Source organism: Burkholderia sp. Bp9143 (assembly GCF_003853645.1).
Taxonomy (GTDB): Bacteria; Pseudomonadota; Gammaproteobacteria; order Burkholderiales; family Burkholderiaceae; genus Burkholderia.
The window spans coordinates 1-56,171 of record NZ_QTPO01000026.1; the positions used below are offsets into that span (position 1 = coordinate 1).

A 56,171-nucleotide genomic window follows, 5' to 3' on the forward strand; every position below is an offset into this window, starting at 1 on the left:
CGCCATCGCGCTCCCCGCGGTCGACCTCGTCGCGTTTGACCCAATCCAGCAGCGTCTGCGGCGTACAGCCGATCATCGGCGCAATCGATTCGACCGCTGCCCACATCGACGGGTGTTCGCTACGCTGTTCGCGTACCAGACGCACTGCGCGCTCCCGCACTTCCGGGGAAAATTTGCTTGCCTTCTTGTTCATGACTCGATTCTCTCAAGAATACGAGCCTCCACAAAATCCGGTGCGGTTCAAGTCAGCCAACGCGTCCCAGCTTCGATTACCATGCAATGGCGGATCTAGCGGACAATTGCTGCAAATCGCATCGTAAAACTGATTCTTAGATGCGACTCCTTCGGGCACGAAAATAACCAACCAACCGCCGCGACTGCATTCTTCCGCAATGCGCTTCGCCTCGATCGAATCGACCACATAAATTCCAGACTTATCCAGCATCACGAATCACCCAATCCGGACAAATACAAGACCTCCCATTCAAATATTACATTAACACTAATCTCCAGGCCTTTCCCAAACCTTAATACCCTCCACCGCCCTCTCAATGTCATCCATATCGCCACCACCTAATGAGGAGTCAAATTTCGCCGATATTATTTCCCTCAATTTGGCGAGCTTTTGAGTTACTTTATTCTCATCAATAAACCGCGTTGTTTCCGCGCAGTATTCCAAATTTCCATTACCGAAGACCCTGCTAGGCTCGTGATAATATGCCCCGATATTTCTCAGAGAAATCAACAAATACTTAAGCTCACAAAGAATCGAAAGGGCTTCAACCCCTGATAATTCAATTTTTTCGTTACTTTCCAACATAATCATCTCCGCTGCACGATCTCTGGATTTGAGAGTAGGATATCTCCCTTTACCCTAAGCTCTTCCGTGCCGTAGCGCGGATTCTTAACCCACTCAAGCTTACTATTGGGAACATCAACTTCAACATAATCTCGCCCTCGGCCTCGCTTGATTTGGTACTTGACTTCAGCATCAAGCTGGCTCAGCGGTTTTTTTAGCAGGCTCAACGTAGACGCGATTGTTGTCATGCGCCTTAATTACACCGCTTTCGCGTATTGCATTAGGTCCCTTTCGATTTGTGTAGTGCCGAACCCGCGTTGTACGTTCTTCCTTTGTCGAACCACATGCCAGTCCCCACGGATCAATCCACGAGATCGAGTTCGGCGCATACTGATAGAGGTTCACTCCTCCCATCAATCCGAATGGAAGTTCGGTTCGGAATGCGCATCTCTTACAGTGGATCAATCTTCGTACTGACTCTCATATCCTTTTTTGAGCCAACAAGATATTTACTCAGACAAAAATTTTTTATTTCTTCCAGATTTGCAGCATGCCATTCCCAGCCTTCATCCCAGGCAAACCATTTAGCGCGATCGGCGTTTTCCGCAACACATGCATCAGCAATATCCGCAGTACAAATATCGAACTCTGATGAATAACCTATTACCCTACCATCACTAAGTTTAATAAGGTGAAGCTCATCCCCGTGACCAAACCCGGCATCATAGGCAGCAACAACATAATATTTCACCTCGACATATCCTCACTTCGGAAACGACGTAACAACTTGATTTGCACCGGGACCTGTCACTATCCTCTCGGTATTCAGTATTGGATTACGTGCAGTATTCCCCGCCCTCCCTGTAAGCCTGCTTCTGGATATGGAACGTCACAAATCCAGTTTCCATTTTTACCAACCACTAGCGTCAATCCATCTCTAACAGCTATATCCAATGCCTTGTTTTTCGTAGCAATCGGATCCAGATTGATAAAGTGCCCGATGTCCGGATCGTCGAACCGGAAATCGTCGTGCTGGCGCGATTCCCAAGCTCGTCGTAGGCATGTGCGAGCCAGCCAGTCGGCGTGATTTCTCGACAACGGCTCCCTTCCTTCGTTAGCGCTTCCGCGTCCGGTATAGCAGCGAATTCAGCCTTTCACCTCACCTTCCATTTATTTAAGTAACCTTCGAATTTCTCCCAAAATCCCTCATCAAACACGCTTTCTTCATTCAAATTCAAATCCTCACCAATTTTCCGATAAATATCAACATTAATCTCATTCGGATCAAATCCTATATCCATCAGATCAATAAACAATCCCTCATAGGCCATCTCATATTCATCATGGCCAATGAAGTGCCGGACTGCATCTACTGTTTCCTGGCCTAATTTTCCTCCATATGCCTCAAGTAACAGCAACAGTTGATCTTTAACAAATCCATAATCTATTTCATTTTCATTCATACACTTACCTACATTACGGAGGATTAGGCGTAACATTGATCGGATATGCCGTCGATATTTTTCCGGCGTAAGTTGGATGCGTGGGCGGATAAAAATCAACCCTGATCTCAATTCCGTCTCGAACACCGACAACATAGGGCGAATTCCATTTTCCAATACCCGCTACTGAATGCGGGTCCGTAGCAACATCCGACACATGCTGCAAAATATCACTATCACTCCAATGAGATGGAAACTCCGTCTTCCCGGGCTTTCCGGCACCATATCTATGGCGATTCAAAATATGATCCTTTCTGTGCTCGGTTAGATCACAAGATAACCCTAGAGGATCAATCCACGTGACCGAGTTCGGCGCATACTGATAGAGGTTCACTCCCCCCATCAATCCGATCGGATCCGGGTTGATGAACCGCCCGATGTCGGGATCGTAGAACCGGAAAGTGTTGTAGTGCAGCCCCGTCTCGCGATCCAGATACTGTCCCTGGAACCGCAGGTTCTGTGACCGCGGCGCACGAGTCTGCGCTGGTGCGGCCGCGGACACTTCGTCCCAAGACGGTGTCGCCCGCTGAGGTGCGCGCGCGATCCATTCCTCCTGCACCGCGTTGCCCCACACCTTGTAGCGTGCCTGCCAGACCAGTTCGCCGTCGGCGTCGCTCAATTCCTCCGGCAGCCCCGACACGTCGTTATGGAAATAATAGACAGTGTCACGCACTTTGGTGTCGTTGGCAGCCGGCACGCCCTGGTCGATCCGCGCCAGCGGCACATAGCTGTCCGGCTCGTACAGATAGGTCAGCGCCTCTTCGCCACTCCGGTCGTGATACGTCTCCTGCACCAACCGCATGCCGTCCCACAGGAAATCCGTACTCGCGTAACTCCCATTGAGCTTCCGGATCCGCCGGCCAAACGCGTCGTATTCGAAATGCGTCGTCCCGATGCCAAGCCGGTCCTTCGTCACAACCGACTTCAACTGGTTCCAATCGTCATACTCAAGAACCAGCTCTTTAGCAGGCCCATGCCCACTCAGCTTGCGAACCAGCCGCCCATACGCGTCGTACTCAAAACGCTTGTCCTCGAACACCTTGAGCCGGTTGTGCTCAACGAATCCGCCCGGGTGATCACTCGACACCAGGTTGGCCGCCGCATCCCAGCGAAACACTTCCGACGGCAATCCCGGCCCCGCCGCCTGTTCGATACGCCCCGTTGGGTCATACCGATAGCTCGTCGTGCCATAACGCAGATCACGCTTCTGGATCACGTCGCCTGCTGCATCGTATTGCCACCGCTTCGCAAGCAACTCGCCGCCCGCCTTGCCTCGCTGCGCAGCGTGCCGCGCACGACGCCCCACCGCGTCATACCCGAAATGACTCGTCAGCTTGCCCTGCGTGCGTAGCACCTCGCGATGCAGATCATCCCGTTCGATGTCCGCAACTGCGGCACCATCGAAACGAATCTGGTGCACGTGCCCCGAACCGTAATGCAGCCAATCGATCGTGCGCTCGCCGGAAATCGTCGTGCTGACGCGATTCCCAAGCTCGTCGTAGGTATGTGCGAGCCAGCCAGTCGGCGTGTACTCCTCGACGACCTCACCACGCGCGTCGTATTTCAGGCTGACCCGATTCTTCAGCGACGGCCCACGCGCGGCAAGCGCGTACAACTCGGCCGATGTGATTCGGCCTGCCTTGTCATACAGGTATTCGCAACGCTCATGCGAGGCTTGCTTCGCCGTCAGTTGCCCGATCGCGTCGCGTTCGTATCGCGTCTCGATCTGCCCATCGCGTACGATCGTGCCTTGACCGCACACGTCGTACTCGTACGTACGCGTGTGGCCATCGAGGCCGATCTGCGTGGAAACCAGATCGCGACGGTCATACTGAAAGCGATACGTCTCACGGTTTTCGTTGGTCAAACTCGCGAGCCTGAACGCATCGTCATAGCCGAACCGCACGACACGATCAGCCGCATCCGTACGCGACAACAACAATCCCCGCGCATCGAGTTCGTAACGCGTGCTGCGCTGATTCGCATCAACGACCTCGACGAGACGCCCCGCCGAATCGTACCGAAACGTCTGACGCGCACCATCAGCCGTCCCGATCCCCGTGACCCGCCCCATCGCATCCGTTTCGTACACGGTGGCGTGGCCGGCGGCATCCGTCACCCGCGCAAGCGCACCGCGTGCGTCATACGCAAACCGCGTGACCTTGCCGGAACAATCGGTATACGAGGTCAACTGAGCCCGACGATTCCATTCGAGGAACTTGTACCCGCCACGCGCATCGCGAATCGTATGCACGAGCCCGCGATCGTCTCGGTAGTACTCGGTCGCGAAGCCCGCCGGATCGCGCGTCATCGTCAGGTTGCCGCGATCGTCGTAGCGGTAGATCCAACGTGCATTGGCCGGATCGGTTTCAGCAACGGGCAGATCGTAGTGCCCGTTCCACTCCGTGCGCTCGACTTGGCCAAGCGCATCGATACGCTGCGTCTGCCGCCCGCGCTCGTCGTATTCGAAACGGGTCGTGTTGCCGGCCGGGTCGGTCGTGCTGACCAACTGCCGCATCGCATTCCACTCGAGTCGCCACACATGGCCTTCGGCATCCGTGTGACTCGTCGGCTGCTGGTCCTCGTTCCACGTCCACTGCGTAACGCGACCGATCTGGTCGGTGATCGTCACCGTACGGTGCGCGAGGTCCGCATCGAACGTGTACGCTTCGCCGTCGTCGGTCCAGTGGCGCACGACACGCGCATCGCGACCGACTCCCTGCCACGCATAAAAACACTTCAAGCCACCGCGCAACGTATGCTGGACCATCAGTCCACGCTCGTATGCGAAGTGACGCGCGGTGTGGCCGCTGCGATCGGTGACGGCCACCAACTCGCCTGCATCGTTGTATGCGTAACGCACTAGCGTGTCGGGCCGTTCACCGTCGACGCCGCGGCTCAACTCGATCGCGGCAATGCGTCGGGAATGCGATCTTTCATAGACCAGCGTCAGCATGCGTCCGGCGCTGTCATGCAGCCGCGCGGGCCGCACGACCCCATCGGCCGTTTCCTGCTCGACCTCGATCCAGTTACCGTTGCGATCCTCGATCCGCCACAGCTTGAGCGTCTCGCTGTCCGCATCGCTACGCGCGCGGCCGAAATCGCGATACACCCCATCGACCGTTTCAACCACGTAGTGGCCGCCTTCGGTGCAGATCAGGTAGATCCCTTCCGGCACGCTGAAATGACTCTCACCCGGTGGCACGGCCGGGAACACGATATCGCGCCAATGCTCATCCCAATACGTGATCGACGTGACCTCGCCACGCTCACGCGCGAGCCGAAGCTCAACGCTGATCGGCACGCTCCACCCCGGCCCGAACAGGCTGTCCGCACGATCATCATGGCTGCTGTAAAAACGCCGCCACACGATCGGCAGCGGCCCGGGCAATGCGAAGTCGGTGTCGTCCGTGCCGTCGAGAATCTTGCCGCCGGTAATGACGTTGACCGGGTGGCCGGCTGAAGGCCTCGCCAGACTACCGAGCCACGTACCGAAAGCACCGGCCGCAAAATTAATCGCAAGACACGGCACCTTGCTCTTCAGAAACTGCCCCCAGCTCATCTTGCCGCGACCGCAGACCGCCAGCGCAATACCAAGCGCAGCTCCCAGCCACCCGAGCCGCGTGGCCGACTTCACATCCCGCACTCGCTGCGTACCACCGCCGATGAAGACGTTGTCGGAACCTTCGGCGATCGTCCCGTCGCAAGTCGTCTTGTCGCCAACCCGGGCCGCCGGCTGATCGTTGATGTAAACGCTCCCGGAACCGTCGGCAATCATCTGCGGCCCGGGATGGTCCGTGCACGCGACGGTATCGAGATCCCCCGGCTGTGCCGCCCGCGCGGCCGGCTTGTCGTTGACGTAGACGTCCCCCGAGCCGCTCGCGATCTTGCCTTTGATCTCGGGCGGCGCGATCGCGTCGGCCAGCGCCTTCGCGCCGTCGTCGATGGCTTCGTTCATGCCGCTCGCTTCCATCAGCGCGCCCGAGCCGACCGCCACGCCGACACCGATCGCGATCACGAGCGGCGTCGCCAACCCGGCCGTGCCGATTTCGAGCGCGGCGAGGCCGACGAACACCAGCCCCTCCATCGCCTCCGCCACCAACGCGCCGACGACGGCACCGCCGATCACCGACCCGACCGTGCCGACCAGCTCACCCCAGAACGACGTATGCTGGATCGGGTCTTCGAAGCGCGCGGCCGCGAAGTGTTCCGCGCTCACGACGCGTCACCCGCCCCGAGCAGGGTCGGTCTGGCGCCGCGCGGCTGGAAACTGGCGAGCATGCGGTCGGCGATCGCCTGCTGTTCGTCGGTCAGCGGTGCCGCGCTGGTCAGCGTCATCACCAGCACGCGGCCGGCATCGTCCGACGGGAACATGGTCTGCATTTGATGCCACAGCCGGCCGTCGCGCTCGTGCGTCGAATCGATCTGGATGCCCGCACGCCCGGCGACCGTCACTGGTCGGCGCGCCTTCTCGGTGAGCATCCTGGCATCGCGCGACGCCACTTCCCATTCGCGCGCGACGAACGCGTCGAGATTCTCCCCGTCGCGGAACCGCCCGCGGGCGATCACGAGATTGAGGCCACCGGGGCCGACGTTCATCATCAGGATGTTGACGGTGCGGTCGAGCGCGGCGTCCGGCAGTTCGAAGGTGCCTTCGTGGATTGCGTAGTGCATGGCTGGTGTCGTTCGTATTATTTGTTGAGATCGATGCGCTTGCCGTTGACCATCACGCCGTCGTCGGTCATCAGGATCACGGAACCCTTGTGCTCCAGGCGGATGCCTTCCGGCGCGAGCGAGATCGAGCTGTCCTGCACCTTCAGCAGGATGCCGCGCTCGGCCACGTAGGCTTGCGTCCCGCCGCCGCCATCCTTGGCCGGCGTCGTCACCTCGACAGTGGTCGCGGTCGTGGCGCGCTTCTCGGCGATCGTCTCGGTCAGGTTGCCCTGCGGAATCTGCTTCTCTTCGCTGCCGGTCGCCACGAGGACAGTACGCATCGGCCCCAGCACCTTGTGCGTCTCGCTGTTCTCGACGACGGTGTTCATGTCCTTCTGCGCATGCATGAAGAACTCCTGCATGCCGTTCGTGTCGGTCATGCGGATTTCGTTCGACCCCTGCCCCTTGTGCGTCTGGCTCTTGATCCCCATCGTCTGGCCTGCCGCACCGTGATACGGGTTGCCTTGCTCGCCGTTGAACACGCGGCCGACGATCACAGGGTTGTCCGGATCACCCTGATTGAACGCGACGAGCACTTCCTGCTTGATCCGCGGAATCGCGGCCGCACCCCAGCCATCACCCGCCCACGGTTGCGACACGCGCACCCACATCGAGTCGGACCCATCCTTCTTGCCGCGCCGATCCCACGGAAAGTTCACCTTCACGGCGCTCCCGTTCGTATAGATTTCCTCGCCCTTCGGACCGACGACGATCGCCGACTGCGTGCCGTGAATCACCGGTTTCGGCGTCGCACGCGGCGCACGGTACGGAATCTTCTTCGGCAACAACGCGAAGCTGTTGCGGTACGGCAGCTTTGCGCTGTGCTGCGTGTAGTCGTTCACGGCCTCGTGACGCACGTGCAGGATCACGTATTCCTGGTTGTTCTCGAGCACCGGGTGATTCGCCACGGTCACGGCGCCAGCCGTCGTCATGCGCCATGCGTAGCCGCCGCCGGTATAGCGATGGGCCTGTGCCTCTTCGGCCTCCATCGCGAAACGCGCGTAGCGGTTGCCGTCGTCGCCATGGTCGTACAGCGACTGGTGCTCGAACCGTTCGGTCGCATCGAGCCGCGCGTGCTTGAGGTTCTGCGGCTCGGCCTCCACCAGCATCAGCGGCGACGACGGGTTCTGATAATTGAAGTCGCGAAACGTGACCTTGCCGACACCGAAACGTCGTCCTTCGTGCAACTGATCAATGCCGCTGTCTTCGCTCGCCTCGGTCGCGGCGAACGGCACGGTGGCCAGCCCGTCGATCGGACGGAACAGCAGGTTCGTGTCGCCGATCACGAGAAAGTGCTTGTCCTTCTCGTAGCGATGCGTCCAGACCAGCCCCTCCTGCTCCATCAACCGCGCGCAGAAGTTGAAGTAAGTCTCCTGGTACATCACGACGTACTCGAGCGGCTTCTGGCTCGTCCGGATATCGAACACGAAGTCGGAAAACCCATGCTCCTGGAAAATCTCGGTGAGGATGTCCTGCGCGGTCTTGTTCTGGAAGATCCGGCAGTCGGTCGAGCGCGTCAGGAACCAGAACCACGGCACGGCCGTCAGGTGATACTGCGTGACGTTCCCGGGATTGCCGGCCCGGTCGAACGACGCAACGTAGCCGTCGAAGTAACGGTCGTTGTCGCCGGTGCCGGATGCAACGACGCGCTCGAGCGTCGACAAGCGCGCCTGCTGGTCGAACCGGATCTTGACCTGCTGGCCGATCAGGTCGTCCGGGCACAGGTCGTGGCGGTGCGACAGCAGGTCGAGGTGGATTTCCGGCAACCGGTTCACGTACTCGTCGACGACGGCCGCGCTGACCAGCAGCACGTCCGGGCCAAGCGGCGTATCGAGCGTCACGTATCGATTGAGCTGGGTCAGGCGCGCGGGGTTGGCGGCGCCGTTGATCGCCTCGGCAATCGCGCCGGGCGTCTTGTCCATCAGCGAGAAACCGGTTTGCGCGAGCTGCATCGCGCGCTGGACGGTGTCGACATGCCCGGCCAGGCCGGCAAGCGGCCCGAGGCTTCCGGCCACGCTCGACGCGATCGGCGCGGCAAGGCCGCCGAGCGCGCTCAGGGAGCCGAGCGCACTGCCGCCCAAACCGTTGGGAATACCCCCGTTCGGAGCGAAACTCATTCTTGTTCCTTGCTTATGTTCTCAGGTTCTATCGGCCGGCTTCCCGGTCCGAGGCCTCGATAATGTAGGTCAAATCCCCACCGTGCGAAAGACGTCGCGCAAACGTTTTCGTTCGCGCCCCGATAATCAAAAGCTAGACCAGCGGCTGGACGCCGGGACGCGGTTGTCCGCGCCGAAGCAGCGCACCGGTCTGAGCCGAAAACAGCACGACCTGCACGAAGCTGGTGACCGGCACGTACGGCGCGAAAAACCGGTCCATCACGTGCGCGAACCCGCCCAGACCGAACCCGGCGAAACGCTGCTCGTCCACGACCAATCGCACTTCCAGCCCCTGCACGAACGCGGATGCCGGCTTGCCGGGCAGCCAGCACCGCACGCGCGCGGTCGACAACGACACGAGCGCATCGAAGCGCCGCCCGGCGTCGACGGAGTCTTCCGCCCAGCGCGCGCAAAGCCGCCTGAGCTGGGTCAGGCCGCCCTTGTCCAGCCGGATCGCCTGCGGCACGAGGAGCGACAGCAGATCCCACAGCTCCCCGTAGCGGAAAGCCGGCAACCGGCTCCGGGTCGGCCGGTTCAGCAACGTGATCGTTCCCACGGGGTCGCCTGCCGCCAACGCCAGCTCGCGCGCCTGCATCCCGGACAGGTCGCCCTGGGTACAGGACAGCCGGATCGCCAGTTTGCGCTTGCCGGGATCGGCAGGTCGGCCGTCCCGGTCGGTCAGCTGGAGTTCAACGCCGTGGCGCGGTTCCGGCGGCTCGTCCGGAGCCGGCGTCGGCACCTTGTCCGCCTGTTTGGCGTCGGAATCGACAGGCTTCTGCTTCGGTGCCCGCCTGGCCTCGTCGCGCAATACCGTCCAGAACAACCCCGGACGGCCGTCCATGCCGTGCCGTAGCGAATGGAATGGCGCGAGAGTCGAGGTACCCGCGTTGGAAATCTGACGAACGGCGTCGATCGACCAGATGTCCGTCTGCGACGTACCTGCTTGTGCAAGCGCCTTCACCGGGTAATACGCGCAACCGGCGTGCGTCTCGATCGGTGCGGCATCGTCCGGGAACAGGTTGATCACCGGCGTGCAGAACAAGCGCACATGGTCGGCCGTCGCGGCGGCCAGACGCTGGGCGCGATGCGAGTCGGGATGCACGCCGGCGATCGCGAGATGCAGCGCGACGCGACGACTGTCGCCAGCGGCGCGCTTGAGCGGTCGCATGTCGACGTCGACAAAGTCGAAACGCTCCGGAACAGCGCAGTACTCCATCAGCAGGTGAAACGGCCCGAGGGCGTCATCAGGCGGCATGTCGAGCAGTGCGTCGATCGGTTCGAGGCCGACGGCCGTCAACATGCCGTTCGGCAAACGCTTCCATCGCCCGGTTTCGGCAGGCTCGGCGAAACCGCGTGCGGCAAGAAGCAAGGTGGCATCCATGAGTGCCGCGACGATCTCCCGCGCGCCGGTAAAGTGCAAACGCAGCCGGTCCGGCACGATCGCGAAGGTCGCTTCCGTCGATGTCAACTCGAACGTGACGGTCAGCAACCCGGTCGTTTCCGGGGGCAACGCCGCGTCTCGCGGCGCGATCGCCGACGTCGCGTAACGCACCGCCGCAACGGTCAGCGGCTCGATCGTGACGTCATCCGACGTACGAAATACTTCCCGGCCGGCGGGTGCGATCAATCGATCACCGCGACAGATGACGCGAGGTGCGGTCTGCTTGTCGGTCCGGTCGCCATGAAATTGCGCGATCGCGCAGGAGGGAAACCGGCGCAGGAACGCACCGTGCAGCGATTCGAGAAGGGCGTGCGTAAACGTCGGCACATCATCGTCGAGGCGGATGTCATGAGCCGCCGCCATCAACGCGAACGACTGCAGCAGACGCTCGACATGCGGGTCGTCCGAGCGCTCGCCGGTGATCGCCAGGCGCGCCGCGATTTTGGGGTAACGCTGCGCGAAGGTCTGCATCGAACGGCGCAGCAGCGCGATCTCGCGTTCGAAGTGCGGAAGCAGATCGTTGGGTTCGAGGGCCATACACGTTCCGGTGGCCGCTGCGCTCGCCGATTGGCCATGCAGCGTTCAAAAAATGCGGAACGATTCTATTCAGGCAATTGCAAACCTCGTTTCGAATTTATCGGGCAGCTTCCGGTCACGCATGACGGTTTCACGACACCTTTCCGTCCCGGATGCCATGAACATCAAGGTCCGCCACGCGTGATCGGACACTCCGGCATCTGCGTGGCAATGGTGGCAAACCGTTACAGCCGAACGCATCGAGACGTTCCAATGTCCGTGGATTCAGCAGCAGACCGGCCGGATTGCGGGTCGGCAGGCGATGACTCGCAATCGCTGCGCACGAATGTGCGATGCGCCCCTTCACCGCGGCGAAACCACGATCGCCGCACGCCGATTCTGCGCCCGCCCGGCTACGGTCCGGTTGTCCCCGACAGGATCGCGCTTCCCCTTCCCGACAACCGCAATCTGCTTCCGATCCAACCCCACGTCCACCAGCTCGATCTCCACCACCTCCGCCCGCCGCCTCGACAACTCGAGATCGTAGGCAGCCTCCCCCTCCTCGTCCGAGTACCCGTAAACCCGCACGCCATTGATCCCCGCCGACCTCAACGTCCTTCCGATCCGCTCGACAATCCGCCTCACATCCGGTTTGAGGTTGTATCGATCGAAGTCGAACAAAATCGGCCCCGTCGACCCGAACTCGAACCCCTGTTCGGTCTCCTGGAACCCGGCCGACTTCAGCGCCGTGACCTGCGTCTGCGTGAGCCCCCGATGAAGCGGCGGCGTCTTGCACCCGCCAAGCAGCAGGCATAGCAGCACTGCGCTCGCGACGCACATCCTCCCCATGCTCACAGGCAACGAGTTTTCCATCATCCACCCCTTCATATGCGCCCGCGTCGCGTGCGCTTGTTATCCCGCCGCCGCGGCCTCGCCCGCGGCGCGAAACGATAGACCTCAAACCGGGCCGGCAACGCCTTCCGCCAATTGCCACGACCCCGGCCGCGCACGCTTGGCGCGGTACATCGCGGCATCCGCCGCGCGCAGCAAGCCGCTCGCGACCGGCGCATGATCGGGATACAGCGCAACGCCGGCACTCAGCATGGTGGCCACCATGCGTCCGTCGGGCAGCTCGATCGACGGCACCATGCCGGACAAGATCTCGTCGGCGATTCGGCACACGCTGTCCGTTTCGCGCACGCCCGTCAGCATCACCGCGAATTCATCGCCGCCCAGGCGAGCGACGAGATCGGTGTCGCGCACCTGCGCGCGCAACCGCGCCGCGACGCCAATCAACACCGCGTCGCCGGCATCGTGGCCAAGGCAGTCGTTGATTTCCTTGAAGCGGTCGCAGTCGAGATACAGGACGGCGACCCGCTGCCCCGTCACCACGGCGTCGCAGAGTGCCAGCGACAGACGCGACTCGAACTGCACGCGGTTGGGCAAGCCCGTGAGCGCATCGTGCGTCGCCTTGTGTTCGAGCGACGCGTTCTCGTCGCGCAGCGTGTTCTGCCAGTCTTCGAATTCGTCGAGCAGCGCATTGAAGTCGTCGCCGAGCTGGTTCAGTTCGGCGATCGCCGCGGGCTCGACGCGACGCGCGAACGCACGCTCGCGCCGCACGGCATGCGCGACGCCGGCGAGCGCGCGCAGCGGCGCGACGATATTGCGCAACAGCCGCTTCGAGCTGACATACGCGCCGAACACGCTGACGACTAGACAGCCGAGAATGCCGCCGATCCCGCCCAGCAGGAAACCGAAGAACTGGTGCCCGCGGCCGCGCACGATCACGTGACCGACGACGACGCCGTCGTGCATCACGGGGACGGTCGCCGGCCCGGGCAACGCGAAATCGGCGACGCCGCGCTCGAGCCGCGCGATCCGGCCGCCTGCGGGCAACTGCCAGGCCGCGAACAACTCGCCCTTGCCATCGGTCACCACCACCTGCGCGACGTCCTCATCGGTGGCGATCGTGGCGATCGCCTCGTTCGCCGCGACGCGGTCGCCGAACACGAGGGCCGCCTCGACCGTATAACCGAGCGAGCGGGCCAGCAGATTCAGGTTGTTGCCGGCATACGCGCGCAACGCGATCACGGCAACGACGACCAACGACACGGCGGCCATCGCAACCGCGACGAACGCAAGGCGCAAATGCGCACGGCGCAACACGCTTTGCAGCGTCGGGCGCGGCACGCGTGATGATGAAATGGGGGGCGCGGAACGTGTCATGGCGTCAGCGGCCGCCGCGCGAGGTTGAGCACGTTCGGATGCACGCGCACGCCACTGCGCGCGACGGCGTCGAGATTGATGTCGAACGTGACGCTTTCACCTTCGACCGTGAGGCAGAACATGCTGCCCGCGGTGCAGGACGGATCGTGTTCGGCGACGGTCAGCACCGGATGGCCGGCCACCGCGGCTCTCACCCGCGTTCGCTCGTCGTCGCCCAGCTTGCCGAGATACACGACGTCACACGCAATGGCGAGCGCGGGATCGTCGAAGCGGACACGCTGCACGTCGAGCACGGTCGAGCCGGCCTGCATCGTGTCGGTCAAGGCGCCCGCGTAGTCGGGCCGACCCGTCACGCACAGATGCAGGTGAACGGGCGTCGTCGGCCAGCGCGTGAAACTGACGATGCCGAGCACGACCTGGCGTACGGCGGAGTCGTGTGACGAAAAGGCGGGACCAGCAGGATTGGCGGGGGTCGTGGCGGCGGCGAGTTGCAGCGTGTCGACCGGATTGTCCTCATCGGCAGGGGATCCGGCGAGGACGGAAGGTGCAACGCTCAGAACGCAAACGATTGCGATGAACGCGTGGCATAACGAGGCGACTCGGCCCGACCGGCCGGACGCCGTCCGCGCGGCGATTGCCGCCGCGCCACCTGGCGTCGATGCGGCCGCATGATTCGCGACCGTCGCGCACACACTCGCATCCATGATGGAAACATCTGCTGCAATCGTTCCCTGCGCTGCCTCCTACCGCCATGCGCGTGCAGGCACCGTATCACGCGCACGATTGCTTCCATCTTAGGTAAAAATTCGCATCCCAAACCAGTGGGATACACCCGCAAGTTACGTCATACGGTACGCGGAAACGATGCGCGATGCCACGCACGACGACGCGCGAGAACAGCCGCGCGGCACGTCGCGCGACCGCAAACGGTCGCGCACGGGCCACCCACCCACACTGCGTCGGCAGCGCACGCCCTCTTGGTGCGTCGCGCCGCTGCGGGTATGCTTTCAGTTCATACGATCTCCAACCCGTGCGCGCACACCGCAACGCGGCCACGCGCCCCGCCAACGGCCACTTACACGATGGACTTCGACGTAATCGTTCTGGGCGCGGGCATCGTCGGCGTCTCCGCCGCGCTGCACCTGCAGGATCGCGGCCGCAAGGTCGCCCTCGTCGACCGCGGTGCGCCCGGCGAAGGCACGAGCTTCGGCAACGCCGGGCTGATCGAGCGCTCGTCGATCGAACCGTATCCGTTCCCGCGCAGCCCGTTCACGCTGATGCGCTACGCGCTGAACCGCTCCACCGATCTCTACTGGCACAGCACGTCGCTGCCCGCGTTCGCGCCGTGGCTCGCGCGGTTCTGGTGGGAATCGGCACCGCTGCGTCACGCGGCGGCTTCGCGCGACATGCTGCCGCTGATCGAGCGCTGCATCGTCGAACACGACGCGCTGATCGCGCGCGCCGGCGCCACCGAGCTGATCCGCGCGAGCGGCTGGATGGAAGCGTTCCGCACGCCGGCCGCGTTCGAACGCGCGGTCGCCGATGCGGGACTCACCGCGCGCCGTCACGGGCTCGGCATCACGCCGCTCGATGCCGCGGCACTTCGCGCGCAGGAACCGAGCCTCGCGCCCGGCTTCTGCGGCGCGCTGCACTGGCTCGATCCGAAAAGCGTCGTCGATCCGTCCGCGCTCGTCAAAACCTACGCGCAACTCTTCGTGCAAGGTGGCGGCACGCTGCTCACCGGCGATGCCGCGAGCCTCGACGCGCTGTCGCCGGGCTGGCAGGTCACGACGGACGACGGCAAGATCGCCGCGCCGGCCGTGGTCGTCGCGCTCGGCCCGTGGTCCGACACGGTGTTCGGCAAGTTCGGCTACAAGATTCCGCTGCGCGAGAAGCGCGGCTATCACATGCACTACGCACCGTCAGCACGCGGCGCGCCGTCGGCGCCGATCGTCGATCGCGAATACGGCTACGTGATCGCGCCGATGCGGCGCGGATTGCGGCTGACCACCGGCGTCGAGATCGCACGGCGCGGCCTGCCGCCGACGGGCGTGCAGCTCGATCGCGCGGAACGCGTCGCGCGTCCGGTGTTCGGCTTCGGGGAACGGCTCGACCCGCAGCCGTGGCTCGGCTTCCGGCCGTGCACGCCCGACATGCGGCCGGTGATCGGCCCCGCGCCCGCGCATCGCGGGCTGTGGTTCGCGTTCGGGCACAACCATCACGGGCTCACGCTCGGCCCCGTCTCCGGCCGCCTGCTGGCCGAGATGATGACGGGCGAAACGCCGTTCACCGACCCGACGCCCTACCGCGCCGACCGCTTCTGATTCCGAATGCCCGCGCTCAGTCGAGCGCGCGGCCGAAGATCCGGATCACTTCGTCGAGATGCTCGGCCATCGCGCGGCGCGCGGCCTCCGGGTCACGCGTGCGGATCGCGTCGAGGATCGCGCGGTGTTCCAGCTCCGACCGGTGCGGCATGTCGTTCGGCATGTACAGCGACTGCAGCCGCTGGAACATCAGGTCGTACTTGTGCGCGAGCAGCTGCTTGATCATCAGCGCATACGCCGGGTTGTCGCTCGCTTCCGCGATACGGATATGGAACAGCCGGTCGCCCGGATGCGTGAGCGAGCCGCTGCGGTTGTCTTCCTGGTTGCGCAGGAACGCCTCGTGAATCCCTTCGATCTGCGCGTCCGACCCGTGCTTCGCGGCGAGCGACGCGGCTTCCGGCTCGATCAGCCGGCGCGCCTGCAGCAGCGCGAACGGCGGGATTTCGGTATCGAGATCGAGCGCGATGCCGAGCTCGGGATCGATCTCGACGATCGAGAACGGTGCAACCTTCGTATCGGGCGGCGGTTCCGGTGCGGCAGCCGCCTCGGGTTGCCGCACCTTCACGCCGTCGCCGACACGCACGCTGACGAGCCCGCTGACTTCGAGCGCGATCAGCGCCTCGCGCACCGACGTGCGCGACACGCCGAACTGCTCGGCCAGTTCGCGCTCCGGCGGCAGATAGCTGCCCGGCGGGAAATCGCCGGACTCGATCATCGCGCTGAGCTTGTCGGCGATCTGCTGGTAAAGGCGGCGGTTCTGAATCGGCTGGATGGACATACGTTGATACAGGTAAGCGATTGCATTGCGGACGATCCGACGCATGGCGCGTCAGGCCGTTCGCGCCTATTTTATATGCCTGGCTTCGGGTCGCCGGGAACCGCATAGCAACGCGCGGCCGTACCGCCCCACAATGCGTTGCGCTCGGCCGCCGACAACCGCGTTTCGGCCCAGCGCTCGACCAGCGACGCCACTTCGTCATACGACGCGGCGAGCAGGCACACGGGCCAGTCCGAGCCGAACATCAGCCGCTGCGGGCCGAACGCGTCGAGCGCCGCGTCGAGGCATTGCTCGATGTGCCGGATGTCCCGCCCGCGCAGGCCGCGCCGCCAGTCCGTCTCGGTCACGAGCCCCGACAGCTTGCACACGACATGCGGCAGCGCGCCCAGCTCGCGCAACCCGGCACGCCAGCGTGCGAGTGCGGTGTCGTCGCGGTCGAACTCGGCGAGCGCTGGCTTGCCGGCATGATCGAGCACGAGCCAGTGGGCATCGTGCCGCGCGCAGAACGCGTGCACGTCCGGCAACTGACGTTCGAACACGAGCACGTCGTATACATAGCCGTTCGCCTGCAGCCAGGCGATGCCGCGATTGAACGCCGGATCCGCGACGAACGCGCCGACGTCGGCTTCGTCCTGCACCTGGTGACGAAAGCCGCGCAGCTTCGGGCTGCGCCATTCGGCGATGCGTTCGGCGAGTTCCGGCGCACCGAGATCCTCCCAGCCGACCACCGCCGCGATGCGCGCGTCGTCGCGGGCGAGATCGAGCAGGAACGCCGTCTCGTCGCGACCGGCGCGCGCCTGCACCGCGATCGACGCGCCGAGCGCCTGCGCATGCATCCGCGGCCACAGCGCGTCGGGCAGGTAGTCGCGGGCGAGCACGTCCATCCCGGGGCCGATCCACGGATAGTCGGCCGCGCGGTAACGCCAGAAGTGCTGATGGGAATCGATACGCACTGCGCCCATGGTGTCCTCGTCGTTCGCCCTCACCCGCGGCATCACATCACGTCACGCTCAGTCGTACAACACCGCCGTGATCTTCGGGTCGTCGATATTGGTCTTGTCATACCAGTAGAAACCGGTATCGATGACCTTCGGCAGCTTCTCGCCCTTGATCGCCTTCACGGCCGCCTCGACGGTCTTGTAGCCGATCCCGACCGGGTTCTGCGTGATCGCGCCGGCCATCAGCCCGCTGCGGATCGCGTCCTTCTGCTGCTTGCCGGAATCGTAACCGACGATCACGACCTTGCGCTTCATCTCGCGCACGCCGTTCACCACGCCGATCGCCGAGCCTTCGTTGGTGCCGAACAGGCCCTTGAGCTTCGGATACGCCTGCAGCATCGACTTCGTCACTTCGGTCGACTTCAGTTGGTCGCCCTCGCCGTACTGCACGGTCACGACCTTGACCTTGGGGTGTGCCGACTTCATCCGCTCGAGAAAGCCGTCGCGGCGATCGATGCCGGTGCGGCTCGTCTGGTCGTGCGCGACCACGGCGACCTCACCTTCGTCGCCGATCAGCGCGGCGAGCTTGTCGGCGGCGAGCGCCGCGGCGGCCTTGTTGTTGGTCGCGGCGGTCGTGACCGGGATGTCGCTGTCGACGCCCGAGTCGAACGCGATCACCGGAATCTTCTCGGCCCGCGCCTTCTTCAGGAGCGGCAGCGCGGCCTTGCTGTCGAGCGCCGCGAAGCCGAGCGCGGCCGGCTTCTTCGCGATCGCGGCGGACAGCATGTCGATCTGCTTGTCGACCATCGCCTCGGTTTCGGGGCCCTCGAACGTCACCTTCACCTTGTAGTCCTTCGAGGCCTGCATCGCGCCCGCTTTCACGGCCTGCCAGAACTGATGCTGGAAGCCCTTCGAGACCAGCGGGATGTAGGTTTCCTGCGCCTGCGCGCCGGCCGTCACGCCGATGGCGAACGTCAGCCCGACGATCGCGTTCAACACCTTGCTCCTGATCACTTCGCGTCTCCTTGGTTGGTATCGACTGAAATGCCGGCCTGGCCGGCGATGAAGCACATGTGTTCGTGTTCGTGCGCTCATGCGTCAGCGGCGACGCCGGCGCAGGATGTCCAGGTAGACCGCGAGGATGATGATCACGCCCGTCACGACCGTCTGCCATTCCTGCGCGACCGACATGATGCGCAGGCCGTTGGTCAGCACGCTCATGATGAACGCGCCGATGATCGTGCCGACGATGCTGCCCGCGCCGCCCGACAGCGACGTGCCGCCGATCACGACGGCCGCGATCGCATCGAGCTCGTAGCCCTGCCCGAGCGCCGGCTGCGCGGAATTCAGTCGCGACGCGATCAGGAGCCCGGCGATCCCGCACACCGCGCCGCTGAACGTGTAGACCGCGATCTTCCACGCATCGACGTTCACGCCGGACAGCCGCAGCGCTTCCTCGTTGCTGCCGAGCGCGAACGTATAGCGGCCGAAGAGGGTGCGGTTCAGCACGATCGACGCGCCGATCGCGACGAGGAACAGGATCAGCACCGCGTTCGGGATCGGCAGCGCGGGAATCAGGTTGCCGATCAGCGAATCCTGCGCGATCGACGTGAAGCCCGGCGTGTCGTTGAAGTAGATTGGCCGCGTGCCCGAGATCACGAGCGACAGCCCCTTGAGCAGCATCATCATGCCGAGCGTCGCGATGAACGGTGGCACCTTCATCTTCGCGATCACGAAGCCCGACACGCTGCCCGATAGCGCACCGAAGCACAGCGCGGCCAGGATCCCGAGCGGCAGCGGCATCCCCCAGTTCGTCAGCACGACGCCCGCCATCACCGCGCAGAACGTCATCAGCGTGCCGACCGACAGGTCGATGCCGGACGTGATGATCACGTAGGTGCACGCGACGGCCAGCACGCCGTTCACGGCGGTGGCCTGCAGGATCGCCACCAGGTTGTCGACTTCGAGGAAGTTCGGCGACGCGAAGCTGAAGAACACGATCAGCAGCACGAGGCTCGCGAACGCGAGCAGCTTCTGCCGCGCGGCCGGGTTGAAGAAGCGCGACTTCAGGCTCGATGCGGCGGCCGGCGTGTCGCCGGACGCAAGGGGCGGAACGGGATGCGTATCGTTGGACATGATCGGGTAAGCGTCTGAGCGTCTGATTCAGGACAATACGGTCGACTCGCGCTGCGTCGCGAGCTGCATGATCTTTTCCTGCGTGGCGTCGGCCGCGCGCAATTCGCCGGTCACGCGCCCTTCGCACATCACGAGAATCCGGTGGCTCATGCGCAGCACCTCGGGCAACTCCGACGAGATCATCACGATCGCCTTGCCGTCGGCGGCGAGCGCGTCGAGCAGCTTGTAGATTTCGCTTTTCGCGCCGACGTCGATGCCGCGCGTCGGTTCGTCGAAGAACAGGATGTCGCAGTCGCGCAGCAGCCACTTCGCGATCACGATCTTCTGCTGGTTGCCGCCCGACAGGAGGCGCGCCGGCTGCGCGACCGACGGCGTACGGATCGCGAGCTGCCGCACGTACGACTGCGCGGTGTCGCGCATCTTGCGCGCATCGAGGAACGCGCCGCGGCGCACGAAGCGCCGCATGCTCGACAGCGCGATGTTGTTCTGCACGTCCATCCCGACCGCGAGCCCGAAGTGCTTGCGGTCCTCCGACAGATAACCGATCCCGTGCCTGACCGCGTCGGCCGGCGTGCGGATCGTCACGGTCTTGCCGTGCACGCGAATCTCGCCCGCGTCGACCGGGTCCGCGCCGAACACCGCGCGCGCGACTTCGGTGCGGCCCGCGCCCATCAGCCCCGCGAAGCCGAGGATCTCGCCGCGCCGCAGCGTGAAGCCGACGTCGCGGATCGCGCGGCCGCGCGACAGCCCGCGCACTTCGAGCGCGACCTCGTTAGCCGACGTATCGGGCGGCGTGCGGAACGTCGTATCGAGCTGGCGGCCGACCATCATCGCGATGATCGCGTCCATCGACGTGCCGGCCATCGGCACGGTCGCGACGTACTTGCCGTCGCGCATGACCGTCACGCGATCGGCGATCTGGCGCAGCTCGTCCATCTTGTGCGAGATGTAGACGATGCCGACGCCGTGTGCGCGCAGGTCGCCGATGATGCGGAACAGCTCGGCGATCTCCGCGTTGTTCAGCGCGGCGGTCGGCTCGTCCATGATCAGCACGCGCGAGTCGAACGACAGCGCCTTCGCGATCTCGACCATCTGCTGCTTCGCGACCGTCAGCCGGCCGACCGGCGTGCGCGGATCGAGATCGAGCCGCATCCGCGCGAAGATCGCGGCCGCGTCGCGGTTCAGCTTGTCCTCGTCGACGAACACGCCGAAGCGGCCGCGCGGCTCGCGGCCGATGAAGATGTTCTGCGCGACGCTCAGGTGGTTCATCAGGTTCAGTTCCTGATGGATGATGCCGATCCCGAGCGCCTGCGCGGCACGCGGATCGTCGATCTCCACCGCGCGGCCGTCCATCCGGATCTCGCCTTCGTCCTTCTGATACACGCCGGCGAGAATCTTCATCAGCGTCGACTTGCCGGCGCCGTTCTCGCCCATCAGCGCATGCACTTCGCCGGCGCGCAGATCGAAGCGGCAATCGTCGAGCGCCTGCACACCCGGAAAGCGCTTGCTGACGCCGGTCAACGCAATCAGCGCGGCGGGGGCGGCGGTCGGGTTCAGATCGGGTTGCATGGATCGCCGTCCTCAGCCGATCGCGCGATCGAGATGCGTATAGCCGCCATCGACGAACAGCCATTGGCCCGTCGTGTGCGATGCGCGCTCCGACAGCAGGAACACGGCCGTGTCGGCGATCTCGTCGGCGGTCGTGAAGCGCTTGCCGAGCGGCACCTTGCCGGCGATTTCCGCAACCTTCGCCTCGGGGTCGTCGAAACCGGCGATCCAGTTCTGGTAGAGCGGCGTCATCACCTCGGCCGGAATCACCGCGTTCACGCGCACGCCGTCGTTGCGCAGTGCGACGGCCCATTCGCGCGTCAGCGCGAGTTGCGCGCCCTTCGACGCGCAATAGCCGCTCGTGTTTCCCTGCCCGGTGACGGCCGTCTTCGACGAGATGTTGACGATCGCGCCGCGCGTCGCCTTCAGGTGCGGCACGCAGTAATGCGCCATCACGTAGTAGTGGATCAGGTTGCGTTCGAGCGATGCGACGAACGCGTCGCGCCCGGCATCGAGCCCGACGCTGTCGTTGATGCCCGCGTTGTTGACGAGGCCGTCGATGCGGCCGAAACGCGTGACGGTCTGCGCGACCGCGTCGCGGCACTGCGCGTCGTCCTGCAGCTCGACGGACACGCACGCGGCGCGCGGCTGCTTCTGCGCGAGTGCGCGCCAGAAACCGTCGTCCGGCGTGTGGCGCGCGAACACCACCGGAATCGCGCCTTCGCCGGCAAGCCGCATCGAGATCGCGGCGCCGATGCCCGACGCGCCGCCGGTCACGATCACGACCTTGTCTTGCAGATTCAAATCCACTTCGCGTCTCCGTCGTTCATGTTGTGGCTGTGCAGGCCGTGCGCGGGGTGCCGCTTGCTTCAGCCGCGGAACCGATACTGCTCGAGCGATTCCGGCTTCATCTCGATCGAGAAACCGGGCGCCGTCGGCGGCATGTACGCCGCGCCGCGCACGACGCACGGCTCGACGAAATGCTCGTGCAGGTGATCGACGTATTCGGTCACGCGCCCTTCCTTCGTGCCGGAAATGCATACGTAGTCGATCATCGACAGATGCTGCACGTATTCGCACAGCCCGACGCCGCCCGCGTGCGGGCACACCGGCAGCCCGTACTTCGCGGCCAGCAGCATCACCGCGAGAATCTCGTTCACGCCGCCGAGCCGGCACGCGTCGATCTGCACGACGTCGATCGCGCCGCGCGCGATGAACTGCTTGAACAGCACGCGGTTCTGGCACATCTCGCCGGTCGCGACCTGCACGGGCGCGATCGCCTCGCGGATCTTGCGATGTCCTTCGACGTCGTCGGGGCTCGTCGGCTCCTCGATGAACCACGGTTTCGCGAACGCCAGCTCGCGCACCCAGTCGATCGCCTCGTCGACTTCCCATACCTGGTTCGCGTCGATCATCAGCTTGCGGTCAGGGCCGATCACCTCGCGCGCGATCGTCACGCGGCGGATGTCGTCTTCCAGGTTCGCGCCGACCTTCAGCTTCACGTAGTCGAACCCGGCGTCCACCGCCTCGCGGCACAGCCGGCGCAGCTTGTCGTCGCTGTAGCCGAGCCAGCCCGCCGACGTCGTGTAGCACGGGTAGCCTTCGCGCTCGAGCGTCGCGATCCGCGCGGCCTTGCCCGGCGCCTGCCGGCGCAGCAGGTCGAGCGCCTCGTCCTGCGTCAGGCAGTCGGTCAGGTAGCGGAAATCGATCGCCTGCACGATTTCCTCGGGGCTCATGTCGGCAATGAGGCGCCACAGCGGTTTGCCGACTGCCTTCGCCCACAGATCCCACACCGCGTTGACGACGGCGCCCGTCGCCAGGTGGATCGCGCCCTTGTCCGGGCCGATCCAGCGCAACTGGCTGTCCGACGTCACGTGCCGCCAGAAGCGGCCCATGTCCTCGCGGATCCAGTCGAGGTCGAGGCCGACGACGAGGTGACGCATCGCGTCGATCGCCGCGCAGCAGATTTCATTGCCGCGCCCGATGGTGAACGTGAGCCCGTGGCCTTCGAGCCCGTCGTGGTCGGTTTCGAGCACGACGTACGCGGCCGAATAATCGGGGTCCGGATTCATCGCATCGGAACCGTCGAGCTGGCGCGAGGTCGGGAAGCGCACGTCGAGGACGCGCATCGATCGAATGATAGGCATGGCGAACGGTCCGTTAAAGGAAATCAGGCCTGCACGGTGCGCTGACGCTGCTCGCCGAGCCCGTCGATGCCGAGCGTGATCACCTGCCCGGCACGCAGATAGACCGGCGGCTTCTGGCCAAGGCCGACGCCCGGCGGCGTGCCGGTCGAAATCACGTCGCCCGGCTGCAGGCTCATGAAGCGGCTCAGGTAGCTGATCAGGTGCGGCACGCGGAACACCATCGTCGCGGTCGTGCCGTTCTGGTAGCGGTGGCCGTCCACTTCCAGCCACAGCCGCAGCGCGTGCGGATCGGGCACTTCGTCGGCGGTCACGAGCCACGGGCCGAGCGGGCCGAACGTGTCGTTGCCCTTGCCCTTGTCCCACGTGCCGCCGCGTTCGAGCTGGTATTCGCGCTCCGACACGTCGTTCACCACGCAGTAGCCGGCGACGTGCGACAGCGCATCGGCTTCGTCGATATAGCGGCCGCCCTGGCCGATCACGACGCCAAGCTCGACTTCCCAGTCGGTCTTCTCCGAGCCGCGCGGAATCTCGACGTCGTCGTTCGGCCCCGAGATCGCGCTCGTCCATTTGCCGAACACGACCGGCTCCTTCGGGACTTCCATGCCCGATTCGGCCGCGTGGTCGGAATAGTTGAGCCCGATGCAGATGAACTTGCCGACGCGGCCGACGCATGCGCCGAGCCGCGGCGTGCCTTCGACGAGCGGCAGCGACGACGGGTCAATGTCGCGCAGCCGCGCGAGCGATGCGGGCGTCAGCGCGTCGCCGGCGATGTCGTCGATCACGCCCGACAGGTCGCGGATCTTGCCCTGCGCATCGAGCAGGCCCGGTTTTTCATGGTGTTTGTCGCCAAATCTCAGCAGTTTCATGTCGTCCAAGCGGAAACGGAAAGTGAATGGGAAGACGCGGTCGGCTAGACGCGGTCAGTTTGACCAGCCGCCATCGATCAGGTGAATCGCGCCGGTGGTGAACGACGCTTCGTCGGACGCAAGATATAGCGCGAGCGCGGCCACTTCGTCCGCGGTGCCGATGCGGCCCATCGGCTGGCGCGCGACGAACGCCTGGCGCACGGTGTCGGTCGACACCTGGCGCGTGCGCGCCTGCTCGGCGATCCGCTGCTCCAGCGACGGCGACTCGATCGTGCCCGGGCAGATCGCGTTGCAGCGGATGCGCTGCTCGACGAAATCGGCGGCCACGGCCTTGGTCAGGCCGATCACGGCCGCCTTGGTCGTACCGTAGACGAAGCGGTTCGGCACGCCCTTCACGCTCGACGCGGCCGACGCCATGTTGATGATCGACGCGCCGCCCGCTGCCAGCATCGCCGGCAGCAGCGCGCGGATCAGCCGGTACATCGACGTGACGTTCAGATTCAGCGAGAACGCCCACGCGTCATCGTCGCAGTCGAGGATCGAGCCGTGGTGCACGAAGCCCGCGCAGTTGAACAGCACGTCGAACGCGCGCTCCTGCGCGGCGAGTGCCGCGACGTCGCCCGCATCGGTCACGTCGAGCCGCCGCGTGGCCAGCCGGCCGCCCGCGCGTTCGGCGTCGGCCGCGAGTTGCGCGAGCGCCGCTTCGTTGATGTCGGTCGCCAGCACGTCGGCGCCCTCGCTTGCGAACCGCAGCGCGGTCGCACGGCCGATGCCCTGCCCGGCCGCCGTCACCAGCGCGCGTTTGCCCTGCAATCTCATGAGCACTGCTCCTGTAGATGTCGGCCGAGCCGACCGATTGGCACAAAGGACTAAAGGTCCAACCAATGATAGGAACAGATTCCGGATTTGTCACGAACGCGGGATTCAGTATTTTCCCGAGCAGGTGAATCGGGCCGGAAGCGGTGCCGCGGGCTTCGATTACCGTTTTTTTCAGGTTCCGCCGATCGGCCGCCTGTCGCGCAAAGCCAATATCGGCGGGCGTTTGCGCCATCCCCAGGCACCTGAGTCGAGGTGCCCGCGCGGCGAAACTGACAAGAAAGTCATGTTCCCGTCAGGGTCTCAACCGGGGGCGCACGCGATCATGGCGTTGCCGGACCGCGCTTCCCGGCACACCGCACCCCGCCCGTCGCCGATCCCTGACGGGCGTCTCCGTCCCCCGCGGTGTCCACGTGACTGAGCGAGCAGACACGGGGGCGCGGGCCGATTTTCCGCCCCGGGCGTTTCACGTCCGGGGCGCTTTTGTCGCTGGTTTCTCAAGAGAATTTGCGTCGATTGTTTCTAAATCGGCAAAAGGTAATTTGAGCCAGACAGGATGTTTTTTCCGGTCACAGACGCTTACATTTAGCGCACCACTCATGGAAACCGCTACGGATTCGTCCTTGGGTAGTGACATCCACTGCCACGGCCGAACCGCACGAGCTTTAGGAAACGGCAAAATGAAGGCCTCCCAATCCCTGCCTGCGCTCGATCCCGCCGACGTCCACGTCGAAATTCTCGAACGTTCCGATACGCTGCTCGTCGTCCGCTGGGTCGAACCCGGCCGCTGTCATTACGGCGAACAGCGCTGGCGCCGCCGCTTCGCGCAGCGCACCGGGACCTGCGCGCTGTCGCGCCAGGTCATCCAGCGCGGCGACGAAGTCTTCCGCCCGGCCGAGCGCCCGGCACCCGCGAACGCTGCCGCGATGATCTCCGCCGCCGAAGTGCTCGCGCTGGCCGGCAGCCGGTAACGCCCGCCGACCACCGTGTGCCGGGGCCCGCAGCGTGATGCGCAAGCCCGCCCTAGAACCGCCGGTCTAATTCCCCCGCTTGTCTGTCCCGCCTGCGCGGACTATCGTTACACCACTCAATGTAACGATTACGCGTCGTGGTGCACCGGCGACGCCGATGGAGGCAGACATGCATGCATGGAGCGCGCGCCACGTCCCGGCGCAAGGCGGCAAGGTCGCGGTCGTGACCGGCGCCAACAGCGGCCTCGGCTGGCAGATCGCGGAAACGCTGGCCGCCAAGGGCGCGACCGTCGTGATGGGCTGCCGCGATGCCGCGCGCGCGGCGCAGGCCGCCGATGCGATCCGCCGGCTCCATCCGGCCGCACGGGTCGAAGTCGATCCGCTCGACCTCGCCGATCTCGCGTCGATCCAGCGCTTCGCCGCCGACGTCTCCGACCGCCACGGCCGTGTCGACATCCTCTGCAACAACGCCGGCGTGATGTTCCTGCCGCTGCGGCACACGCACGACGGCTTCGAGATGCAATTCGGCACCAACCACCTCGGCCATTTCGCGCTGACCGGCCATCTGCTGCCCGCGCTGCGCGCCGCGCGTCGGGCGCGCGTCGTGACGATGTCGAGCGGCCTCAACCGCGGCGGCCGGATCCGCGTCGACGACCTGCGCGCCGAGCACCGCTACAACCGCTATCTCGCCTACTGCGACAGCAAGCTCGCGAACCTCGTGTTCGCGATCGAACTGCAGCGCCGCTTCCAGCGCGCGGCGTTCGCGGGGATCAGCGTCGCCGCGCATCCCGGCTACGCGGCGACCAACCTGCAGTTCGCGGGTCCCGCGATGGACAGCTCGCCCATGCGCGCCGCGCTGATGCGCGCCGCGAACCGTTATCTCGCGCAACCGGCCGACCAGGGTGCGTTGCCTGCCATTCATGCGGCGACGTCGCCCGATCTCACCGGCGGCTCGTACATCGGACCGTCCGGCTGGTTCGAGTCGCGCGGCCTGCCGGCACCCGCGAGCGTGCCGCGCGCGGCACGCGACGTAGCCATGGCCGCGCTGCTGTGGGAGGCCTCCGAAGCCGCGACGGGCGTGCGTTTCCTGAGTTCGAGCGTGCCTGCCGGTCGACCGCCCGCCGAGCCGTTCGACACGGCGGCCGAGGTGCGCTGAATGACACGCTCGTCGTCTCAATATTCTTCATACTTATTACACTGACAGAAACGAAAGCGCGATGAAAGCTTGATTCGACGGCCTACTGTTACCAACTTGGAAACAATCTTTCGTCAAAATCAGCGTTTACCCTGAACCGCCCGGTGACTAAGATTTAGTCAATCGCTGCAGACATGGTGTCGAAAGCGAACTCAATAAAACACCGGAGGTCATCATGAAATCGCTCGTTTCCGCAGTTGTTGCCGCTGTCGCCCTGTCCGCTTCGTTCGGCGCTTTCGCACAAAGCACCGTGACCCGCGCACAAGTCCGCAACGAACTGGTCCAGCTCGAACAAGCCGGCTACAAGCCGGGCCTGGCGAGCCCGTACTACCCGAACGACATCCAGTCGGCGGAAGCGCGTGTTCATGGTGCCGACGCCAGCGGCTACGGCGCGCAACCGGCTCCGGTCGTCCACTCGGGCGCCCCGGCTGCCGCAACGTCGTCGAACGCTCGCGACTCGGTCTTCTTCGGCCAGTAAGCCGACGCGCCCCCGGCGGGCGCACCGCGCATCGCGCGATGAAGCTGTATCCGGACGAGCCCGCCATGCGGGCTCGTCTTTTTTGTGAAACGCATACCTCCGCCGCCCGGCAGCGGGTGGCTTCGCCCGGGCGCGTTGCGTCCGGGCGCTTTTTCCCTGGCGAGGTATGCGTAACGACGCCGAGTGCGTCGATCAGCGCGCAGTTGCCGCAGGCACCGCACGCGACAGCACACGCCAGCGCGACAACAGCTCGTCGCGATCGACGTAGCAGCCCTGCAGATGCCGGCGGCCCGTCGACGGATCGAACTCGGTGCGTGCATGCATCACACGACGGTTGTCGAACGCCCACATGTCGCCGGCCCGCAGCCGGCGCTGCACGCGAAAGCGCGGCTCGCGCGCCAGCGCGAGAAAACGCCGGTATGCACGATAGACAGCCGCCACCGCATCGGCCGGCGCATCGAGCGGCCCGCGCAGGAAGTTCGCGACGCGCACCTCGGTCACGTTGCCGCGCGCATCGAGCCCGATCACCGGCGCCGAACAGCGGTAGTCGCTGTTCGCACTCTTGTTCCAGAACTCGAACGGTGTCGCGGCGAGGTGCTCGAAATCGGCCGGATATTCGCGCCGCAGCGCATCCGCGAGCGCGAAGCCGTCGAGGAAGACGCTGTCTCCGCCCGTTGCGTCGTTCGCGAGGCAATGCAGGAACTGCACGCCCGGCTGCAATTCACGTGTCGGCAGGTCGGTGTGCGGCGGCAGGTTGAGCGACGTATACGCATTGCTGTCCGGTCGCGGCTTCGATTCGACGTCGAACAGCACGCCGAAATTGCTTTCGCGGATCAGGCCGATGCGACGCGCGATCTGGTCGACGCGGCCGGGTTCGGCCGGCACGCCCTCGACGAGCGTCAGCCCCGTGCGCTGCAACGCGGCGAGCCATGCGAGCAACGCGCCGTCGTCCTCCATCACGTCACGCCACGCGAACACGCCGATCGCGGTCGCGTCGTCGCCGGTCCACACGTGCCGCCCGTGCGCGGCGTGGCGCTCCGCGCGCGACGCATCGTCGTAGGCATGCGCGCGCAACCATCCCGGCGACCATGTGCTGCGATGCCCGTCGTTCCACTCGACGTGCAGCGCGCCGTCGGCTTCGACATGCACGACGCGCGCCGACAGATCCTCGCGCGCGTCGGCGATCTCGAACACCTGTTCGCGCGTGACCGCATGCACGCATGCGGAGCACGCGCAGTTGTCGCGCAACCAGTCGAAGTGAAACGGCGATCGTCGCGTGTCGCTCCACTCGACGTCCACCGCCCCATCGCCGATCGTCGCCGCCGCAATGGCCGCGTCGGCGGAAAAGGTCCGCCAGTCCTCGATACGGTGTTGCGCTGCCTGCATCGTTGCCTCCCGGAAACGCCCGCTACGCGTGTGGTGCGAGCAGAAACCCGCCGATCATCCTGTGCATCCGCGCTGCCTGCGGGCTCGTTCCGAGCGCGCGCCAGCAGCCGTGCACCAGCCCCTCTCCCCTCCAGTAACGCGCGGCGCCGCCTGCCGCGAGAATGCGTTCGACATAGACGCGCGCATCATCGCGCAGCGGATCGTGTTCCGCGCCGATCGCGAGCACGGGCGGCAGTCCGTCGAAACGCGACGCCGCGAGCGGCACCGACGCGCGCAGCAGCGGCGCGTCGTCGAATACGGTTTCATCCGCATCGCCCCAGTACAGCGCGCGATAGCGATGAACGTCGTCGAGCGTCAGCATCGGTGCGTGCGCTTCCGTTTCGCGCGCCGGCGATTGCGGTTCGAAACCGAGCATCGGATAAACGAGTGCGATCCCGTCGATGCCGCCTTCGCCAGCATCGCGCAGCGCGGTCGCGACGGCGGCCGCGAGGTTGCCGCCGGCACTGTCGCCCGCGAGCGTCAGCGGTCGGGCGCATGAGTCGAACGGCCAGCGCGCTGCGTCGCGCGCGGCACGCGTGACGGCCAGGCAATCCTCGAGCGCGGCCGGCGCGCGATGCTCGGGCGCGAGCCGGTAGTCGACCGCGATCACGGCCAGCCCCGTGTCGGCCGCCAGTCGCGCGGTGATCAGCGCGTGACTGTCGAGCGAGCCGACGACGAAGCCGCCGCCATGAAAGAACAACACGGTGCCGCGCGGCTCACCCTGCGCGGGTGCGTAGCGCCGCAGCGCGATCGCGTGTCCGTCCGGGGCGTGCCACACGGCGTCGTGCTGCACGATGCCGGCCGGCAGTTCGGCGGGTGTCCATGCGGCCGCGAAGCGATCGTAGACGCGACGTTGCGCGTCGGGCGAGCGCGCCGCTGCGTCGGCCGGATACCACGCGTCGACGGCGGCAACGAACGCAGCGATTTCCGGTTCGAGCATCATGTGCGCTCCGCGGTCCAAGGTTGAACGTCGACGCTAGCGGCGCGGCGGCAGTCCGATCACGCGGCCCGCATACGCAGGCGCCGCGCAATCGCGCTGCAACGCGTGCAACTCGGCCACGCGCGCGGCGACGTCATCGTCGAACGGCGCCGATTTCGCGCCGCCGCGCGTGTCGACGTGCAGCAGCATCTGCTCGCTCGCCGACACCGCGCCGTCGTGCCCGTCCGCGAACAGTTCGAGATACAGGTGCAGCCGCTTCGCGTCGTGCGCGAACACCCGCGCATCGACGCGCACGCGCGTGCCTTCCTTGATCTCCTGCAGATAGTTCACGTGCGCTTCGAGCGTATAGACCGAGCGGCCCCGCTCGCGACGCGCGGCGTCGTCGAGACCGATGCGGTCCAGCAGCGCATCGGTCGCGAAGCTGAAGATCAGCAGATAGAACGCGTCGCGCAGATGGCCGTTGTAGTCGACCCACTCGGGCCGCACAACGTCGTGGCATATCGTCAGCGGGGTATCGCCGGTCATGTTCATTCAGTCCTCGAAACGCATCCCGTGCCGCGCCTTCACCGCGGCGATCGCCTTCAGCACCTCGGTGATGCACTCGTCGCGATAGCGTTCGAGTTCCTTGATGCTGCGCGTGCCCTGCTGCTCGCTCGTGCCTTCGACGACGCTGTCGATCAGTGCGTCGGTCAGCTTCGGCGCGACCAGCTTCGTCCATGGCAGTTCGAGCGCGGGGCCGAACTGCTGCATGAAGTGTCGCATGCCCGCGTCGCCGCCGGCCAGCGTGTAGGTCAGGAACGTGCCCATGAACGACCAGCGGATGCCCGCGCCGAAGCGGATCGCATCGTCGATCTCGCCGGTCGTCGCGACGCCTTCGTTGACGAGATGCAGCGCCTCGCGCCACAACGCTTCGAGCAACCGGTCCGCGATGAAGCCCGGCACTTCCTTGCGCACGTGCAGCGGCCGCATGCCGAGCGTGCGATAGATCTCCATCGCCGCCTCGACCGCCTCCGGCGACGTGCGCGCGCCGCCGAGCACCTCGACGAGCGGCAGCAGGTAGACCGGATTGAACGGATGGCCGACCACGCAGCGCTCCGGATGCGTCGCGCGTGCATAGAAGTCGGTCGGCAGCAGCCCCGACGTCGACGATGCGATGATCGCGTCGGGCTTCGCCGCGCGGCTGATCTGTTCGTGCAGTTCGAGCTTAAGCGCCTCGCGCTCGGGTGCGCTTTCCTGGATGAAGTCCGCGTCGGCGACGCAGGCCTCGATCGTCGATTCGAAGCGCAGCCGCGCGGGATCGGCGCCCGGCGCGAGGCCGACGCGTTCGAGCGCGGGCCAGGCATTCGCGACGTTCGCGCGCAGCCGTTCTTCCGCGCCCGGCGCGGGGTCCCACACGACCACGTCGAGACCGTGCGCGAGCGCACGGCAAATCCACCCGCTGCCGATCACGCCGGTGCCGATCGCGGCGAACGTCTTGATGTCGGTCTTCACTGCCATGTCAACGCATCCTTCAAATCTAGGGAATCGGACGGCGGCCGCGTTCGTGCGCGCCGCCGCATTGAATCGGAATCAGCCTTGAAAACTCACGCGAACTCGGCCACCGCGCGACGTTCGAGCAGACGTTCGCCGCGCGCCGGCAGGCCGAGCTTGCGACGCCCTTCGGCCGGCGTCAGCACGCGTCCGCCGAGGCGTTCGATGATTTCCCGCGCGCGCTCGACGAGCGTGCCGTTGGTCGCGTGCACGCCGCGATCGAGCCAGATGTTGTCTTCGAGGCCGACCCGCACGTGACCGCCGAGCAGCATCGCCTGCGCGACCATCGGCATCTGCATGCGGCCGATCCCGAAGCCGGCCCAGTGCGCGCCCGGCGGCAGGTTGTCGACCATCGCCTTCATCGTGCCGGTGTCGGCCGGCGCGCCCCACGGAATGCCGAGGCACAGCTGGAACAGCGGCGGATCGTCGAGCAGCCCTTCCTTCAGCAATTGCTTCGCGAACCACAGATGGCCCGTATCGAAGATTTCCAGCTCCGGCTTCACGCCGAGTTCCTGGATGCGCTTGGCGCCAGCGCGCAGTTGCGCGGGCGTCGACACGTAGATGTAGTCGCCGTCGCCGAAATTCAGCGTGCCGCAGTCGAGCGTGCAGATTTCCGGCAGCAGTTCCTCCACGTGCGCGAGGCGCGTGAGGCCGCCGACGAGATCGGTGCCCTTGCCGAAGCGCATCGGGTCTTCGCCCGGGCCGATCTCCAGATCGCCGCCCATGCCGGCCGTCAGGTTGATGATCACGTCGACGTCCGCCGAGCGGATCCGGTCGACCACTTCGCGGTACAGGTTCGGGTCGCGGCTGCCGCGGCCCGTCTGCGGATCGCGGACATGGCAATGCGCAACCGTCGCGCCGGCCTTCGCGGCTTCGATCGCCGCGGCCGCGATTTCCTTCGGCGTGACCGGAATCGCCGGATGCTTGCCGACCGTATCGCCCGCGCCGGTGACCGCGCAGGTGATGATGACTTCGTGGTTCATGCTGAATGCCCTCGCTTGATTTGATTCGTGCCGCTCGATTTCTGTCGTACTGCAGATGATTCGTGGCTGCGCGCCGCACGCGTACGGCGCGCACGGGCCGTTACAGGCCGAGATAGGCCTTCACGGCAGGCAGGCCGTCCTTGCCGTCGAACGTCTTGACGCCGGCGAGCCAGGCATCGAGCACCTGCGGATTCTTCTTCAGGTACGCCTTCGCGGCGTCGGCCGGCTTCGTCTTGTTCATCACCGACTGCATCAGCTGGTTCTCCAGCTGCGTCGTGAAGCGCAGGTTCTCGACGAGCTTGCCCGCGTTCGGGCAGCGCGAGATGAAATCGGGCGCCGTCAGCGTGTACACGCGCGCTTCGCCGTAGTTCGGGCCGAACGACGCATCGCCGCCGGACAGGTAGTTCATGCTGATCTGGATGTTCATCGGATGCGGTTCCCAGCCGAGGAACACGACCCACTTCTTCTCGCGGATCGCGCGCTCGACCGTGACGAGCATCCCCGCCTCGCTCGATTCGACCAGCTTGAAGCCGCCGAGGCCGTACTGGTTCGTGTCGATCATCTTCTGGATCGTCGCGTTCGCGCTGCTGCCCGGCTCGATCCCGTAGATCTTGCCGTCGAGCTCCGCGCGGTGCTTCGCGATGTCCTCGAAGGTCTTCAGGCCGGCCTGGTATTCGTAGCTCGGCACCGCGAGCGTCGCCTTCGCGCCCGACAGGTTCGGCGGCTCGACCACGTTGATCGACTTGCTGTCGAGGAACGGCTGGAGCTGCTTCTGCTGCACCGGCCACCAGTAGCCGAGCGAGATGTCGAGCTGCTTGCTCTTCAGGCCGGCGAACGAGATCGGCACCGATGCGATCGTCGTCGTGGGCTTGTAGCCGAGCCCTTCGAACACCGTCGACGCGAGCGCCGTGGTGGACGTGATGTCGGTCCAGCCGATATCCGCGAAACGTACGTTGCGGCAGGTCGCGGCATCCGTTTCGGCCTGCGCCGCGGTCGCGAATGCGCCGGTCGCCAGCACGGCCGCGACGAACGCGGCGATCTTTGTCGACTTCATGGTTTCTCCCGGTTGGACCGATGTCCGACGGGTTCGCGGAGTGCGTCCCGGCCTGCATCGTGGGTGTAAAAGTAACGAGCCATATTGGTCGCAAGACGACCGGCGGCGACCTGTTCTTGACTATTTGCGACTATGAGTGGAAACCACTATGCGTGGGCAGTGGCTTGTGTGGCGGGGGTTTTGGGTAAATTCTGGCGGAGAGGGGTTTGTCCGGATGCGGCGTGATGGATGTCGACGGGGCGTGCTTCGGCGGCGACGCTGGAGCGGGCGCGATGCGGTTTCCACCCCGCGGGCATCGACCGGCTCCCGAAGCGTTACCGCGGCACTTCGACGTAGGTTTCCCTGCAAATCTCGCGCAGCGCCTGAACCAGCAAATCCCGCGTCGGCGCATGCGCATCCGCAAAGCGGGTAAACAGCGCGATCGGCGGCAGCGTCCAGACCAGCGAGTAAGGCACGATCGCGACGCCGGCGATGCGCACCATTTCTTCCGCGATATCGGCCGGCACGATCGACACCGCGTCGTCGCTCGACGCGATCATCTCGCCGATCAGCTTCGACGAGTAGCTTTCGACGATCGGCACGGGCGGCGCGATGCCCGCCGACAGGAACAGGTCGGTCACCTGCTCCCGCATCGGCGTATGCGGCGCGCCGAGAATCCAGTCCAGCGCGTGCAGCTTCTCCCAGTCGAGCTTCGTGCGCGCCAGTTTCGCGGCGAGGCGCCGGCTCGCGATCATCCGCGGCTGCTGCTGGTACAGCACTTCAAAGGAGACCTGCCCCAGATCGACCGCCGACGACGCCCGCCCGATCACGAGGTCGACGGTGTGGTCCTTGAGCTGCAGCAGCAACTGGTCGCTGGTGCCTTCGTGGATCGTCACGGTCAGGCGCCGCTCCATCCGGGATTGCAGGCGCTTGAGCGCCCCCGATAGCATCTGGCCCGAAATAAACGGAATCACGCCGATATGCAGATGCGCCGCATGGCCGGCCGCGACCGCCTCCATCTCGCGAGCGAGATGGTCGAGATCCTTCAGCATTGCCCTGGCCCGCTCGAGCACGACCGAACCGAGCGCGGTCGGCCGCATCCCGCGCGACGTGCGCTCGAACAGCGGCGTGCCGAACATGCTCTCCAGTTCGGACAGCGCGTTCGTCACGGCGGGCTGGCTGCTGGCCATGTGCTCCGCGACGCGCGTCAGCGACCCGTGCTGCTGGATCTGCAGCAACAGCATCAGGTGCCGCATCTTCAGGCGCGCGCCAAGCCGCCTGACCACGTCGTTCGCGTCGAATGTCATTGCCGGACCGCCACACCATCATGAAAAAGTGATGGACCGATATTAAAACAGAATCATCTCCTTATGGCCGATCCCTAGAATCCCCTCCATGGATCGCGTCGGGACTGGCCTGGCGCGCATGCCCGGACCCAAAAACATGAAACAGACAGAGACCCAGCAGCAGGCGGCGTACGACTATCACGAGTTTCCGACCCCGGGGAAGATCTCCGTCGTCGCCAGCAAGCCGCTCGTGACGCAGCGCGATCTCGCGCTCGCCTACACGCCCGGCGTCGCCAGCGTGTGCGAGTCGATCGCCGCCGAGCCGCTGAACGCGCACCGCTTCACGAGCCGCGGGAATCTGGTGGGCGTGATCACCAACGGCACCGCCGTGCTGGGTCTGGGCAACATCGGCGCGCTCGCGTCGAAGCCGGTCATGGAAGGCAAGGCCGTGCTGTTCAAGAAGTTCGCCGGGATCGACGTGTTCGACATCGAGATCAACGAGACCGATCCGGACAAGCTCGTCGACATCATCGCCGGCCTCGAACCCACCTTCGGCGGGATCAACCTCGAGGACATCAAGGCGCCGGAGTGCTTCACGGTCGAGCGCAAGCTGCGCGAGCGCATGAAGATTCCCGTCTTCCACGACGACCAGCACGGCACCGCCATCACCGTCGCCGCCGCGTTCATCAACGGGCTGAAGGTGGTCGGGAAGTCGATTTCGGAAGTGAAGGTCGTGACGTCGGGTGCCGGCGCCGCGGCGCTGGCCTGCCTGGACCTGCTCGTCGACCTCGGGCTGCCGATCGAGAATGTGTGGGCGACCGATATCGAAGGCGTCGTCTATCGCGGCCGCACCACGCTGATGGATCCGGCGAAGGAACGCTTCGCGCAGGAAACCGACGCGCGCACGCTGTCCGACGTGATCGGCGGCGCCGACGTGTTCCTGGGGCTGTCGGTCGGCGGCATTCTGAAGCCCGAAATGCTGAAGGCGATGGCCGCGCGTCCGCTGATTCTCGCGCTCGCCAATCCGACGCCGGAGATCTTCCCGGAACTGGCGCACGCGACGCGCGACGACGTCGTGATCGCGACGGGCCGCTCGGACTTCCCGAACCAGGTCAACAACGTCCTGTGCTTCCCGTACATCTTCCGCGGCGCGCTTGATGTCGGTGCGACGACGATCACCCGCGAAATGGAAATCGCCGCGGTTCACGCGATCGCCGGCCTCGCGCAAGAAGAGCAGAACGACATCGTCGCGGCGGCCTATGGCGGCGACGAAGTGTCCTTCGGTCCGCAATACCTGATTCCGAAGCCGTTCGATCCGCGCCTGATCGTGCGTATCGCACCGGCCGTGGCCAAGGCGGCGATCGAAGGCGGCGTGGCGACGCGCCCGCTCGCGGATCTCGATGCATATGTCGAGCAGCTGCAGCAGTTCGTCTACCACTCGGGCGCGTTCATGAAGCCGCTGTTCGCGACCGCGCGTCAGCTCGTGCGTGACGGCGGCAAGGCACGCATCGTGTTCACCGAAGGCGAAGACGAGCGCGTGCTCCGTGCGGTGCAGGTCATCGTCGACGAGAAGCTCGCGCGTCCGATCCTGGTCGGCCGTCCGGAGGTGCTGCTGGCGCGTATCGAGCGGTTCGGCCTGCGCCTTCGCCTCGGCCAGGACGTCGAGGTGACCAACCCCGAATACGACGAGCGCTTCCCGCAATACTGGACGACGTATTGGGAACTGCGCTGCCGCGACGGCATCTCGAAGGAAATGGCGCGCGTCGAAATGCGACGTCGTCTGACGCTGATCGGCGCGATGATGGTGCGGCTCGGCGATGCGGACGGGATGATCTGCGGAACGGTCGGCGAGTATCACAATCACCTGCGGTTCGTGGACGAAGTGATCGGCAAGAAGCCCGATGCGTCGACCTACGCGGCGATGAATATCCTGCTGCTCAATCAGCGGACGGTCGCGCTGGTGGACACGCACGTCAACGACAACCCCGATGCGGAGCAGATCGCGGAATTCACGATCGCGGCCGCCCGGCAGATGGAATGGCTGAACCTCACGCCGAAGGCTGCGCTGCTGTCGCGGTCGAACTTCGGGTCGGGGAGCGCGGCTTCGGGCGTGAAGATGCGCCGGGCGCTCGAGATCATTCGCGCGCAGGCGCCGGATATCGAGGCGGATGGCGAGATGCACGGCGACTGTGCACTCGATGAAGCGCTGCGGGCGCGGCTGCTGCCGATGTCGCCGCTGAAGGGCGCGGCGAACCTGCTCGTGTGTCCGAACGTCGATGCGGGGAATATTGCCTATAACCTGCTCAAGACCGAGGCCGGCAGCAACGTGGCGGTGGGGCCGTTCCTGTTGGGCGTCAATGGGCCGGTGAACATTCTCACGTCCAGCGCGACCGTGCGGCGGATCGTGAACATGACGGCGTTGACGGTGATCGAGGCGAATCGCAACACGGCTGCGTGATTGTGCGTCGGTAGTCGGTAGCGTGGTGGCGACGTGATCGCGCACGGCTTTCGCCGTCACCAACGCTACCGGCAGGTCCGGGTGCGCATCGCCTGCGTTCTTCAGGTGCGCACCACCTGCGTTCTTGAACACGGTCGCCCGAAAACCGGCACGCGATTCCACCGGATAAACGCGTGCTCCCGTGCAGCCCCGCTCAATCCGCCCGACCGACCACCGCGACCGGATCGCCGAGCACCTCCATCTTCGGCTTCACGCCAAGCCCCGGCTGATCCGATACCGACATATAGCCGTCCTTCAGTGCCGGCCCGCCCGACGCGATCGTGAGACCGTGATACTCATGGAACGCCGACGACTGGAAGTGAAAACCCGACGGCGTCGAATGCGCGAGGTGGCAAAGCGCCGCCGTCGCGATCTCCCCGCCCCACGTGTCTTCAATGGTGAGTGAAATGCCCAGGGTCACGGCCAGATCGCGGAATTGCCGGGCCTTCGTCAGCCCGCCGACGCGGCTCACCTTCAGATTGACGACATCCATCGCACGATCCTGACAGCCGCGTATCAGCACGCGAATGTCTTCCATGCACTCGTCGAGAATCATCGGATGATCGGTATGCTGCCGGACCGCGAGGCACTCCTCGTAGCTCGGGCACGGCTGCTCGATGTAGATGTCGACGTCGCGAATCGCCTTGACCACGCGCAGCGCCTCGTGCTGCCGCCAACCGGTATTCGCATCGGCCGCCAGGACATTGCCCGAGCGCAGTTCCGCCGACACTTTCAGGATCCGCTCGATATCGGCGTCCGCACCCGCACCCACCTTCATTTGAAACTGCCTGAAGCCCTGGTCCTGATACTCGCGGATCTTCGTCGCCATCGCATCCGGATCTTGCCGCGTGACGACCTTGAAGAGCCTGACCTGATCCTGCAGGCGCCCGCCGAGCAGGTTGTACACCGGCTGGCTCGTCGCCTTGCCGAGAATGTCCCAGCACGCCATATCCAGCGCTGACTTGACGTACGGGTGACCTTTGAGAAGCTCGTCCATGCGGACATTGATCCGGCCGATCTGGCAAGGGTCTTCCCCGATCAGCCCCTCCGCGATCTTCACGAGGCCGGTGCGAGCGCCTTCGGCATAAGCCGGCAGATACGACGGTCCGAGCGGGCAAATTTCGCCGACGCCGACCAGCCCGGCGTCCGTTTCGACGATGACGACGGTCGAGTCGAACGATGCGAACGAGAACGTCGACCAGCTGTAGGCGCCCTCCTTCAGCGGCAAATCGACCTGGTACAGGGAAATTTTCGAGATCTTCAAGGGGGCCTCCGCGCCGTTCGGTTGTTGATGCGGAAAACTATAATTGCCCGTCAATCGAAAAAATTGTACGTTTCGGACAATCAATGGCACGACGGGCGGAGACATCGGATGCGAGGCGACTATTCATTTCTCCGGCCGGGCAAGTCCGCCCCCGAGGTCGATGCGCCCCTCAGAATCGGCATCGCACCGACGCCCGATTTCACGCTGATGTCGCTCTCGTGCTTCGTCGAGTTTCTGCGCCTGTCGGCCGACGAGGCGGACTTCAGCAGGCAGATCTACTGCTCGTGGGACCTGCTGTCCCACGATCTTTCGCCGATTCGATCAAGCTGCGGCTTTCCGATGGTGCCGACCCGGCTCTTCGGCGATCCGTCCGAATACGACTACGTCGTGGTGCACGGCGGCCTGCTGCACAGCACGGAGCCGATCCCCGACGAGCTTTACCGATTCATACAATCCTGCGTCGAGGCACATGTTCCCGTTGTCGGGCTATGCACGGGCCAGTTCATTCTTGCCGAACTGGGCTATCTGGCAGGAAGGCGATGCGCCGTTCACTTCTCGCTCGCGCAAGCGATGCAGCGCAATTTTCCGGACATCATCGCCGTCACGGATGCCCCGGTCGTGGTGGACGGCGAGTTCATCACATGCCCCGGCGGTCTTGCCGCGATCAATCTCGCCATGCACCTGGTGACGACCCACTGCGGCAAGACGCGATCGCACAAGGCGCTTCATTACTTGATGGCCGATCGAGGCTTCGAGGAAATACAGGCGATGAAGCAGGACGACGAGATCGGCCTGCACTGCCCCGATCGGCGCGTCGTCAACGCGGTGGGCTTGATGAGGCAACGCACGTTCGAACCGGGTTCGATCGCCGGCATCGCCCAGTCAATCGGCACGACCGAGCGGGAACTGACGCGACTCTTCCAGAAGCACCTGCGCGTGGCGCCGCTGCAGTACTGGCGGAGCATGCGCCTGAAAGCCGCGAAATGGATGGTCATCAACAGCGATCGGTCCGTTACCCAGATTGCATACGAGTGCGGCTTCACGGACAGCTCGCATCTGATACATTGGTTCAAACGCGAATACAACGTCACGCCATTCAAGCTGAGAAAACTTCGATCCGACTTCGGCGTGCATTAGGCCGGCTCGTCGCCGAGCGGCCATTCGCTTCCTGCAATCCAACGCGAGTCCGTGCTCCGGACTGTGTCCCATCCCCTAACGTCTGTAGAAATCGCCATGGCGTCTCGGTTTGAAATGAGCGAAACATTGGTCGGCGCGCTGTCTCTGCGCGCCATCAAATCATTTCTTGCGGCCGCGAAATTCAACAGCTTTACCGGAGCGGCCAACGCATTGAGCGTGACGCCCGCGGCGGTGAGCAAGCAGGTGCGGGAACTGGAGGACTACCTGGGTACGGAGCTGTTCGTCCGTTCGGGCAGGGCCGTCACCCTGACTGCCGACGGCGAGATGTTCAAGGATGCAGCCCAGCTTTCGTTGATCAATATCCATCAGGCCGCCGAACGCCTGCGGAAGAAGGTGCCCGCCAGGCGGACGCTCATCGTCTGCTGCTCACCGGCGTTTTCGGCACTCTGGCTGCACAAGCGGCTGCCCGAATTCATTCAGGCCAATCCGGATATCGAACTCACGGTCCTGGCCACGCAAAATTTCATCTCGATGGAAGCCGGCGTGCAGCCGGACGTCTACATCGCCAAGCTCGCCAGCATGCGCGACGGATACGACAGCGAGCACCTGTTCGACGACGAGGTCTATCCCGTCTGCACACCGCGGTATTTGCGGGATCATGGCCCTGTCGAGACGCCGGAACGGCTGCTGGACATGTCGTTGCTGGATATCAGCGCCTATGGTCGTTCGCAGATCTCCGAGCATATCGACTGGAAAGTCTGGCTGGCCCTGCATGACGTCGACACCAGCTGGCGCGCGGACATTCCGCGCCAGCTATTCACCAGCAACGACTATCCGGGCATCGTGCAGTTGGCCCTGGCTCACCAGGGCGTCGTCCTGGGCTGGCATCACCTCGTGGGCGACCTGGTTCAAAGTGGCCACTTCGTGCGTCCGCTGCCGCACAAGACGGTGATGAAGAATCGCGGCCACTACCTGTCGGTCCGAAAGGACAAGGCGGACGCCGCCGTGTGCAAGCAGTTCTGCCAGTGGGTCAGGCAGCAACTCGCGCTGCATCCCGCTGCCGATGAAACGGGCCCCGCCCGCGGCACACCGGAACGCTGAGCGTCCGTACCGAGCCGGCGCTGCCCGGCACAGGCGGCGGCATCTTCAACCAAAAGTTGAAGGAATGCCGGAGGAAATGTCGCTTAAGTTATCCGCGAAACGGGCATAAATTTCCCTTCACGCCGCACTCGGTCGGCGGCGACGAAGAGGAAACCGGCACATGGGATTCAAGAGAACGATTCACGCGGTGGAGACGCATTCGGGGATTCCGATGCGCGTGGTCACCGGTGGCATTCCGCACATTCCCGGCGACACCGTCCACGCCAGGATGAAATGGCTGGAGGCCAATGACGACGGTTTGAGAAAGCTGCTGTTGCGCGAGCCACGCGGTTACCCGGCGCACTGCTGCAACATCATCGTGCCGCCCTGCCACCCGGATGCGGACGCGGGCTACATCATCCTGGAACAGGTCGAGTATCCGATGATGTCCGGCGGCAACACCATTTCCGTCGCCACCGTGTTGCTGGAAATGGGCATGCTGCCGATGCAGGAGCCCGTGACGGAACTGACGCTGGAAGCGCCGGCCGGGTTGATCCGCATCACCGCGGAGTGCAAGGACGGCAAGGTCAAGCGTGTGAAGTTCAGGAACGTACCGGCCTTTGCCGCGCACCTGGATGCCGTCATCGACGTGCCGCATCTGGGCAAGGTGCGGGTGGACGTCGGCTGGGGCGGCATGTTCTACGCGATTGCCGACGTGCGCCAGTTCCCGGGGCTCGAGCTCAAGCCCGAACACGGGAAGGAGATCACGCGGGTTTCCGCGCTGATCCGGCAGGCGGCCATCGAGCAACTGCCGGTCGCGCACCCGGACTATCCGGGCGTGGGCATCACCATCTCGCAACTGTCCGGCCCGCCAGACGCCCCCGGGGCAGACTGGAAGAACGTGGTCACCATGCCGACCGGGCCGCTCTCCTGGGATGACCCCTCGACCTGGACCGGCGCGATCGACCGCTGCCCCTGCGGCACCGGCACCTGCGCAAAGATGGCCGTGCTGCACGCCAAGGGCGAATTGCCGCTGCACCAGGATTTCCGGCACCAGGGCATCCTGGGTACCGTCTTCACCGGCAGCCTGGTGGAGGAAACCCGCATCGGCGACAAGGCCGCCGTGGTTCCCACCCTGGCCGGCACCAGCTGGATCCATGGGATCAGCACCATCGTGCTCGATCACGACGACCCGTTCCCCGAGGGCTACACCCTGGGAGACATCTGGCCGCAACAGCAGGAGCGTTGACCATGCAAACCATTTCGGCGGAGCAGATCAGGTCGGTACTGGATTGGGACGGCGTTCTCGACGCGCTGCAGGACGGGCATGCCGGTTCACGGCCCATCGGTGACAGTTATTTCATCGGGGATGCGAGCCTTGGCTTGTTCAGCCGCGGCGTCATTCTGCCGGGCAAGGGCGCCGGGTTCAAAATTGCCTCCCTCTTTCCCGCCAATAGCCTGGCGAGTCCGCCCTTGCCGACGGAGCAGGCTGCGTTTCTGGTTCTGGACGAGCGGACCAAAGGCATCGTCGCCATGCTCGACGGCCCGGAAATCACGCGATGGAAGACAGCGGCCGATTCCGCGCTGGCGGCAAGGAAACTGAGTCGCGAGAACAGCGAGGTCCTTCTCGTCCTGGGTGCGGGGCCGGTCGCAAGATCGTTGACGGATGCCTATCTCCACATCCGTCCGTCCATCCGTCAAGTGTTGTTGTGGAATCGCACGCCGTCCAGGCTCGATGCCGTGCGCTCGGAACTCGAGGCGCGAAACATCGAGGTCTGCGTCGTCGAAGACGTGGATGCCGCCGTGGCCCGCGCAGACATCATTACCGCAGCCACCAGCACGTCCAAGCCGGTGATTCGAGGCGAGTTCGTGCGCCCCGGTACCCATGTCGATCTGGTGGGCGGGTATCGGTCGGATATGCAGGAGGCCGATTGCGATGTGCTCAAGGGTGCGCGCATCTTCGTGGATGACCGCGAGAATGCCGCGCAATCCGGTGATATCCAGATTCCGATGCAGACGCAAGCGATACAAGAGAATGATATCGAAGGAGACCTATTCGATCTGTGCCGGATATCGGCGTTTCATCGTTCGGCAGAAGAGCGCACGGTTTATAAAAATGCGGGAGGTGCGCACCTGGATCTCATCGTCAGCCAGTACGTTGTCGAACGGCTGCAATCGCTCTGAATGAATTGCCGCAAAAGCCGATGGTTGACGTGCGCTGCAAGCGCACCGGAGCCAGATTCGGAAGTTCAGGCGGCGCATTTGATCGAGTCGTTGGCATCGACGTCTTCGCTTCATGCGCCGCCATGTACCGTTACACCGAATCGACGCTCTACAGAACGCGCTCCAGCGCGCTCGCAAATCGCGCGACCGCCGCGTCAACGTCATGCAGCTTGTCGAGACCGAACAAGCCGATGCGGAAGGTCTTGAAATCCGCCGGCTCGTCGCATTGCAGCGGCACGCCGGCCGCGATCTGCATGCCGACATCGGCGAATTTCTTGCCGGACCGGATGTCGTCATCGTCGGTGTAGCTGACCACGACGCCCGGCGCCTCAAAGCCTTCCGCGGCAACGCTCCTGAACCCCTTCTCGGCCAACAACGCGCGAATCCGCGTGCCGAGTTCGAGCTGTTCCGCCCTCACCTTGTCGAAGCCGTACGCTTCCGTTTCCTTGATGACGTCGCGCAGCGTCGCGAGGCTGTCCGTGGGCATCGTCGCGTGGTACGCGAACCCGCCGTTCTCATACGCTTCCATGATCTGCAGCCACTTGCGCAGATCGCAGGCAAAACTGGTGCTGGTCGTCGCGTCGATTCGCTCGCGCGCGAGCGGGCTGAGCATCACCAGCGCACAACCCGGCGACGCACTCCAGCCCTTTTGCGGCGCGCTGATCAGCACGTCGACACCGCTCTTCTCCATATCGACCCAGATCGTGCCGGATGCGATGCAATCCAGCACGAACATGCCGCCGACCGCATGCACGGCGTCGGCCACCGCGCGCAGATACGTATCGGGCAACATCATCCCGGATGCGGTTTCGACGTGCGGAGCGAAGACCAGATCCGGCTTGTGCTCCTGAATCGCGGCGACGACTTCCTCGATCGGGGCCGGCGCAAACGCCGCCTGCCGGCCTGATTCGACCGGGCGCGCCTTCAACACGATCGACTCGGACGGAATGCTCCCCATGTCGAAAATCTGCGACCAGCGGAAGCTGAACCAGCCGTTGCGGATGACCAGACACTTCTTGTTCGTCGCGAACTGCCGGGCCACGGCTTCCATGCCGAAGGTCCCGCTGCCCGGGACGATGACGGCCGCCTTCGCGTTGTAGACCTGCTTCAGCGCCGCGGAAATATCGCGCATGACGCCCTGAAAGCGCTGCGACATGTGATTGATCGACCGGTCGGTGTACACCACCGAATATTCGAGGAGCCCGTCGCGGTCGACATCGGGAAGTAATCCTGGCACGTTCGCCTCCGGTAAAGGATGAAGCATGGGATGGGCGCGAGCGGTATTCGCGAGTGGATACCGCTGCACCGAGGCAAGGCTGCATTTTGCCTAGATGACGACCGATTCTAACTAAAGCTGTCTACCGGTTGGGAATTTCGGTGATTGCATGATGCACCGCGAATCCGCGCGGCTGCCGGGCGATGCCCGGCGTCGGCCGCCGCATCGGCGCGACGCCAGAAGCTCGATGCCGGCGATCCCGAACACGACGGCCAGGCCCCCTTCCAGCGTGCGGCGGGTCCGCCCGTCGATCCGTCGAACCGACTCCGTCGAGAACAACAACGCACAACTGCCGAACACCACACGTCCGATCGTCGGACAGCCCGCAATCAACGCACCGTGGGGCGAACTGGCACTGTTCGACGACAGCGCAACGATCGAAACCCATACGAGAATGGCCTTCGGATTGGTGAGATGGAGCATCGCGCCACGCGAGTAGAGGCTCTTCGATGTTGGGGAGCGCGCCGGTCCGATACGACCGGGAGGGCCGTCGCGAGCGCATTGTGTCCCGATTTAAAGGCCAGCCACCACAGATACAAACTGCCGAAAATCCTGATTGCAATGATGAACCGGGAGTAGCCGATCAGCGCTGCCGATACGCCCAGCATTGCCATCGTTGCCCAGAACATCGAGCCCGAGAAAACACCGAGCGAGAACATCAACGCCGCCTTTCGGCCGTGAATGGCCGCTTTGGACATGATTGCGAGATTGCTCGGCCCGGGCTCGCGGTACCGACGAAAAAGGCTGCATAGGCGAGCAGCAGGTCTGTCGCGAAATAGACATTGGACGCCATGTTCGAGCTCCAGTAACGGAAGTTCGCCCGATCATCGGGTATCGGCACACTGGCCGAAAGTTGCGATCTTGCCATCTGTCGGGGAATATCGGACACGCCCCCGGCGAGCATGAACACCCGGTACAGTGCAATGGGCGAGCGCTCCGCCGCGTGCCTGGCGAATTGAAACAGGCGAACGTATCCCGCTCGTGTCCGAAAGTCGGCTATGTGCATGCGGACGTATCCCCGGCCGTTTCCCGTACATCGGGATACGAAATGAAGTGCGGCGCGGCCGGAGCAATGACACGAGCGGCCGCGTGACGTCGCGCGGCCTCAACCGCCCTGGTTGCCTGGGTCAGTTTCCTCGCGCGTCGCCGCCGCACGCGAAAACTGCATCTGATATTCGCTTGGCGACAATCCGGTCTTGCGCTTGAACAGCTGCCGAAACGTGCTGACATCGCCATACCCGACGCGCTGGCTCACGGCCTCGAGCCCGATCGGCCGCGTTTCCAGCAGACGTTTCGCCACCTCGACGCGCAGGTTCTGCAGATACGTCAACGGCGCGAGCCCGAGGGCTTCCTTGAAACGGCGATTGAGCGTGCGTTCGCTGACGGCGAGCGATGCGGCCAGATCGCTCAGCAGGAACCCTTGCTGCAACGTGGCCTCCATCCGCTGCTGCGCGCGCGCGACGAGCTGATCGGTATGCCCGTGCTCATCGAGCAGTGTGGCAAAGGAAGCCTGCGACGTGCGACTCATGTCGATCAACAGCGCCTTCGCGGTCATTGCGGCGAGTTCTTTGCCGGCGAACGCTTCCACGAGGCGCACGGCCAGATTGAGATAGGACGTCACGGAGCCGCCTGAGAGGATGCCGTCCTGCTCGAGCAGCAACTCATTCGCGCGAACCTCGACACGCGGATAGCGACGCGCGAAATCCCTTGCTCTCGCCCAGTGCGTCGTTGCGGCGCGGCCATCCAGCAGGCCCGCCTCGGCGAGCAGGTAATTGGCCGTGCAATATGCCGCCAGCATGGCGCCCGCCTTGCGTTGGCGCCTCAGCGCGGAAGACAGTTCGTTCAACTGCTCGCGGCGCCCGATGAACTCGTCGATGCGCGAGAAAAACGGGGCGGTCAGCAGAATGGCGTCCGCCCGTTTGCGCGGGTCGATTCTGCCGTCGACGGGGATGATCTGGCCCGACGCCGCCGTGACGGGGTGTCCGTCGAGCGACTCCACACGCCATACGAACGACGGTGCGGATCTCGTACCCGGCGCTGCCCTGCGCGCATGGAACTGGTTCGCAGCGCTGAAGACGTCGACAGGCCCCGCGACGCCGGACGCGAGAATTCCGTCATAGACCCAGATGCGGATCATCGCCATTGAATGTCCGAATTTCCTCGAATAGTGGCGATTTTGCCACTTCCGGGCGCATGAGTAAACAGCGACCATGGCGACACCCGATCAACGGAGCAATCGACATGAAATTCAACGACACGGCCCCCGTGATGACACCCGCCGGGGGTCCGCCGCTGTGGCTGGCAAGCCTCGCCGAAAACGCGACGCTGGAAGCCACCGTCCTGAAACGCCCGATCGAGGGACGAGCCAATATTCTCTCCGTGATCAAACATGCGGTCTCGCTCTACGAATTCCAGCAGCACACCTACAAGGGCATGGTTGGCGACGGTCTGTATCTGGAATCCTATCAATCACGGGTTCACGGCGTGCCGATCGAGACCGTCGTCGTCGCACATGTGAACGAACACGGCGAAACGGACGCCGTGGTCATCAATCATCGCTCGCTCGATGCCGCGCTCCTGTTCTCGCAGCTGATGAGCGAGCGCGTCGACGAGCGCTTCCGAGCGAACTATCTGTCTGCACCGGACGCAGTCGCGCTGAATGCGGCATCCATGTCACCGCAGTGCCCTCGGACACATGATGAAACGCCTTCTTATTGACCTGACGACAGCGTTCCTGCTGCTCGCTTTTTCTGGAGTTCCCATGGCACAACCCGCTCCGATGCCAACCACGCCCACCACGAAGATATTGGCGATTGGCACCTTCCCGCCGGGCACGGACATGCAACACGTCCAAACCATTCTTCCGACCGAAGTTCGCGAGACGGCGCAGCTCTACCTCGATGGCAAGATCGACCAGTGGTATTCACTGCAAGACCAGGCTGGCGTGGCGTTCATCCTGAACGTGACCGACGTCGGTCAAGCGCATCAAATGCTGGAGGAACTCCCGTTGGGCAAGGCACACTTGATGACGTTCACGCTGCTTCCGATCGGCCCACTGAAGCCGTTGAGCAAGCTTTTGAATCCCCCTTCCCCTCGATAGACAGCACTGGAACGCATCGGGCTGATGCGTCACCCGATTCGATCAAAGCCACAGAGAGAAATGCGGTGTACTGCTTTTTGCGCCCCATGGAATTCCGAAGCGGCAACGCGCAATTTGCCTGCCGCAATGTCACACTGAAGGAGAGCCACGATCATGTTCAAACCCGTCACGAAAGCGATTCTCTTCCCCGCAGGCGCTGCGGGTACTGCTGCATGCTCGATCGTGCCCGCGTCTTCGGCATCGGCGCCAAAGGTTGCTGTTGGCGAGTTGCAGGTCAATGCCGACATCACGCTGCGCCATATGGTCTACCGTCCCGCTCATCCGAAGGGTACCGTCCTGTTCCTGCACGGCTTCCCGGAGACAATGTATGCGTGGAAGCCGATTGCCGAAGCCTTGTCCAGCGACTACGAGGTGCATGCGTTCGACTGGCCGGGCTACGGGCAGTCGTCGCGCCCACGCGCCGATCGCTTTTCCTACGCGCCGAAGGACTATGCCCGCGTGCTGGAAGACTATATCCACGCGTCCGGCCTCGATCGTTCGAATCTGGTGATTTATGCGACGGATATCGGCGCGCTGCCTGCACTGCTGGCAGCCTTGGAGCAACCGGATATTGCGAGGCAAATCATCGTTGGCGACTTTGCCCCATTCAACCGGCCGCAATATATGTACGAAAGCCTGCAGGCGCTGAAGTCGCAGCCTTCGTCCAACCTCGTGCATGCGGCAATGAATAATAATCGCGATGAAATCCTCGCAAACACGTTTTTCCGCGGCATGTCGGACCGGGCGCGCTACGCGTTGCCCAAGGAATTCACGGATGACATAGCGAAAGGGTGGGACGGCGAACTCACGGCGGCGGACGCATTCTTCCACTACTACTCGTGCTTCACGCGAGATCAGGACTACTTCGAAGCCAATATGGCAACGCTGAAAGTCCCGGTGAAGGTGGTGTGGGGCGAGCAGGATATCTATATCAAGAAGGAAATGGGCATCGAGTACGCGAACCGTAATGGTGTGGCGCTTTCGATTCTCCCTGGACTCGGCCACTTTCCGCATCTGCAGGCGCCCGACCAGACGGCAAACGAAGTCCGTGCCGCGTTCAGCGCAGTTGGCAATCGGGTGAGCGACTAGCGCGCGTGGCAACCCGACGCCGTACGAATGTCGAGGAATGCCCCCTTCCGACTCGCCGATTCGGTCGGTCAACCGTTCACCGCGACCATCGCCACGACGGTTCGGACAGGTGTTCGGCGAAGTAGTCGGACAATGCGGCGACCTTCGCCGGACGCGCGCGCGCCGACGGCGTGACGAAATAGAGGCCGCCCTTCGTCAGCGACCAGTCGGTCAGGATCGCTTCAAGGCGGCCGTCGGCGAGGTATTCGCCGGCGATGAACTCGGGCAGTTCCGCGATCGCCAGACCCGCGAGCAGCGTCGGCAGCAACGCATCGGCATTCGTCACGCGCAGCGGACCGTTCGGCATGACGGGCTCTTCCTCGCCCGCGGCGTTCGAGAAGCGCCACACATCGCTATGTGCCCGATACGCGTACGACAGGCACGGCCGCTCCATCAGCTCGCGGGGATGCGCGGGCCGCCCTTCGCGCTTCAGATACGCCGGCGACGCCACCACGTATTGCGTTACCGCACACAACCGTCGCGCCACCAGTGACGAATCCGGCAGCGCCGCAATACGTAACGCAGCGTCGAATCCGTCGGCGATCAGGTCGACTGTCGCATCCGACAGATGCAGGTCGACCGACACTTCCGGATACGCTCGAAAGAAGCCGGGTAGCAGCGGCGCGACCCAGCGCAACCCGAACGACATCGGCACGGCCAGCCGCACGAGCCCGCGCGGCTGCACGGCCATCTCGCGCGCGGCGCTCTCCGCCTCTTCGGCGTGGCGATACACCTCGCCGGCCTTTTCGCAGATCGTCCGGCCGAACTCGGTGAGCGCCAGCTGGCGCGAGGTACGGTTGAACAGCCGCCCTCCCAGGCGGTCTTCCAAGCGGGCCACGCCGCGCGAGACTGTCGCGACGGACACCCCCATCGCGCGCGCCGCGGCCGCGAACGACCCCTCCTCCGCGACCTTTGCAAACATCGCGAGCCCTTCGAAATCAGGCAGCCTGGCCATTTCGCCTCATCTTTTCATTTATGCAACGTTAACTTGCAATCAATTCTATTTCGAAACGAAAGGGGCGTCGATATTCTCCTTACATCGCAGCACGCAGCACCGAACGCAGTCATCCACGTATCGAACGAAAGGAGAAACACCATGGCACGCAAACTCGACAACAAGATCGCACTCGTTACCGGCGCAACCAGCGGCATCGGCCTCGCCGCCGCCCGGCGCTTCGCAGTTGAAGGCGCGCACGTCTACGTCACCGGCCGGCGCCAGGCCGAACTCGATGCCGCGGTCGAGGCGATCCGCGAAAACGGCGGCAGCGCGACAGGCGTACGCGTCGACTCCACGAAACTCGACGAACTCGACGCGCTGTATGCGCAAATCAACGAGGAACACGGGCACCTCGATGTGCTGTTCGCGAATGCGGGCGGCGGTTCGATGCTGCCGTTCGGCAGCATCACGGAAGAACACTTCGATGACACGTTCGATCGCAACGTGAAGGGCGTGCTGTTCACGGTGCAAAAGGCGTTGCCGCTGCTCGCCGAGGGTGCATCCGTGATACTCACCGGTTCGACGGCAGGCAGCGCCGGCACCGCCGCATTCAGCGTGTATTCGGCTTCGAAGGCCGCGGTGCGTGCATTCGCACGCAGCTGGATTCTCGATCTCAAGGAGCGCCGCATCCGCGTGAACACGATCAGCCCGGGCGCGACCCGCACGCCGGGCCTGCTCGACCTCGCCGGCCAGGACGCCGCGCAGCGACAAGGCCTCGCCGACTACCTGGCTGCGCAGATTCCGATGGGACGCCTGGGCGAGCCGGACGAGATCGCGGGTGCGGCATTGTTCCTCGCGTCGGACGACGCGAGCTTCGTGAACGGCATCGAACTGTTCGTCGACGGCGGCCAGCAGCAGATCTGAACGGAGCGCGAACGCACCGGGCGCGGAGGCGGTCTTCGACGATCGTTTCGGCGCCCGCTGCCCCCGCGCGCTCGCCCGGACGCACACCATGATCGAACATCGTGCCTTCCTGTCGTTCGGGGTGGTCAGACGCGAGTGGCTCGACACGCGGCTGCAGTTCCGTTTTGGCGAGTTCGGACACGCCGACCACGCGCCGCCCGGCGCACTTCACGTGTGGAGCGACGATGCATTCGTCGCCGCGCTCGCGGTTCGGCATGCACGCTCACCGGGACGTCGAGATCGTGACATGGGTGCGCTCAGGCGCCATCACGTATGAAGACGATGCGGGCAACCGCGCGCGACGACACGGATGTCGTGATGGTCGAACTCCTCGGGTAAAGCCGGCCGGCCTCAACACGCTGTCGGCGCTCAAGACCTGCAGGCAATCGCCTCGATCTCGATCCTGGTACCGACCATGTTCGTCGCCTGCAAGGTCGATCGTGACGGCTTGTTGCCCGGGAAGAACTCCGCATAGACACGATTGAATTCCGCGAAGTCGCGCGTGTCCTCGAGCCAGACGGTGGTTTTCACCACGTCGGCGAGTGTGCATCCCGCCAGCGAGAGTACGTGGGCCACGTTCTTCAATGTCTGACGCGTCTGCGCCTCGATCCCGCCTGCGACGAGGCTCCCATCTTCGTTTCTCGCCACCTGACCAGATACGAACACCAGATCGCCAGCTTGGGTCGCCAACGATCGGGGCAGGTTTCGAGTGACCGGATTGCGCTCTGCAAAGTATTCGATCGCCATTTGAGCCTCCCACGATCCATTCGACGCCGCTGTCGGCTAACGAAAACGAGCGTAACGCGGAAATGGCGCGCTGCCAATTCGGTATTCTCGATCGGGAAGCCGCTACGCACCGCCCCTCGACCAGTTCGGCCTGTTCGGCACGCCGCGGCACCCTGTCAGCGTGATGCGCATTTCCGGTGCGGCCAGCCGGATCCTCGGCGTCGTGCTCATCCGCGCGTGACGACGGCACGGGATACCGCGCCGCCCAGAACAACGGGCACCTGTCGTTTCCCGTACCGACGCTGCGTTGAAGACGTCAATCAGTACCGATCCGACACCCCCTCGATCCCGCGCTCATGCAGCGCACGAACCAGCCCGGCACGTACCGTCGCGACATCCGAAAACGCCGGCCGTCGATGCGCGGCGACTTCGGCCGCGGTATAAGGCTTGAAATCGCGCGGCAGCGCATCGCGGTTCATCGTCGTGAGCACCCAGTTGAGCACGTCGGCGAGATCCTTGTCCGACAGCGCCGAATTCGACGCGCCGGGCACGCGCATCACGTACTCGCGCCCCGCCGGCAGATGCGTGAAATAGCCAAGCGAGTTCGCGAGCGGCGGCACCTTGCCCGGAATACCGCCGCCCGTCGCCGTGTGGCAGCCCATGCAGTTGAGCACCCAGTGCTGTCGCGCGAGTGCGGCGTCGTTCACGCCGTCGGCATGTGCGGGTACGGCCATCGCACATGCCGCGGCAGCAACCGCCAGCATGGAAGACAGACGGCGTGTCATGAACGCCCCGATCCGCAACGCCACCGCACGCTGGCCGCCACGACACCGATCGCACACGGCATTCACAGCCCCAGCCCCTTCGTCACGACCGCACGTTGCGCGTGAACGGCCGTGCCGTCCATCTCCTTCGCACGCACCGCGCGGATGTCGGCTGCCGTGAACGGCTTCGCGTCGCCGTGCTTGTCGTTGAGATCGAACACGACATAGTTGAGCACGTTCGCGATGTCGTCATCGCTCACACTCGCGAACGACGGCATCTTGAAGTTGTAGCGCTTGTCGTGCACCTCGATCTCGCCGAACATCCCGTGCAACAGCGTCGCGACGAGCTGCGCGCGGCCCGCGTCGGCCGTCGCGTACTTGCCCGGATACTCGGTCAGCGGCGGCGCAAGGCCGTCCTGTCCCTTGCCGCCCGCCTGGTGGCACACCGCGCACTGCGCGTCGAACAGGCTCTTGCCCGCCGGGTAATGGGCGGCCTGCTGCGCGCCGGCAAAACCCGGCAACGCAAAACCCGCGACAACCGCGACCCACGCGACGACGATCTTTCCAGCTTGCTTCACTTTCATTGCTTTGCCGCTCCCAGCAGGACCGAAACCGAACAGTGGTAATTCGAATTGCCGTTCGCCATGCACCAGTTGATGTCGTTGTTCAGCGACAGCTTGTACAACGGCTTCTCGCGCTCGTTGCGGTTGCAGAAGCACTTGCCGCACGACGTCTTGCCGCAGCAGTCGTTGTACGACACGATGTAGTCCGAACCGTCGTGCGGGTTGCGGCAGGTACCGATCCACGTGATCGGCGACGGCGTCGTGCCCGGCGGGCAGCTGCTCGACGTGCCACCGCAGCAGCTGCACAGCCAGCCGTCGATCGCGCAGTATTTCCAGTAATCGCAGCTCATCGGATCGTCGCTCGCGCCCGACGCGGCGGCACCGGATGCCGCCGATGCGCCGGACGCCGCATCCGCCGCATACGCGGTGCGGTCGACCGGCAGGAGCGGCAGCATCGCCGACCCCACCAGCACCTTGCCGAGCTTCGCCATCGCACTGCGCCGCGAACTATGCTGCGCGACGCCGCGCGCCGACCGCTCGAACCATGAATCAAACAGGCCCATGTCGTTGTTCTCCGTTGACGTTGAAAGAGGGGCGGCCGATCACGCGTGCCGCGCGTGCTTTTCGTGGCCGCCGTGGTCGTGATCGCCGTGCACGAACTGCTGCAGCGATGCCACGCCACGCTCCTTCGCTTCGAACAGGCTCTCGAGATGCTCGCGGGTGTTGACGAGACCCTTCGCGCGCACCGTACCGGTGTCGTCGAGCAGCACCGCGTACGGCAGCTTGCCGATCTGGTACGCGAGGCCGAGCTCCTGCGACAGCACGTACGGGAAACGCGCGAGGTCGTGTTTCCGCGCGAAGCGCGTGTGTTCGTCGCGATCGCCGTCGCTCGCGAGCACGATGTTCACCGGCGTCGATTCGCTCGCCTGCAGCGACGGCAACAACGGCAGCAGCTTCTTGCAGACCGGGCACGTCGGCGACAGGAAGAACAGCAGCGTCGCCTTGCCCGACGCATCGACGCCGCCAACCTTCACCTGCGAGCCGCGAATGTCGGTCAGCTCAAACGTCGGCGCGATCGCGCCGACCGCCGGGCCCTTGTCGATCATCAGCGCGCCGGCCGGCATGATGCGTTCGTACAGGATGCCGATCTGGCGCACGAGCGCGAGGCAGATCGCGCCGAGCGCGAGAACGGCGACCCACAGCAAGGCGGTGGAAACGGTGAGAGCGGTTTGCATCATGAATTCCTCAGATGGGAAAGGCGCGGTACGTTGGCGAGCAGCACGTCGACGGTGAGCAGCGCGCAGACGATCAGCAGCACGAAAGAGAACAGCGTCAGATAGTCGAACCACACGACCGCGCGGCTGCCCGGCTCGACGAGCGCGGCCGCCGCCAGCACGACGAGCAGCAGCACGCGGGCGACATGCAGCCAGCCGATGCCGCGCGGCGCATCCGCGCGCGCGGCGGCAAAACCGGAACAGCCACAGTCGATATCGGTATGGCCGCGCAGGATGTTGATCGTCATGCCGGCCGCGAAGACGAGCAGCAACGCGATCAGGCCGAGCGCGCCGGTCATGCGCGTATCGGGAAACAACAGCGCCGCGGCGCAGACGGCTTCCGCGAGCGGAATCGCGAACGCGACAGGCGCGGTGAGCGCATCGGGCAGCAGGCGATAGCCGGCAAGCGCCTGCCGGAACGCCGCGGGCCGGCGCATCTTCGCGAAGGCGCCGAGCAGCACGACGACGGCCGCGCCGGCCTGCGCGCTGGTGGCGAGTACGGGATCGAGCGTCATCGCGGCCTCACGGGTTCACGAGCAGCGTCGGCGTGCTGCCGATCTGCTTCTCGACGTGCTGCGGCTTGCCGGTGCGCGCGTCCATCACGACGAGATCGGACGTGCCCGTCAGCCCGTAGAACAGCGGCTTGTCATCCTCGCTGACCTGGATCGACACGAGCGGATCGACCTTCTGCTGCACGAGATCCCAGCGCGCGACGCGCTGTTTCGTCTTCAGGTCGTAGACCCACACCTGCGTGCCCGGATCCTTGTGCGTGCCATCGCCGCCCTTGTGCATCAGCACGTAGTAGCGGTGCTGCTTGACCTGCACGGCCGTCTGCTGCATGCCGCCCGGGCGCCAGCCTTCGGCGCGCTCGGTTGCGGTCAGCAACGACCATGGCTTGCCGAACACCGGGTTGTCGCCGCTGAAATCGGCGCTGCGCACGTTGCCGTGGTACGTCGTGAACAGATAGCCGCCGTCGTAGCGCGACGCGTTGATGAAGGCCGGATCGTTGTCGACGTCGATGAACGCATCGGACATCGTGCGCTTCACCTCCTTGCCGTTCGCGTCGAGCGTGACAGTCAGCGCCTTGCCGCTTTCGCACAGCGCGGTGAAGCGGTCGCTCCCCGACGGATACGCGAGCACGCATGCCGCGGTGTCGATCTCCGACAGCACCTTCTTCGACACCGCGTCGATCACCGTCACCGACGCGGCCGGCGTGATGTTCGCGACGTACAGCCGCTTGCCGTCCGCGCTGAACGCGGTGTTGTACGGCGACGGCACGTGCTGCCCGTGCTTCGCCGGAATCACGATCTCGCCGGTGTGATCGAGCGTCGTGTTGTCGGTCATCTCGACGACGTCGGTGCGCGTGCCGTGCGAGCCGCGCGCGAAATAGGTCGTCGCGATGAAGCTCGTCTTGTGGTCGGGCGAAATCGCGAGGCCGGGCGCGAAGCCGCCGTCGATCTGGCCGAGCAGCTTCTTCGCGTCGGCGTCGTACACGAAGATGCGCCCGTCGGTCATCGTCGGCATCGCGATATCGACCACGTATACCTCGTGCGGATGCCACGGCGGCATCTTCTGCACGACCAGTTCCTCGGGCTTTTCCGTCGCGTCTGCGCTGCCGGCCCACGCCGCCGCGAACGCCAGCGTCGCCGCGAAAACCGCGGTGCGTCGCCTTGTTCTCATGTCGCCTCCAGTTGGGATTCACGTTATGTGGGGCGACTGTAGTTCGACAATAAATCCGATCAGCACCCGGACCGGCAACGCGTGCGTGCCGATTCGGGATATTGGAAAACCGCCTGAAAGGCACTTGCGGCGCACACCATCCGACCCCTCCAAAACCCCCGGAGGAATAGCGCTCATCCGTATTGCACCGACCGCTCGGTCGGTTTAATCTTGCGCGGTCCGAACGACCGCCGGAGGCGCCGTGCTCGTGTTTCACCAGATGTTCGACGACGCAGACCGGCATGCCGAGGCGCTGCGCGGCTGGGATCAGCGTTACGACCAGATCGGCTCCGGCTCGTATCGCAGCGCGGTCAAGCACGTGGAGCTCGACGGCGTGCAGCTATTCCAGGAAGCGGCGAACGTGCGCATCATCCAGCGCGGGCGCCTGCCGCCCGGCCATACGATATTCGGGATGCCGCTCACCGGCTCGGGCACCTTCGCATTCGGCGATGCGCGCATCGAGCGCGGCACGATCGTGATGGCGCGCGGCGGCGCGCCTTTCGAACTGCATTCACCCGACGACATGTCGTTGATCGGCGTGGTCGTCGATCCCGAGCTGATGCAGCAGATCGAGGATGTCGCCGACGTCCGGCTCGACGAGCGCGCGCTGCGGCGCGGCGTCGTCGATGTGCCGGTCGCCGCGCGCGAACGCGCGAGCCTGCAGTTCGCGACACTGCTCGAACGCGTGCTGTCGGCACCCGACCGATTCGACGCGGCGCGTGCGCAGTCCGAGT

57 protein-coding genes and 1 pseudogene (1 of these 58 running past the window's edge) are annotated in these 56,171 nt (G+C 64.5%); 16 read left to right on the top strand and 42 right to left on the bottom strand.

The features are described 5' to 3' along the window. The 13 genes and pseudogenes from DIE23_RS20180 to DIE23_RS20240 form a co-directional block, all read right to left on the bottom strand. Positions 1-193 (bottom strand): annotated as a pseudogene (locus tag DIE23_RS20180) (IS3 family transposase); the annotation flags it as partial. 12 nt (positions 194-205) lie between these two features. Further along, positions 206-448 (bottom strand): hypothetical protein, encoded by a 243-nt coding sequence (locus tag DIE23_RS20185; RefSeq protein ID WP_124613746.1) that lies wholly within the window; start codon positions 446-448, stop codon positions 206-208. 54 nt (positions 449-502) lie between these two features. Next, positions 503-820 carry a hypothetical protein gene (locus tag DIE23_RS20190; protein ID WP_124613747.1) on the bottom strand — a complete coding sequence of 106 codons (318 nt, stop codon included), beginning with the start codon at positions 818-820 and terminating at the stop codon, positions 503-505. Positions 821-822: 2 nt separating this feature from the next. Further along, entirely contained in the window at positions 823-1,047 is a 225-nt protein-coding gene (locus DIE23_RS40835) for an HYD1 signature containing ADP-ribosyltransferase family protein (protein WP_221623351.1), read from the bottom strand. A 203-nt stretch (positions 1,048-1,250) separates the two neighbouring features. Then, positions 1,251-1,550 (bottom strand): hypothetical protein, encoded by a 300-nt coding sequence (locus DIE23_RS20200; protein ID WP_124613748.1) that lies wholly within the window; start codon positions 1,548-1,550, stop codon positions 1,251-1,253. 403 nt (positions 1,551-1,953) lie between these two features. Beyond that, positions 1,954-2,262, bottom strand: a complete 309-nt coding sequence (locus tag DIE23_RS20205) for a hypothetical protein (protein ID WP_124613749.1) — start codon at positions 2,260-2,262, stop codon at positions 1,954-1,956. A gap of 13 nt (positions 2,263-2,275) precedes the next feature. After that, complete coding sequence (locus tag DIE23_RS20210; protein WP_124613750.1) at positions 2,276-6,520, bottom strand: RHS repeat-associated core domain-containing protein; 4,245 nt, start codon at positions 6,518-6,520, stop codon at positions 2,276-2,278. After that, a complete protein-coding gene (locus tag DIE23_RS20215) occupies positions 6,517-6,975 on the bottom strand; it encodes a DcrB-related protein (protein ID WP_124613751.1) in 459 nt (152 codons plus the stop codon). The genes DIE23_RS20210 and DIE23_RS20215 overlap by 4 nt, the downstream gene beginning before the upstream one ends. 17 nt (positions 6,976-6,992) lie before the next feature. Then, positions 6,993-9,131 (bottom strand): type VI secretion system Vgr family protein, encoded by a 2,139-nt coding sequence (locus tag DIE23_RS20220; protein ID WP_124613752.1) that lies wholly within the window; start codon positions 9,129-9,131, stop codon positions 6,993-6,995. A gap of 133 nt (positions 9,132-9,264) precedes the next feature. Further along, positions 9,265-11,148, bottom strand: a complete 1,884-nt coding sequence (gene tssF / locus DIE23_RS20225; RefSeq protein WP_124613753.1) for a type VI secretion system baseplate subunit TssF — start codon at positions 11,146-11,148, stop codon at positions 9,265-9,267. Positions 11,149-11,490: 342 nt separating this feature from the next. Next, a complete protein-coding gene (locus DIE23_RS20230; RefSeq protein ID WP_124613835.1) occupies positions 11,491-12,000 on the bottom strand; it encodes an OmpA family protein in 510 nt (169 codons plus the stop codon). A gap of 84 nt (positions 12,001-12,084) precedes the next feature. Beyond that, the gene (locus tag DIE23_RS20235) at positions 12,085-13,353 is read right to left on the bottom strand and encodes a diguanylate cyclase domain-containing protein (RefSeq protein WP_124613754.1); all 1,269 of its coding nucleotides are present in this window, start codon (positions 13,351-13,353) and stop codon (positions 12,085-12,087) included. Continuing rightward, a complete protein-coding gene (locus tag DIE23_RS20240; RefSeq protein ID WP_124613755.1) occupies positions 13,350-14,057 on the bottom strand; it encodes a YfiR family protein in 708 nt (235 codons plus the stop codon). The genes DIE23_RS20235 and DIE23_RS20240 overlap by 4 nt, the downstream gene beginning before the upstream one ends. 378 nt (positions 14,058-14,435) lie before the next feature. On the opposite strand from DIE23_RS20240, the gene DIE23_RS20245 reads away from it, so the two are divergent. Further along, positions 14,436-15,677, top strand: a complete 1,242-nt coding sequence (locus tag DIE23_RS20245) for an FAD-binding oxidoreductase (RefSeq protein WP_124613756.1) — start codon at positions 14,436-14,438, stop codon at positions 15,675-15,677. 16 nt (positions 15,678-15,693) lie between these two features. Here DIE23_RS20245 and DIE23_RS20250 read toward each other — a convergent pair whose 3' ends face one another. From DIE23_RS20250 to DIE23_RS20290, 9 genes are all read right to left on the bottom strand, one after another. Beyond that, positions 15,694-16,455 carry a FadR/GntR family transcriptional regulator gene (locus tag DIE23_RS20250; RefSeq protein ID WP_124613757.1) on the bottom strand — a complete coding sequence of 254 codons (762 nt, stop codon included), beginning with the start codon at positions 16,453-16,455 and terminating at the stop codon, positions 15,694-15,696. A gap of 71 nt (positions 16,456-16,526) precedes the next feature. Then, entirely contained in the window at positions 16,527-17,417 is an 891-nt protein-coding gene (locus DIE23_RS20255) for an amidohydrolase (RefSeq protein ID WP_124613758.1), read from the bottom strand. A 48-nt stretch (positions 17,418-17,465) separates the two neighbouring features. Further along, positions 17,466-18,407, bottom strand: a complete 942-nt coding sequence (locus tag DIE23_RS20260; RefSeq protein WP_124613759.1) for an ABC transporter substrate-binding protein — start codon at positions 18,405-18,407, stop codon at positions 17,466-17,468. A gap of 84 nt (positions 18,408-18,491) precedes the next feature. Next, complete coding sequence (locus tag DIE23_RS20265; protein ID WP_124613760.1) at positions 18,492-19,529, bottom strand: ABC transporter permease; 1,038 nt, start codon at positions 19,527-19,529, stop codon at positions 18,492-18,494. 27 nt (positions 19,530-19,556) lie between these two features. After that, positions 19,557-21,098, bottom strand: coding sequence for a sugar ABC transporter ATP-binding protein (locus DIE23_RS20270; protein WP_124613761.1), 1,542 nt, complete (start codon positions 21,096-21,098; stop codon positions 19,557-19,559). 12 nt (positions 21,099-21,110) lie between these two features. Then, entirely contained in the window at positions 21,111-21,887 is a 777-nt protein-coding gene (locus DIE23_RS20275) for an SDR family oxidoreductase (protein WP_124613762.1), read from the bottom strand. Positions 21,888-21,946: 59 nt separating this feature from the next. Continuing rightward, on the bottom strand, positions 21,947-23,224 hold the full coding sequence (locus tag DIE23_RS20280) for an L-fuconate dehydratase (protein WP_124613763.1): 1,278 nt from the start codon (positions 23,222-23,224) through the stop codon (positions 21,947-21,949). Positions 23,225-23,247: 23 nt separating this feature from the next. After that, positions 23,248-24,090 carry an ureidoglycolate lyase gene (locus DIE23_RS20285; RefSeq protein ID WP_059534249.1) on the bottom strand — a complete coding sequence of 281 codons (843 nt, stop codon included), beginning with the start codon at positions 24,088-24,090 and terminating at the stop codon, positions 23,248-23,250. A 54-nt stretch (positions 24,091-24,144) separates the two neighbouring features. Beyond that, on the bottom strand, positions 24,145-24,909 hold the full coding sequence (locus DIE23_RS20290) for an SDR family oxidoreductase (protein ID WP_124613764.1): 765 nt from the start codon (positions 24,907-24,909) through the stop codon (positions 24,145-24,147). 677 nt (positions 24,910-25,586) lie between these two features. On the opposite strand from DIE23_RS20290, the gene DIE23_RS20295 reads away from it, so the two are divergent. The 3 genes from DIE23_RS20295 (at position 25,587) to DIE23_RS20305 (ending at position 27,550) form a co-directional block, all read left to right on the top strand. Then, positions 25,587-25,877, top strand: a complete 291-nt coding sequence (locus DIE23_RS20295) for a DUF3331 domain-containing protein (RefSeq protein ID WP_031402808.1) — start codon at positions 25,587-25,589, stop codon at positions 25,875-25,877. A 169-nt stretch (positions 25,878-26,046) separates the two neighbouring features. Then, positions 26,047-27,033, top strand: coding sequence for an oxidoreductase (locus DIE23_RS20300; protein WP_124613765.1), 987 nt, complete (start codon positions 26,047-26,049; stop codon positions 27,031-27,033). 214 nt (positions 27,034-27,247) lie between these two features. Continuing rightward, the gene (locus DIE23_RS20305) at positions 27,248-27,550 is read left to right on the top strand and encodes a DUF4148 domain-containing protein (RefSeq protein WP_124613766.1); all 303 of its coding nucleotides are present in this window, start codon (positions 27,248-27,250) and stop codon (positions 27,548-27,550) included. Positions 27,551-27,742: 192 nt separating this feature from the next. On the opposite strand, the gene DIE23_RS20310 is transcribed toward DIE23_RS20305, so the two are convergent. The 7 genes from DIE23_RS20310 to DIE23_RS20340 all read right to left on the bottom strand — a co-directional run bounded on the left by DIE23_RS20310 (position 27,743) and on the right by DIE23_RS20340 (position 34,768). Continuing rightward, positions 27,743-28,936 carry a TauD/TfdA family dioxygenase gene (locus DIE23_RS20310; RefSeq protein WP_124613767.1) on the bottom strand — a complete coding sequence of 398 codons (1,194 nt, stop codon included), beginning with the start codon at positions 28,934-28,936 and terminating at the stop codon, positions 27,743-27,745. A 22-nt stretch (positions 28,937-28,958) separates the two neighbouring features. Next, positions 28,959-29,915: an alpha/beta hydrolase gene (locus tag DIE23_RS20315; protein WP_124613836.1), complete on the bottom strand. Its 957-nt coding sequence runs from the start codon at positions 29,913-29,915 to the stop codon at positions 28,959-28,961. A 36-nt stretch (positions 29,916-29,951) separates the two neighbouring features. Further along, positions 29,952-30,440 (bottom strand): thioesterase family protein, encoded by a 489-nt coding sequence (locus DIE23_RS20320; protein ID WP_124613768.1) that lies wholly within the window; start codon positions 30,438-30,440, stop codon positions 29,952-29,954. A gap of 6 nt (positions 30,441-30,446) precedes the next feature. Continuing rightward, the gene (locus DIE23_RS20325) at positions 30,447-31,412 is read right to left on the bottom strand and encodes an L-carnitine dehydrogenase (protein WP_124613769.1); all 966 of its coding nucleotides are present in this window, start codon (positions 31,410-31,412) and stop codon (positions 30,447-30,449) included. Between the two features lie 86 nt (positions 31,413-31,498). Then, entirely contained in the window at positions 31,499-32,428 is a 930-nt protein-coding gene (locus tag DIE23_RS20330; RefSeq protein ID WP_124613770.1) for a 3-keto-5-aminohexanoate cleavage protein, read from the bottom strand. 100 nt (positions 32,429-32,528) lie between these two features. Continuing rightward, the gene (locus DIE23_RS20335; protein WP_124613771.1) at positions 32,529-33,482 is read right to left on the bottom strand and encodes a choline ABC transporter substrate-binding protein; all 954 of its coding nucleotides are present in this window, start codon (positions 33,480-33,482) and stop codon (positions 32,529-32,531) included. A 314-nt stretch (positions 33,483-33,796) separates the two neighbouring features. Then, positions 33,797-34,768 (bottom strand): LysR substrate-binding domain-containing protein, encoded by a 972-nt coding sequence (locus DIE23_RS20340; protein WP_124613772.1) that lies wholly within the window; start codon positions 34,766-34,768, stop codon positions 33,797-33,799. A gap of 136 nt (positions 34,769-34,904) precedes the next feature. Between DIE23_RS20340 and DIE23_RS20345 the strand changes: the two genes are divergently transcribed. Then, on the top strand, positions 34,905-37,205 hold the full coding sequence (locus DIE23_RS20345; RefSeq protein ID WP_124613773.1) for an NADP-dependent malic enzyme: 2,301 nt from the start codon (positions 34,905-34,907) through the stop codon (positions 37,203-37,205). A gap of 193 nt (positions 37,206-37,398) precedes the next feature. On the opposite strand, the gene DIE23_RS20350 is transcribed toward DIE23_RS20345, so the two are convergent. Beyond that, entirely contained in the window at positions 37,399-38,508 is a 1,110-nt protein-coding gene (locus DIE23_RS20350) for a cis-3-hydroxy-L-proline dehydratase (RefSeq protein ID WP_124613774.1), read from the bottom strand. 108 nt (positions 38,509-38,616) lie between these two features. Between DIE23_RS20350 and DIE23_RS20355 the strand changes: the two genes are divergently transcribed. The 4 genes from DIE23_RS20355 to DIE23_RS20370 all read left to right on the top strand — a co-directional run bounded on the left by DIE23_RS20355 (position 38,617) and on the right by DIE23_RS20370 (position 42,909). Next, complete coding sequence (locus DIE23_RS20355; protein ID WP_124613775.1) at positions 38,617-39,645, top strand: GlxA family transcriptional regulator; 1,029 nt, start codon at positions 38,617-38,619, stop codon at positions 39,643-39,645. 114 nt (positions 39,646-39,759) lie between these two features. After that, entirely contained in the window at positions 39,760-40,746 is a 987-nt protein-coding gene (locus DIE23_RS20360) for a LysR substrate-binding domain-containing protein (protein WP_260436118.1), read from the top strand. A gap of 160 nt (positions 40,747-40,906) precedes the next feature. Continuing rightward, positions 40,907-41,974, top strand: coding sequence for a proline racemase family protein (locus DIE23_RS20365; RefSeq protein WP_124613777.1), 1,068 nt, complete (start codon positions 40,907-40,909; stop codon positions 41,972-41,974). A 2-nt stretch (positions 41,975-41,976) separates the two neighbouring features. After that, entirely contained in the window at positions 41,977-42,909 is a 933-nt protein-coding gene (locus tag DIE23_RS20370; RefSeq protein WP_124613778.1) for an ornithine cyclodeaminase family protein, read from the top strand. A 148-nt stretch (positions 42,910-43,057) separates the two neighbouring features. Here DIE23_RS20370 and DIE23_RS20375 read toward each other — a convergent pair whose 3' ends face one another. The 4 genes from DIE23_RS20375 to DIE23_RS20385 form a co-directional block, all read right to left on the bottom strand. Continuing rightward, entirely contained in the window at positions 43,058-44,185 is a 1,128-nt protein-coding gene (locus DIE23_RS20375) for an aminotransferase class V-fold PLP-dependent enzyme (RefSeq protein ID WP_124613779.1), read from the bottom strand. Positions 44,186-44,296: 111 nt separating this feature from the next. Continuing rightward, positions 44,297-44,647, bottom strand: a complete 351-nt coding sequence (locus DIE23_RS40735) for a hypothetical protein (RefSeq protein ID WP_311767823.1) — start codon at positions 44,645-44,647, stop codon at positions 44,297-44,299. Then, on the bottom strand, positions 44,554-44,922 hold the full coding sequence (locus tag DIE23_RS40740; protein WP_311767824.1) for a LysE family transporter: 369 nt from the start codon (positions 44,920-44,922) through the stop codon (positions 44,554-44,556). Before DIE23_RS40740 ends, DIE23_RS40735 begins: the two co-directional genes overlap by 94 nt. 407 nt (positions 44,923-45,329) lie before the next feature. Next, positions 45,330-46,367, bottom strand: coding sequence for a GlxA family transcriptional regulator (locus tag DIE23_RS20385; protein WP_124613780.1), 1,038 nt, complete (start codon positions 46,365-46,367; stop codon positions 45,330-45,332). 98 nt (positions 46,368-46,465) lie between these two features. Between DIE23_RS20385 and DIE23_RS20390 the strand changes: the two genes are divergently transcribed. From DIE23_RS20390 to DIE23_RS20400, 3 genes are all read left to right on the top strand, one after another. Then, a complete protein-coding gene (locus DIE23_RS20390; protein WP_124613781.1) occupies positions 46,466-46,942 on the top strand; it encodes a hypothetical protein in 477 nt (158 codons plus the stop codon). Then, positions 46,923-47,324, top strand: a complete 402-nt coding sequence (locus tag DIE23_RS20395) for a muconolactone Delta-isomerase family protein (RefSeq protein ID WP_260436119.1) — start codon at positions 46,923-46,925, stop codon at positions 47,322-47,324. The genes DIE23_RS20390 and DIE23_RS20395 overlap by 20 nt, the downstream gene beginning before the upstream one ends. Positions 47,325-47,477: 153 nt before the next feature. Continuing rightward, complete coding sequence (locus DIE23_RS20400; RefSeq protein WP_124613782.1) at positions 47,478-48,452, top strand: alpha/beta fold hydrolase; 975 nt, start codon at positions 47,478-47,480, stop codon at positions 48,450-48,452. 76 nt (positions 48,453-48,528) lie between these two features. On the opposite strand, the gene DIE23_RS20405 is transcribed toward DIE23_RS20400, so the two are convergent. Next, positions 48,529-49,446 (bottom strand): LysR family transcriptional regulator, encoded by a 918-nt coding sequence (locus DIE23_RS20405; RefSeq protein WP_124613783.1) that lies wholly within the window; start codon positions 49,444-49,446, stop codon positions 48,529-48,531. Positions 49,447-49,587: 141 nt separating this feature from the next. Here DIE23_RS20405 and DIE23_RS20410 point away from each other — a divergent pair, with 141 nt between their 5' ends. The 3 genes from DIE23_RS20410 to DIE23_RS40840 all read left to right on the top strand — a co-directional run bounded on the left by DIE23_RS20410 (position 49,588) and on the right by DIE23_RS40840 (position 50,876). Then, on the top strand, positions 49,588-50,352 hold the full coding sequence (locus DIE23_RS20410) for an SDR family NAD(P)-dependent oxidoreductase (protein WP_124613784.1): 765 nt from the start codon (positions 49,588-49,590) through the stop codon (positions 50,350-50,352). 88 nt (positions 50,353-50,440) lie between these two features. After that, a complete protein-coding gene (locus tag DIE23_RS40240) occupies positions 50,441-50,668 on the top strand; it encodes a hypothetical protein (RefSeq protein WP_409364244.1) in 228 nt (75 codons plus the stop codon). After that, positions 50,607-50,876, top strand: coding sequence for a pirin family protein (locus DIE23_RS40840; protein ID WP_409364243.1), 270 nt, complete (start codon positions 50,607-50,609; stop codon positions 50,874-50,876). The genes DIE23_RS40240 and DIE23_RS40840 overlap by 62 nt, the downstream gene beginning before the upstream one ends. On the opposite strand, the gene DIE23_RS20420 is transcribed toward DIE23_RS40840, so the two are convergent. The 7 genes from DIE23_RS20420 to DIE23_RS20455 all read right to left on the bottom strand — a co-directional run bounded on the left by DIE23_RS20420 (position 50,761) and on the right by DIE23_RS20455 (position 55,398). Then, a complete protein-coding gene (locus DIE23_RS20420; protein WP_124613785.1) occupies positions 50,761-51,138 on the bottom strand; it encodes a RidA family protein in 378 nt (125 codons plus the stop codon). The two genes, DIE23_RS40840 and DIE23_RS20420, sit on opposite strands and share 116 nt — an antisense overlap. Before the next feature lie 299 nt (positions 51,139-51,437). Beyond that, on the bottom strand, positions 51,438-51,902 hold the full coding sequence (locus DIE23_RS20430; RefSeq protein ID WP_260436120.1) for a cytochrome c: 465 nt from the start codon (positions 51,900-51,902) through the stop codon (positions 51,438-51,440). A gap of 62 nt (positions 51,903-51,964) precedes the next feature. After that, the gene (locus tag DIE23_RS20435) at positions 51,965-52,465 is read right to left on the bottom strand and encodes a cytochrome c (protein WP_124613787.1); all 501 of its coding nucleotides are present in this window, start codon (positions 52,463-52,465) and stop codon (positions 51,965-51,967) included. Further along, positions 52,462-53,007: a methylamine dehydrogenase light chain gene (locus DIE23_RS20440; RefSeq protein WP_044847763.1), complete on the bottom strand. Its 546-nt coding sequence runs from the start codon at positions 53,005-53,007 to the stop codon at positions 52,462-52,464. The genes DIE23_RS20435 and DIE23_RS20440 overlap by 4 nt, the downstream gene beginning before the upstream one ends. Positions 53,008-53,046: 39 nt before the next feature. After that, positions 53,047-53,682: a methylamine dehydrogenase accessory protein MauD gene (mauD, locus tag DIE23_RS20445; RefSeq protein WP_124613788.1), complete on the bottom strand. Its 636-nt coding sequence runs from the start codon at positions 53,680-53,682 to the stop codon at positions 53,047-53,049. Further along, positions 53,679-54,233 (bottom strand): MauE/DoxX family redox-associated membrane protein, encoded by a 555-nt coding sequence (locus DIE23_RS20450; protein WP_124613789.1) that lies wholly within the window; start codon positions 54,231-54,233, stop codon positions 53,679-53,681. Before DIE23_RS20450 ends, mauD begins: the two co-directional genes overlap by 4 nt. A 7-nt stretch (positions 54,234-54,240) precedes the next feature. Beyond that, entirely contained in the window at positions 54,241-55,398 is a 1,158-nt protein-coding gene (locus DIE23_RS20455; RefSeq protein WP_124613790.1) for an amine dehydrogenase large subunit, read from the bottom strand. Positions 55,399-55,639: 241 nt separating this feature from the next. On the opposite strand from DIE23_RS20455, the gene DIE23_RS20460 reads away from it, so the two are divergent. Further along, a protein-coding gene (locus tag DIE23_RS20460) for a helix-turn-helix domain-containing protein (protein ID WP_124613791.1) crosses the window boundary here: on the top strand, positions 55,640-56,171 show its 5' portion. 431 nt of this gene lie beyond the right edge of the window; only the first 532 of its 963 coding nucleotides appear in the window; its start codon is at positions 55,640-55,642; the stop codon falls past the right edge of the window.

Excerpts from the sequence above, each read along its gene's own strand:
- DIE23_RS20190 (WP_124613747.1), bottom strand. The coding sequence starts at position 820 with ATGTTGGAAAGTAACGAAAAAATTGAATTATCAGGGGTTGAAGCCCTT.
- DIE23_RS40835 (WP_221623351.1), bottom strand. The coding sequence starts at position 1,047 with ATGACAACAATCGCGTCTACGTTGAGCCTGCTAAAAAAACCGCTGAGC.
- DIE23_RS20205 (WP_124613749.1), bottom strand. The coding sequence starts at position 2,262 with ATGAATGAAAATGAAATAGATTATGGATTTGTTAAAGATCAACTGTTG.
- DIE23_RS20215 (WP_124613751.1), bottom strand. The coding sequence starts at position 6,975 with ATGCACTACGCAATCCACGAAGGCACCTTCGAACTGCCGGACGCCGCG.
- DIE23_RS20220 (WP_124613752.1), bottom strand. The coding sequence starts at position 9,131 with ATGAGTTTCGCTCCGAACGGGGGTATTCCCAACGGTTTGGGCGGCAGT.
- tssF (WP_124613753.1), bottom strand. The coding sequence starts at position 11,148 with ATGGCCCTCGAACCCAACGATCTGCTTCCGCACTTCGAACGCGAGATC.
- DIE23_RS20230 (WP_124613835.1), bottom strand. The coding sequence starts at position 12,000 with ATGGAAAACTCGTTGCCTGTGAGCATGGGGAGGATGTGCGTCGCGAGC.
- DIE23_RS20235 (WP_124613754.1), bottom strand. The coding sequence starts at position 13,353 with ATGACACGTTCCGCGCCCCCCATTTCATCATCACGCGTGCCGCGCCCG.
- DIE23_RS20240 (WP_124613755.1), bottom strand. The coding sequence starts at position 14,057 with ATGGATGCGAGTGTGTGCGCGACGGTCGCGAATCATGCGGCCGCATCG.
- DIE23_RS20245 (WP_124613756.1), top strand. The coding sequence starts at position 14,436 with ATGGACTTCGACGTAATCGTTCTGGGCGCGGGCATCGTCGGCGTCTCC.
- DIE23_RS20250 (WP_124613757.1), bottom strand. The coding sequence starts at position 16,455 with ATGTCCATCCAGCCGATTCAGAACCGCCGCCTTTACCAGCAGATCGCC.
- DIE23_RS20255 (WP_124613758.1), bottom strand. The coding sequence starts at position 17,417 with ATGGGCGCAGTGCGTATCGATTCCCATCAGCACTTCTGGCGTTACCGC.
- DIE23_RS20265 (WP_124613760.1), bottom strand. The coding sequence starts at position 19,529 with ATGTCCAACGATACGCATCCCGTTCCGCCCCTTGCGTCCGGCGACACG.
- DIE23_RS20270 (WP_124613761.1), bottom strand. The coding sequence starts at position 21,098 with ATGCAACCCGATCTGAACCCGACCGCCGCCCCCGCCGCGCTGATTGCG.
- DIE23_RS20280 (WP_124613763.1), bottom strand. The coding sequence starts at position 23,224 with ATGCCTATCATTCGATCGATGCGCGTCCTCGACGTGCGCTTCCCGACC.
- DIE23_RS20285 (WP_059534249.1), bottom strand. The coding sequence starts at position 24,090 with ATGAAACTGCTGAGATTTGGCGACAAACACCATGAAAAACCGGGCCTG.
- DIE23_RS20290 (WP_124613764.1), bottom strand. The coding sequence starts at position 24,909 with ATGAGATTGCAGGGCAAACGCGCGCTGGTGACGGCGGCCGGGCAGGGC.
- DIE23_RS20295 (WP_031402808.1), top strand. The coding sequence starts at position 25,587 with ATGAAGGCCTCCCAATCCCTGCCTGCGCTCGATCCCGCCGACGTCCAC.
- DIE23_RS20300 (WP_124613765.1), top strand. The coding sequence starts at position 26,047 with ATGCATGCATGGAGCGCGCGCCACGTCCCGGCGCAAGGCGGCAAGGTC.
- DIE23_RS20305 (WP_124613766.1), top strand. The coding sequence starts at position 27,248 with ATGAAATCGCTCGTTTCCGCAGTTGTTGCCGCTGTCGCCCTGTCCGCT.
- DIE23_RS20310 (WP_124613767.1), bottom strand. The coding sequence starts at position 28,936 with ATGCAGGCAGCGCAACACCGTATCGAGGACTGGCGGACCTTTTCCGCC.
- DIE23_RS20315 (WP_124613836.1), bottom strand. The coding sequence starts at position 29,915 with ATGCTCGAACCGGAAATCGCTGCGTTCGTTGCCGCCGTCGACGCGTGG.
- DIE23_RS20320 (WP_124613768.1), bottom strand. The coding sequence starts at position 30,440 with ATGACCGGCGATACCCCGCTGACGATATGCCACGACGTTGTGCGGCCC.
- DIE23_RS20325 (WP_124613769.1), bottom strand. The coding sequence starts at position 31,412 with ATGGCAGTGAAGACCGACATCAAGACGTTCGCCGCGATCGGCACCGGC.
- DIE23_RS20330 (WP_124613770.1), bottom strand. The coding sequence starts at position 32,428 with ATGAACCACGAAGTCATCATCACCTGCGCGGTCACCGGCGCGGGCGAT.
- DIE23_RS20335 (WP_124613771.1), bottom strand. The coding sequence starts at position 33,482 with ATGAAGTCGACAAAGATCGCCGCGTTCGTCGCGGCCGTGCTGGCGACC.
- DIE23_RS20340 (WP_124613772.1), bottom strand. The coding sequence starts at position 34,768 with ATGACATTCGACGCGAACGACGTGGTCAGGCGGCTTGGCGCGCGCCTG.
- DIE23_RS20345 (WP_124613773.1), top strand. The coding sequence starts at position 34,905 with ATGAAACAGACAGAGACCCAGCAGCAGGCGGCGTACGACTATCACGAG.
- DIE23_RS20355 (WP_124613775.1), top strand. The coding sequence starts at position 38,617 with ATGCGAGGCGACTATTCATTTCTCCGGCCGGGCAAGTCCGCCCCCGAG.
- DIE23_RS20360 (WP_260436118.1), top strand. The coding sequence starts at position 39,760 with ATGAGCGAAACATTGGTCGGCGCGCTGTCTCTGCGCGCCATCAAATCA.
- DIE23_RS20365 (WP_124613777.1), top strand. The coding sequence starts at position 40,907 with ATGGGATTCAAGAGAACGATTCACGCGGTGGAGACGCATTCGGGGATT.
- DIE23_RS20370 (WP_124613778.1), top strand. The coding sequence starts at position 41,977 with ATGCAAACCATTTCGGCGGAGCAGATCAGGTCGGTACTGGATTGGGAC.
- DIE23_RS40735 (WP_311767823.1), bottom strand. The coding sequence starts at position 44,647 with ATGCTCCATCTCACCAATCCGAAGGCCATTCTCGTATGGGTTTCGATC.
- DIE23_RS40740 (WP_311767824.1), bottom strand. The coding sequence starts at position 44,922 with ATGTCCAAAGCGGCCATTCACGGCCGAAAGGCGGCGTTGATGTTCTCG.
- DIE23_RS20385 (WP_124613780.1), bottom strand. The coding sequence starts at position 46,367 with ATGGCGATGATCCGCATCTGGGTCTATGACGGAATTCTCGCGTCCGGC.
- DIE23_RS20390 (WP_124613781.1), top strand. The coding sequence starts at position 46,466 with ATGAAATTCAACGACACGGCCCCCGTGATGACACCCGCCGGGGGTCCG.
- DIE23_RS20395 (WP_260436119.1), top strand. The coding sequence starts at position 46,923 with ATGAAACGCCTTCTTATTGACCTGACGACAGCGTTCCTGCTGCTCGCT.
- DIE23_RS20400 (WP_124613782.1), top strand. The coding sequence starts at position 47,478 with ATGTTCAAACCCGTCACGAAAGCGATTCTCTTCCCCGCAGGCGCTGCG.
- DIE23_RS20405 (WP_124613783.1), bottom strand. The coding sequence starts at position 49,446 with ATGGCCAGGCTGCCTGATTTCGAAGGGCTCGCGATGTTTGCAAAGGTC.
- DIE23_RS20410 (WP_124613784.1), top strand. The coding sequence starts at position 49,588 with ATGGCACGCAAACTCGACAACAAGATCGCACTCGTTACCGGCGCAACC.
- DIE23_RS40240 (WP_409364244.1), top strand. The coding sequence starts at position 50,441 with ATGATCGAACATCGTGCCTTCCTGTCGTTCGGGGTGGTCAGACGCGAG.
- DIE23_RS40840 (WP_409364243.1), top strand. The coding sequence starts at position 50,607 with ATGCACGCTCACCGGGACGTCGAGATCGTGACATGGGTGCGCTCAGGC.
- DIE23_RS20420 (WP_124613785.1), bottom strand. The coding sequence starts at position 51,138 with ATGGCGATCGAATACTTTGCAGAGCGCAATCCGGTCACTCGAAACCTG.
- DIE23_RS20430 (WP_260436120.1), bottom strand. The coding sequence starts at position 51,902 with ATGACACGCCGTCTGTCTTCCATGCTGGCGGTTGCTGCCGCGGCATGT.
- DIE23_RS20435 (WP_124613787.1), bottom strand. The coding sequence starts at position 52,465 with ATGAAAGTGAAGCAAGCTGGAAAGATCGTCGTCGCGTGGGTCGCGGTT.
- DIE23_RS20440 (WP_044847763.1), bottom strand. The coding sequence starts at position 53,007 with ATGGGCCTGTTTGATTCATGGTTCGAGCGGTCGGCGCGCGGCGTCGCG.
- mauD (WP_124613788.1), bottom strand. The coding sequence starts at position 53,682 with ATGATGCAAACCGCTCTCACCGTTTCCACCGCCTTGCTGTGGGTCGCC.
- DIE23_RS20450 (WP_124613789.1), bottom strand. The coding sequence starts at position 54,233 with ATGACGCTCGATCCCGTACTCGCCACCAGCGCGCAGGCCGGCGCGGCC.
- DIE23_RS20455 (WP_124613790.1), bottom strand. The coding sequence starts at position 55,398 with ATGAGAACAAGGCGACGCACCGCGGTTTTCGCGGCGACGCTGGCGTTC.